The following is a 51486-nucleotide window of genomic DNA, read 5'->3' as shown; positions in this document are numbered from 1 at the left end:
CGCGGGGGCCCCCCCCCCCCCCCCCCCGCCCCCCCCCCCCCCCCCCCCCCCCCCCGGCGGCCCCCCCCCCGCGGCCGCCGCACGCGGGGGGGCCCGCAGGCGCCAACATCCGGGCCACCGAGCCCGAGTCGTCCCGCCGGACCGACGGAACTGCTGCGTCAACAGTCACCCAGGGCCCTCCCATGCTATCCGCGCGGGAGGGACCGGCCCCGGCGAGACGGCTCCTGACAGAAGGAGCCCTACCGTGCCACCTGCTACCCGTGCGCCCGGGACGGCGATCGACGCCGTCGCGCTGCGCAAGACCTACCCCGGGGGCCGCGGCCGCCCGCCCGTGCGCGCGCTCGACGGACTGTCGTTCGCCGTGCCGACCGGCACCGTCTTCGCCCTGCTCGGCCCCAACGGTGCCGGCAAGTCGACGACGACCAAGATCCTCGCGACGCTGAGCCGCGCCGACTCGGGCACCGCCCACGTCGCGGGCACCGACGTCGCGCGGCACCCGGAGCGCGTGCGGCGCGCGATCGGGTACGTCGCGCAGAAGCCCGTGACCGACCCCATGGACACGGGGCGCGAGAACCTGGTCCTCGCGGGCCGCCTCCAGGGCCTCGGCGCGCGCGACGCGCGAGCGCGCGCCGCCGAGCTGCTCGACCGGTTCTCCCTCACGGACGCGGCCGACCGCCTCGTGACGACGTACAGCGGCGGCATGGCCCGCAAGCTCGACGTCGCGATGGGCCTCGTCCACCGCCCCCAGGTGCTGTTCCTCGACGAGCCGACGACGGGCCTCGACCCCGAGGCGCGCGCGGAGATGTGGGCGGAGATCGAGCGCATGACGGCGGTCGAGTGCATGACGATCCTCCTCACCACGCACTACCTGGAGGAGGCGGACCGCCTCGCCGCGAACGTCGCGATCGTCGACGAGGGCCGCGTCGTGGTCGCCGGGACGCCCGACGCGCTCAAGGACGAGCTCCGCGGCGACGGGATCGTCGTCGAGCTCGCCCCGGGCGCGCCCGACGACGGCGCCTCCCTCGCCGGGCGCGTCGCCGACGCGGTCCGCGCGAGCGGCGTCCGGGACGTGCGGGTCGAGGGCCGGACCCTGCGCGCGCGGGCCGACGCCGGCGCGGTCGCGCTGCCCGCCGTCCTCGCCGGGCTCGACGCCGCGGGCCTGCCCGTCGCGTCGGCGACGCTCGCGCGGCCGAGCCTCGACGACGTCTACCTGCGGCACACGGGCCGGAGCCTCGCCGCGGCCCAGGCCGGCGGCCGGTCCGCCGCCGGGGACCACGCGGGTGCCGCGGCCGAGGAGGTGGCCGCATGACCGCCGTCGTGCACACCGGGCTGCTCACCGCCCGGGCGCTGCGCCAGGGCGCGCGCATCCCCGTGTTCATGGTCATGAACCTCGTGCAGCCGATGATCTGGCTGCTCCTGTTCGGCCAGCTCTTCCGGTCCGTCGTCGAGATCCCCGGGTTCTCGACCGGGGGCACGTACCTGGAGTTCATCACGCCGGGCGTCGTCATGATGACGGCGATGTTCGGCGCCGCGTGGGCGGGCTCGTCGTTCGTGCAGGACATGGACCGCGGCGTCATGGACCGGTTCCTCACCTCGCCGACGTCGCGCGGCGCGCTCGTGGCGTCGACCATGACCTACCAGGCCGTCGTCGCCGTCGGGCAGGCGCTCGTCGTGCTCGCCGTCGCGTGGCTGTGCGGGGCCCGGTTCGGCAGCACGCCCGGCGAGACGACGCTCGGCGTCCTCGCGCTGCTCCTCGCGGTCGTGCTGCTCACCGCGCTGTTCTCCGCGCTGAGCAACGCGACGGCCCTGCTCACCGGGCAGCAGGAGGCGCTCATCGGCATCTCGCAGCTCATCACGCTGCCGCTCATGTTCCTGTCGTCGGCCGTGATGGACACGCGGCTGTCCCCGGCGTGGGTCGCGGACGTCGCACGCTACAACCCGTTCGACTGGGCCGTCGTGGCCGGGCGCGAGGCGCTCGCCGCGTCGCCCGACTGGGGCGTGGTGTGGGGCCGGCTCGGCCTCCTCGCGCTCGCCGCCGTCGTCATGGGCTGGGTCGCGACCCAGGCGTTCCGGACGCGGCAGCGCTCGGCCTGACGCCCGTCCACGCGGGCACGACGGCGTTCCCCCCGCCCGGGGTCAGCGGTCCCGGGTGAGGGCGAACGCCGTCGTGCCGACGAGCGCGAGACCGACGCCCCACCACACGAGCCCGACGCCCGCGATCGCGAGGCCCGCCGCGACGAACAGGGCGATCTGCACGTCGAGGCGCCACGGCTGCGGGAGCCGCCGCGCGGCGGTGCGCGCCAGCCAGCGGGCCCACACGACGACGGCGAGGCCGGGCAGCGCGAGCGCGAGGACGACGGACAGCGCGACGCGCGCCGTGCCCGGGACGTCGGCCGCCGCGCCGAGGCGCCAGCCGGCCACGGCCAGCAGGACGAGGAGCGCGATCTCGCAGAGGAAGGCGAGGGCGTCGACCGGGCCGACGCGGTCCGGGGCGGGTCGGCGCGACGGTTCGCCCGGCGCGGGGTCGCTCACCGCGCCGCGCCGTCGTCGCCGGAGCGGTCGTCGATCTCGTCCTCGAGCCGGGAGACGTCGGAGAAGGCGATCTGGCGGTGGCGCACCGCACGGTTGTACAGCCACGTGACGAACGAGAGCAAGATGCCGAGCCCGACGAGCGCGCCCGCGATGAGGTACTGCTCCTGCTGCTCGGGGCTGCGGGCCCACGGCCCGGCGAGGTAGGCGCACGTGAGCGCGCCGAGCACCGCGAGCCAGGTGCGGGTGCGGAAGTGCTCGTGGTCGACCTCGTCGCGACGCAGCACGAGGAGGGCCACGTTGACGACGGTGAACACGACGAGCAGGAGCAGCGACGTCGTGCCACCGAGGAGCGCGACCGCGTTGGCCCCGCCTGGGGTCGCCGACTGCCGCACGACGTAGACGATGAGCGCGAACGCGATCGCCGTCGTCACGAGGATCGACACCCACGGCGTGCGGCGGAACGGGTGCACCTGGCCGAACGCGCGCGGCAGCACGCCCTGGTTCGCCATGCCGTAGAGCAGGCGGGACGCCATGAGCATGTTGATGAGCGCCGAGTTCGCGACGGCGAACATCCCGATGAACGGGAAGATCGTGTCGAACGGCAGGTTCGGCGCGCCCGCCGCGACGACCTGCGTGAGCGCCGACCCCTTGGCGTCGTCCGTGAGGTCGCCCACCGGGACGAGCGCGACGGCCGTGATCGCGACGAGCACGTAGATCGCGCCCGTGATCGAGAGCCCGGTGAGCATCATGCGGGGGAAGTCCCGCACGGGGTTCTTGCACTCCTCGGCCATGTTCACGGAGTCCTCGAACCCGACCATCGCGAAGAACGCGAGCGTCGTCGCGGCGGTGACGGCGAGGAACACGCTCTTGTCGTCGGCGCTCTCGAACACGACGACGCGCGAGAAGTCGGCGCGGCCCTGCGTCGTGGCCCACAGGCCCACGAAGATGACGAGCAGCAGGCCGGACAGCTCGACGAGCGACAGCACGACGTTCGCCTTGACGCTCTCCCCGACGCCGCGCAGGTTGACGAGCGCGACGAGGGCCATGAAGCCGAGGGCGATGAGCAGGCGGCCGTCCCCGCCCGTCGGCAGCTCGAGCCCGAACCCGTCGGAGACGAAGCCCGCGAACGCGTTCGACGCGGTCGAGGCCGACGTGATGCCCGAGCTCATGACCATGAACGCGACGACGAACGTCACCAGGTGGATGCCGAACGCCTTGTGCGTGTACAGGGCCGCGCCGGCCGCGCTCGGGTACTTCGTGACGAGCTCGAGGTAGGAGAACGCGGTGATCGTCGCGACGACGAACGCGAGCAGGAACGGCAGCCACGCCGCGCCGCCGACCTCGCCCGCGACCTGGCCGGTGAGCGCGTACACGCCCGTGCCGAGGATGTCCCCGACGATGAACAGCAGGAGCAGCCTGGGCCCCATGACGCGCTTGAGCTCCGGCTGCCGTTCCTCCGTGCGACCCGCGGTCTGGCTCATGAGAAGCTCCCTCGCGTCCCGGACGTCCCCTGCCCTCCATGGAACCCCCGCGCGACCGTCCTGTCAGCGCGAACGGGCGCGTGTCGCCGCCTCGGGCGGGCCGGGCCGGGGGTTCGCCGCGGGACGGTCCGCCGCGTCACGCACCGGGTCCGGCACGGCGGAGGCCGCGAGGGCCGCGGCACGCGCGGGCGTGGCCCGGCGCCGCAGGACGCCCGTCGTGGTCGCGACGCCGAGCAGCAGGACGCCGCCGCCCACGAGCTCGGCCGGGTTCGGCACCTCGTCGAGCACGATCCACGCGGAGAGCATCCCGACGACGGGCACGAGCATCGTGAACGGGACGACCGCCGACGCGGGGTGCCGCGCGAGGAGGGTGTTCCAGATCCCGTAGCCCACAAGGCTCGCGAGCCACGCCGTGTAGAGCGTGGACAGCACGGGAGCGGGCGTGAGGTGGGTGAGCGCGTGCCCGACGACGTCCGGCCCGTCGACCACGAGGGACAGCGCGAGGAGCGGGCCGGGGACGACGAGCGCGGACCACACGGTCATCGACAGGCCGTCCAGCCCGGGCCGCGGCGGGCGGGCGGGGCGGTCCGTGCGCGCGGCCGGCGCGGTGACCCTCGCGTCTCGGCTGCCCGCCCGGCGCGCGACGACGTTCCCCACGGCCCACGACGCGGCGGCGGCGAGCGTCACGAGGAACGCGAGCCCCGGCGTCGACGCGCTGCGCCCGGCGCCGACGACGACGAGCCCGGCCGCGCCGACGAGGACGCCGACGAGCTGGGAGCGCGTGGGGACCTCGCGCAGCGCCGCGGCGGCGAACAGCACGGTGAGCCCGACCTGCGCCTGGAGCACGAGCGACGCGAGGCCCGCGGGCATGCCCAGCGCGAGCGCGGTGTACAGCAGGCCGAACTGGCCGAGGCTCATGAACGCGCCGACGAGCACGACGTCGCGCGGGCGGGCCCGCGGCCGGGGCACGAGGAAGATCGCGGGGACGAGCACGACGACGAACCGCAGCGCGACGAACAGCGTGGGCGGCAGGTCGCCGAGGCCGAGGTCGATGACGACGAAGTTCACGCCCCACAGGACGGCGACGAGGACGGCGAGCAGGGACGAGCGCAGGGGCATGCCTCCGAGCGTGCGCTCTGCGCACCGTGCACGTCCATCGCACGGTCGTGCACGGTTCCCGGTAGCGCCGCTTCCCGTTAGCCTGGACGCATGATCGACCTCGCCGCCGTGGACGCGCTGCTCGCCGTCGAGCGGACCGGGACGGTGCACGCCGCCGCCCGCGACCTCGGGTACACGCCGTCCGCCGTCTCGCAGCAGGTCAAGCGCCTCGAGCGCGACCTCGGCGCGCGCCTGCTCGACCGCGAGGGCCGCGGCGTCGTCCTCACCGCCGCGGGGCGGCGCGTCGTCGAGGAGGGGCGCCTCCTGCGCGAGCAGGTCGAGTCCCTGCGGGCCCGCCTCCACGACGCCGGCGCCCGCCCCACCGGGACCGTGCGCCTCGGGTCGTTCTCGACGGCGGTGCGCGGCGTCGTCGCGCCGCTCGTCGCCGCCGTCCGGCAGGACGTGCCCGACCTGCGGCTCGTCGTCGAGGAGGCCGAGCCGTGGGACGCCGTGGCCGCCGTCGCGGCGGGCACGCTCGACCTCGCGCTCGTGCACCACTGGGAGGGCGTGCGGCTCGCGCTCCCGCCGAGCCTGCGCGCGGAGGAGCTGTTCCGCGACGAGGCCGACGTGCTCGTGCACCGGTCGAGCCCGCTCGCGGGCCGGTCGGCGCTCACGCCCGCGGACCTCGTCGACGAGACCTGGGTCTGCACCCCGGACGGCACGATCTGCTACGAGTGGTTCTGCCACATGTTCGCGCGCGAGCCGCGCGTCCCGCGCATCGACTTCCGGTGCCTCGAGTTCGCGTCGCAGGTCGAGGTCGTGGCCCAGGGCCTCGCCGTCGCGCTCGTCCCGCGGCTCGGGCGCGGGCCCCTGCCCGCCGACGTCGTGGCGGTGCCGGTGCGCGAGCCCGTCCCGACCCGCCCCGTGACGGTCGTGTGGCGCGCGACGATGACCGACGCGCCCGCGGTCCGCTACCTGTGCGAGCGCCTGCGCGCCGCCGGACGCTGACCGGCCCGGGCCCGCGACGACGCCGGAACTCCCGGCCGCGCCGGGGCGTTGGCACCGAGGGACGCACCCGCCACCCGACGAAGGGGCACGATGACCGAGCACGCGCCGACCCGCCGCGCCGTCGACCCGCGCACCGCGGCGATCGCCGGGCTGTCCACCCTCGCGTGGTACGCCGTCCCGGACGTCGTGGAGCCGCGCTGGGCGCGCGCGCTCGCCAAGACCGCCGTCGCCACGGCCGGCGTCGCGCTCACGCTCACGTCCACCGACGAGGGCGAGCAGGCACGCGAGGGCGTCCGCTCGCTGCGCGAGGCGGTCCGCGCGGCCGGTGGCGGCACGACCGGTGCGGACGTCGGGACCGGCGTGGACGGCGCGCCGGTCGGGGACCGTGCGGACGCCGCGACGTCCGCCGCCGCGGGGCGCCCCGAGGGGGATGACTCGTGGGCGGCGGACGCCGAGGAGGTCGCCCCGGTGCCGACCGGCGTCGCCGTCGCGGGCGTCGCGACCGGGCTCGCGCTCGCCACGGCCGCGGTCGTCGCGGGGGAGCGGTGGGCCTACCGGCGCGGCGAACGGCTCCGGGCGCGCGGCGCGCGACTGCCGCACACGCGCGTCGGGCTCGCGCTCGGCGCGCTCGCCGTGGCGCTCGCGGCCGCGGAGCCCCTGCTGTGGAACGCTGAGGAGCGCTGAGGCAGCGGTCCCGCGCGGTGCGCCGGGTCCGGCACCGTGCGGCCTCGCGGACCGGGAGGGGCCGACGATGATCGCGGTCGGGCTGGTGCTGGCAGGGGTCGCCGCGGCGATCCACGGGTACGTCTTCGTCATGGAGTCGCTGACCTGGACGAGCCCGCGCACGCGCGCGACGTTCGGCACGTCCCCCGACGAGGCGGCGGCGACCAAGGAGCTCGCGTTCAACCAGGGCTTCTACAACCTGTTCCTCGCGGTGCTCGTCGTGCTCGGCATCGTCCTGTACGCCGCGGACCGGCGGGACGTGGGCCTCACCCTCGTGGTCGCGGGGGCGGGGTCGATGGCCGCGGCCGGCGTCGTGCTGCTCGTGTCGTCGCCGTCGAAGGCGCGCGCGGCCCTCGTCCAGCTCGTGCCGCCCGCGCTCGGGGTGCTCGCCGTCGTCGTCGGGCTGACCGCCTGAGCGTGCGGGCGTCGACCGGCGCCCCACCGCGCGTGCCCTCGCTGCGAGACGCGCGGCCGGACCGAGCCGTCGCGCCGGTAGACTGGCCGTGCGCCGTCGTGCGCTCCCCGCTCAGCGCCCACCCGAGGGAACCGATGACCGCCCCCGCATCCCAGGCTTCTGCACGCCCCGCGCTCGATACGGTCGAGCACGCCGCCGCGACCCCCGACGAGGTCCAGCCGTACGCCGAGCTCGGCCTCAAGCCCGACGAGTACCAGCGCATCCGCGACATCCTGGGGCGCCGCCCCACGGCCGCGGAGCTCGCCATGTACTCCGTCATGTGGTCCGAGCACTGCTCCTACAAGTCGTCCAAGGTGCACCTGTCGAAGTTCGGCGCGGCCACCACCGACGAGATGAGGAAGCACCTGCTCGTCGGCATCGGCGAGAACGCCGGCGTCGTCGACATCGGCGACGGCTGGGCCGTGACGTTCAAGGTCGAGTCGCACAACCACCCGTCGTTCGTCGAGCCCTACCAGGGCGCCGCGACGGGCGTCGGCGGCATCGTGCGCGACATCATCTCCATGGGCGCGCGCCCCGTCGCCGTCATGGACCAGCTCCGCTTCGGCGCCGTCGACCACCCGGACACGGCGCGCGTCGTGCACGGCGTCGTGAGCGGCGTCGGCGGGTACGGCAACAGCCTCGGCCTGCCGAACATCGGCGGCGAGCTCGTCTTCGACTCCTCGTACCAGGGCAACCCGCTCGTCAACGCGCTGTGCCTCGGCGTGCTGCGCCACGAGGACATCCACCTCGCCAACGCCTCGGGCGTCGGCAACAAGGTCGTGCTGTTCGGCGCCCGCACGGGCGGCGACGGCATCGGCGGCGCCTCGATCCTCGCGTCGGAGACGTTCGAGGACGGCGTGCCCGCCAAGCGCCCGAGCGTCCAGGTGGGCGACCCCTTCATGGAGAAGGTCCTCATCGAGTGCTGCCTCGAGCTCTACGCGGCGCAGGTCGTGGAGGGCATCCAGGACCTCGGTGCCGCCGGCATCTCGTGCGCGACGTCGGAGCTCGCCTCGAACGGCGACGGCGGCATGCACGTGTGGCTCGACGACGTCCTGCTGCGCGACCCGACGCTCAACGCGGGCGAGATCCTCATGTCCGAGTCGCAGGAGCGCATGATGGCGGTCGTCGCGCCGGAGAAGCTCGACGAGTTCCTCGCCATCACCGCCAAGTGGGACGTCGAGACCGCCGTCATCGGCGAGGTCAACGACTCCGGGCGCCTGACGATCGACCACCACGGCGAGCGCATCGTCGACGTCGACCCGCGGACCGTCGCGCACGAGGGCCCGGTGTACCACCGCCCGTACGCGCGACCCGCGTGGCAGGACGGGCTCAACGCCCGCACGGTCGAGGCCGACGCGCTCGCCCGCCCCGAGACGGGCGACGAGCTGCGCGCGACGGCCCTGCGCCTCCTCGCGTCGCCGAACCTCGCGTCCAAGGAGTGGGTGACCAACCAGTACGACCGGTTCGTCCAGGGCAACACGGCGCTCGCGCAGCCCGACGACTCGGGCGTGGTCCGCGTCGACGAGTCCACGGGCCTCGGCGTCGCGCTCGCGACGGACGCGAACGGCCGCTACGGCAAGCTCGACCCGCGCACGGGCGCGCGCCTCGCGCTCGCCGAGGCCTACCGCAACGTCGCGACGACGGGCGCCCGCCCGCTCGCCGTGACCGACTGCCTCAACTTCGGCTCGCCCGAGGACCCGGACTCGATGTGGCAGCTCGTCGAGGCGATCGAGGGCCTCGCGGACGCGTGCCGCGAGCTCGGCGTGCCCGTGACGGGCGGGAACGTGTCGCTCTACAACGGCACGGGCGAGCCGGGGCAGATCGACTCGTCGATCCACCCGACCCCGGTCGTGGGCGTGCTCGGCGTGCTCGACGACGTCGCGCACGCGACCCCGTCCGGCTGGCGCGAGACGGGCGAGAGCATCTACCTGCTCGGCACCACGCGCGCCGAGCTCGACGGCTCGGCGTGGGCCGACGTCGAGCACGGTCACCTCGGCGGTCTCCCGCCCCAGGTCGACCTCGCGGCGGAGAAGGCGCTCGCCGGCGTGCTCGTCAACGCGAGCCGCGACGACCTCGTGTCCGCCGCGCACGACCTCTCGGAGGGCGGGCTCGCGCAGGCGCTCCTCGAGGCGTCGCTGCGCTTCGGGGTCGGGGCCACCGTGTCGCTCGACGCGCTGACCGAGCGCGACGGCGTCACGCCGTTCGAGGCGCTGTTCTCCGAGTCGACGGCCCGCGCGCTCGTCGCGGTGCCCCGCGGCGAGGAGTCCAAGCTCGTCGACGCGTGCGTCGCGCGCGGCGTCCCCGTCCTGAAGATCGGCGAGACGGGCACCGAGCCCGGCGCCGTCGCCGAGTCGGGCGAGGCGCTCGAGGTCGCGGGCCTGTTCACCGTCCCGCTCAGCGAGGCGGACGCGGCCTTCCGCGGCACGCTGCCGGCCATCTTCGGCTGACACCCGGGCCGGCTCGCGGCCGAACCACACCTGCACGGAGGGCGCCGGGGACGGCGCCCTCCGTCGTACCCCGCCCCTCCGTCTCCTCCGGAGCGCCCATGACCTTCGCCGACCGTGTCGATCCTGCCTACCGCGACGTCGTCGCCGCGCTCACCGGCGTCGTGCCGGCGCGCGGAGGCACGGGTGACGTCGACGAGCGCCGTGCCGCGCTCGCGCTGATCGGCGGGTCCGTCGCGCCGCCGCCCGGCGCGTACGACGTCGAGCACGAGGACCGCGTGGTTCCCGGGCCGGACGACGCCCCGGCGCTGCGCGTCCGCGTCTACCGGCCGGCGCGTGCGGCGGGCGACCTGCCGGTGATCCTCCACGTCCACGGCGGCGGGATGTGGCTCGGCGACCTCGAGTCCGAGCACGACCTGTGCCGCCGGCTGTCCGAGGCGGTGGGCGCCGTCGTCGTCTCGGTCAACTACCGCCTCGCGCCCGAGTCCCCGTACCCCGCGGCCGCCGACGACTGCTACGCGGCGCTGCGGTGGGTCGCGGGCTCGGCGCGCGAGCTCGGGTTCGACGCGGCGCGGCTCGCGGTCTTCGGCGGCAGCGCCGGCGGCGGGCTGGCGATCGCGACGGCGCTGCGGGCGCGCGACCTGGGCGGGCCCGCGATCCGCCTCCTCATGGCCGTCTACCCGATGGTCGACGACCGGCACGAGACGCCGTCGTCGCGCGAGCTCGCCGATCTCGGCGGGTTCGTCTGGGACCGCGCGTTCAACGTCGAGGCGTGGGAGTGGTACCTGGCCGGGCGTCCGGCGGACGCCTACGCGGCGCCCGCGCGGGCGACGGACCTCGCCGGCATGCCCCCGACGTTCGTCGACGTCGGCGAGCTCGACCTCTTCCGCGACGAGGACGTCGCGTTCGCCTCCGCGCTGCTGGCCGCCGGCGTGCCGACCGAGCTCCACGTGTACCCGGGCGCGTTCCACGGGAGCGAGGCGATGGTCCCCGACGCGGAGCTGAGCCGCCGCATCGTCGGCACGCGCCTCGCGGCGCTGCGCCGCGCGCTCGCCCCGCACGACGCCTGACGGCCGCCGGACCCCGGCCCCTCCCCGTCCGCGGCGCGGTGCGGGGAGCGGGCGGGTCCGGCGGGGTGGGTCAGCGGCGCGCGGGCTCCGGCTCGGTCGCGTCCGGGTCCGTGGCCGCGGCGTCCGGGGCGTCGGCCCCCGGGCCGTCGTGGTGGTGCGGGTGGCGGCGCTCGAGGGCCGCGCCCTCGACGTCGACGTCGGGCAGGATGCGGTCGAGCCAGCGGGGGAGCCACCACGCCTTGTCGCCCACGAGGTGCATGAGCGCCGGGACGAGCAGCATCCGCACGACGAACGCGTCGACCAGCACACCGAACGCGAGCGCGAACCCGATGGGCCGGATCATCGCGCTGTGCGAGAAGACGAACCCGCCGAAGACGGAGATCATGATGATCGCCGCGGCCGTCACCACGGCCCGGCCCGCGCGGACGCCCTGCACGATCGCGACGCGCGCGGGGGCGCCGTGCGCGTACGCCTCGCGCATCCCCGAGCCGAGGAAGAGCTGGTAGTCCATCGCGAGGCCGAACAGGATGCCGACGAGGATCGTGGGCAGGAAGTTGAGGATCGGGCCCGGCGTCTCGACGCCGAACACCCCCGCGAGCCAGCCCCACTGGTAGATCGCGACGACCCCGCCGAGCGCGGCGAAGTACGACAGGATGAACCCGAGCGTCGCGACGACCGGCACGAAGATCGACCGGAACACGAGCACGAGGATGACGAGCGACAGCCCGACGACGACCGCGAGGTAGATCGGCAGGGCCTGCGCGAGCTTCTCCGAGATGTCGATGTTGCCGCTGGCCGAGCCCGCGACGCCGAGCGTGACCTCGCCGTCGAGCGGCTCGAGGGCGCGCAGCGCGTGCACGAGCTCCTCGGTCGACTCGCTCGTCGGGCCCTCGGCCGGGATCACCTGGAACGCCGCGACCGTGCGGTCCTCGGACGTCCCGATCGGCGCGACGGCCACGACGTCGTCCTGCGCGAACAGCTCCTCGGCCACGCCCACCTGGTACTCGAGCGCCTCGGCCTCGGTCGGCTCGCCCGGCAGGTCGGCGACGACGAGCAGCGGCCCGTTCGTGCCCTCGCCGAACTCCTCGGCGACGGTCGAGTACGCGCGGTACTGCGTGGAGTCGTGCGCCTCGGACGAGCCGTCGGGCAGGTTGGTCCGCAGGTCGAGCGCGGGCAGGGCGATCACGCCGAGCGCGACGACGGCGAGCAGGGCCGTCCCCACCGCGCGGACGGTCGACATGGGGCGCACGGGCTCCGCGGCGGGCAGGCCGCCCGCTGCGCCCGGCTCCGACGACGCGGTCCCGGCCGACGCCCCCGTCGTCGCGGCGGGCCCGGCGAGCGCGGCGAGCGCGGCGCGCTCGCGGCGGCTGAGGATGCGCGGGCCGATCATGCCGAGCAGCGCGGGCGTGAGGGTCACGGCGATGAGCACCGCGATCGCGACGCACAGCGCGCCGACGGTCCCCATGAGCCCGAGGAACGGGATGCCCGTGACGTTGAGCGCGAGCAGCGCGATGAGCACGGTCGCGCCGGCGAACACGACCGCGTTGCCCGACGTGCCGTTCGCGAGCGCGATCGACTCCGCGAGGTCGTCGCCCTGCTTGAGCTGGCGCCGGTGCCGGTTGACGATGAACAGCGAGTAGTCGATCCCCACGGCGAGTCCGAGCATGAGCCCGAGCACGGGGGTCACGGACGACATCTCGACGACGCCGGACAGCGACATCGCGGCGAGCGCGCCGATGCCGACCCCGACGAGGGCCGTGAGGATCGGCAGCCCGGCGCCGACGAGCGTGCCGAGCATGACGACGAGCACGACGGCTGCGACGACGAGGCCCACGGCCTCGCCCACGCCGAACACCTGGGGCACGCCCTGCGCGATGTCGGAGGAGAAGTCGGCCCGCACGCCGTCGACCGGCTCGTCGAAGACCGCGACGAGGGCGTCCTTGGTCTCCTGCTCGATGCTGAGGTTCGGCTCGCTGAAGACCACGCTCGCGACCGCGGCGCTGCCGTCCTCGGAGACGAGGCGGATGTCGGCCGCCATGTCGAGCAGCGGCGCGGAGAGCTCGAGCTGCGCCGACTGCTCCTCGAGGGTCGCGCTCTGGTCCTCGAGCGCGGCCACCTGCTTCTCCAGCGCGGCGACCTGCGTGTCGAGCTCGGCGCGCCCGGCGTCGAGCTCGGCCTGCTGGGCGTCGAGCTGCGGCCCGACCTGCGCGAGCGCGCCCGCGTCCTCGGCTTGTGCGCGCGCGGCGTCGAGCTGCTCCTGCCCCGCGTCGAGCTGGGCGCGCGCCGCGTCGAGCTGCTCCTGCCCGGCGGCGAGCTGTGCTCGGCCGTCCTCGATCTGCTCGCGTCCCGCGGCGATCTGGGTGCGGCCGTCCTCGACCTGCCGCCGCTGGTCGGCGAGCTCGGTCTGCGTGGCGAACGGGTCGACGACGGACTCCACGCCGTCGACGTCCTCGGCCGCGGCGAACCGGTCGGCGACCTGCGCCTCCTGCTCGGGCGTGAACGGCGCGCCGTCCTCGGTCGTGAGGACGATCGTGCCCGTGCCGCCCGACGCCTCGGGCAGCGCGGTCTGCAGCCGCTCGGTGACGTCCGCGGTGGGCGTCCCGGGGATCGAGAAGCTGCTCGCGAGCGTCCCGCCGAACGCGACGAACGCCGCCCCGGCGAGCACGAGCACCGCGAGCCACGCGGCGAGGACGGTCCGCGCGCGGCGCGCGCACGCGCGCCCGAGGCGGTAGAGCAGTTCGGCCATGAGAGTCCTTCGGTGGGAGTCCGGTCCGGGGTGGTGACAGGTGCGGGGGTGGGCGTCAGGCGCGGGTCGCCCAGCCGGCGCGCGTGCGTTCGACGAGCCCGTCGAGCAGTGCGGCCCACACGCGGCGCGAGGCATCGTCGTCGGCGGCGCCGGTCGCGGCCCACCACCGACGCTGGATGACCATGAGGCCCGCCATGAGCGCGCCGACGAGCAGCTCGATCTCGAGCGGGTCGACGTGCGGGTGGCGGCGCGTGGTCTCGGCCACCAGGCGCTCGGCGAGGTGGGTGAACGCGCGCACGACCATCGTCGTGACGCGCGGCGTCGGCTCGTTCGCGCCGCCGCCGAGGGCGCGCGTCAGGGAGGCCATGGGGCCGACGAGGTCGGTGCCGCGCAGCGCGGCGGTGAGGTCGTCGAGCGGCGTCGCGCGGTCGGTGCCGGGGGCCGCGGCGCTCGCGCCGAGCGCGTCGACGACGGCGCCCAGCACGTCCTCGCACACCTCGACGACCACGTCGTCGAGCGACGCGAAGTGGTTGAACACGGTGCGCCGGGCGACGTCGGCGCGCGCCGCGAGCTCGTCGACGGTGAAGCGGGAGCCGCCCTTCTCCGCCATGAGCGCGGCCGCGGCGTCGACGATGGCGCGGTGGTGCCGGGCGCGCAGCGCGGCGCGGCGGTCGACGCCGGCGGGCGCGCCTGACGACGCGGTGGTCGCTTCGGACGACGCGTCGGTCGTGGCGGGGTCGGGGGCCAGGGGCACCCGATGACACTAGGTGCATCGATGCACTTGGTGCAACGTTACGGCCCGGAAGCTCAAAGTCGACCGATTAAGTCCAGTATGTGGGAAGGTCTCGACGGTGCGTTGACACCCCCGCAGGGCGCTCGTAAGTTCCCGCGCAACCGAGGTCGAGCACCTCGGCCACCAGACACGGTCATGAGCTCCGACGCCAAGCCCCGGCTCGTCGGACGGCAACCCTCCCGCGCGGCGGGGTGCCCCGGGTGAGGACCAGGTCTCGCGTCGCGGAGCGCGGCGCGGGGCAACGACGCGGAGCCCGGAGACGGGCACGAAGGAGACGGACGATGGACCGGCGAGAGTCGAGCACCGCGGTGAGCACCCCGCACGCGCCGACGTGCCCCTGTCCGCCCGTGACCGCGGGTCCCGCGCGCGCCACCTGTCGTCGCTGACGCCCACCCCCTGACGCCGCGCCCCCGCGCGCACGCCCCCGACCGGGTCCCTCCGGCCTCCCCGGTCCCGTCCCTGCCGCCGCGCGGCGGGACACCCCTGCCCACCCTCCGGCACCCGGCCGCGCCCCGAGCGCGCCCGGCGCCCGACCGAGAACGGATCCCGCGATGCCCGACACCGCCCCCGCCCGCACCGTCCACCTCGGCGTCGACCTCACCGACGCCGGCGCGCACCCCGCCGCGTGGCGGACCGTGGGCTCGCAGGCGCAGCGCCTCTTCGACGCCCAGCGCCTCGTCGAGCTCGTCGCCACCGCCCAGCGCGGCCTGCTCGACCTCGTCACCCTCGACGACGCGTTCACGCTCCGGCCCGGCCGCACCGGGACCGTGCGAGGCCGGCTCGACGCCGCGCTCGTCGCCTCGCGCCTCGCGCCGCGCAGCGCGGGCGTCGGCCTCGTCCCCACCGTGACGACGACGCACACCGAGCCGTTCCACGTGTCCAAGGCGATCGCGACGATCGACCACGTGAGCTCCGGCCGCGCAGGGTGGCAGGTCGGGTGGTCGACGACGCCCGCCGAGGCCGCCGCGTTCGGCCGCAAGGCCGCGCAGGACGAGCCCGACGCCGTCGCCGAGGCCGACGAGGCGGTCGAGGTCGTCACGCGGCTGTGGGACTCGTGGGAGGACGACGCCGAGATCCGCGACGTCGCGACCGGCCGGTTCGTGGACCGCGAGAAGCTGCACTACGTCGACCACGAGGGCATCCGGTTCGCGGTCAAGGGCCCGTCGATCACCCCGCGGCCGCCGCAGGGCCAGCCGCCCGTCGTCGTGCGGGCCGACTCGCCCGCGTCGTTCGACCTCGCGGCCCGCCGTGCCGACGTCGTGCGCGTCCGCGCGGCGACGCGCGACGAGGCGGTCGCGCTGCGCGCCCGGGTGCGCGACGCCGCCGCCGACGCCGGGCGCGACCCCGACGCGCTGCGCGTGCTCGTCGACGCGTACGTCGTCGTCGGCGACACGCGGGCGAGCGCGCAGGCGCGCCTCGACCTCCTCGAGGACCTCGAGGGCGTCTCGTGGGACACCGACTCGCTCACGCACGTCGGCACCGCGCGCGACCTCGCCGTCACGGTCGAGGAGTGGACGAGCGCGGGCGCGGCGGACGGCTTCCTCCTGCGGCCGTCGTCGCTGAGCACCGACCTCGACGCCGTCGTCGACGGCGTCGTGCCCCTCCTGCAGGGCGCCGGCCTCTTCCGCACCGCGTACCCCGGCACGACCCTGCGCGACACCCTCGGCCTCCCGCACCCCGCGAACCGCTACGCGGCGATCGCCTGAGCCCGGACGGACCCCCATGAGCACCCGACCCCGCAAGCAGATCCACCTCGGCGCCCACTTCCCGGGCGTCAACAACACGACCGTCTGGAGCGACCCGCGCTCGGGCAGCCAGATCGACTTCTCCTCGTTCGAGCACCTCGCGCGCCGCGCCGAGGCCGCGAAGCTCGACTTCTTCTTCCTCGCCGAGGGCCTGCGCCTGCGCGAGCACAAGGGCCGCATCCACGACCTCGACGTCGTGGGACGCCCCGACACGCTGCCCGTCCTCGCGGCGCTCGCGGCGGTGACCGACCGCCTCGGGCTCGCGGGCACGATCAACACGACGTTCAACGAGCCGTGGGAGCTCGCGAAGCAGTTCGCGACGCTCGACCTGCTCTCCGAGGGCCGCGCCGCGTGGAACCTCGTGACGAGCCCCGACGCCTTCACGGGCGCGAACTTCCGCCGCGGCGGCTACCTGCCGTACGCGGAGCGGTACGCGCGCGCCGCCGAGGTCGTCGAGGTCGCGCGCGCCCTGTGGGACTCGTGGGACGACGACGCGGTCCTCGCCGACCGGATCACCGGCGACTTCCTGCGTCCCGGCGCCGTGCGGCCCGTCACGCACCACGGGACGTACGCGGACGTCGTCGGCCTCTTCGAGACGCCGCGCGGTCCCCAGGGCCACCCGGTCCTGTTCCAGGCCGGCGACTCCGCCGACGGTCGCGACTTCGCCGCCGCGACCGCCGACGTCGTGTTCTCCGCGCACTCGACGTTCGACGCCGGGCGCGCGTTCTACGAGGACGTCAAGGGCCGGCTCGCCGCGCACGGGCGCTCGCGGGACTCGCTGAAGATCCTCCCCGCGACGGTCGTCGTGCTGGGCGACACCCCGGACGAGGCCGCCGAGCGCGCCCGGGAGATCCGGCTCCAGCAGGTCTCGGGCCCGACGGCGATCGCGTTCCTCGAGCAGGTGTGGGGCCGCGACCTCGAGGGGTACGACCCCGAGGGCCCGCTGCCCGACGTCGACCCCGACACCGAGAACCTGTCGATCACGCGCGGCCGGGTGCGGCACGCGAAGGATCCGGCGGCGGTCGCCGCGGCCTGGCGCGAGCAGGCCGAGGCGAACGGCTGGTCGATCCGCGAGCTCGTCATCCAGGTGACCTCGCGCGGCGGCTTCGTCGGCACGCCCGAACAGGTCGCGGACGACATCGACCGGCACGTCCAGGAGGACGCGTCGGACGGCTTCATCCTCGTGCCGCACCTCACCCCGGGCGGGCTCGACGACGTGTTCGACCGCGTGATCCCCCTCCTGCAGGAGCGCGGCTCGTTCCGCGCCGAGTACGAGGGCACGACCCTGCGCGAGCACCTCGGCCTCGCCCGGCCCGGCGCCGCGTCCGCCGCCGAGGACGAGCCCGCGGCCGAGCTCGTCGGCTGACGCATCGCCCCGCCCACCCACCGCACCGACCCCGGAGGACCCATGAGCACGAGCACGCTGACCGCCACGGGCGCCGTCACCGCAAACCCCGACGCCGCGGCCTGGGCCGCGTGGCACGCCGAGCGAGAGGAGGCGCTGCGCCCGCCGCACGGCTGGCTGAGCCTCGTCGCGTACCACTGGCTCCCGGCGGAGCCCGCCGCCCTGCCCGGGGTGCCCGGTCTCTGGTGGGCCGACGCCGACGGCGCGCACCACCGCGCGAGCGAGGGCCGCGCCGTGCGCACGGCGACCGGGGACGACGTGACGACCGTCGTCGTCACGGAGGGCGGCTCGTCCGTGGCGGGCACGTTCCTGCCGGACGGTCGTGACCCGGTCGCGCCCGCTCCGACGGACGCCCCGGCCGGCGTCCACGACGGCGCGTCGGGCGAGACGCGCGAGGTCGCCGTCGAGGTCGTGCGACGCACGGGCCGGTACGCGGTGCGCCTGCGCGATCCGCTCGCGCCCGCGCGGCTCGCGTTCGACGGCGTCCCGACGTTCGCGCACGACCCCGCCTGGGTGCTCGACGCGGACGTGCGCTGGTACGACGCGTCGCGGCCCGTCGTCGTCGGCGCCGCGCGGCCCGGCCTCGTGCACCACGCGCGCGCCGTCGGCGAGGTCGACCTCGTGGTGGAGCGCGACGGCGGCCGGCGCGCCGCGACGCTCGTCCTCACCGGCGCGCCGGGCGGCGGGGCGGCGCTGCTGTTCAGCGACGAGGCGGACGACGTCGCGCCGTGGCGCGTGCTGACGGTGGACGCGGACGTGGCGCCGGGCACCACGGGCCGCGTGCGGCTCGACCTCAACCGCGCGATCAACCTCCCGTACGCGTTCAGCGACCACGGCACGTGCCCCGCGCCGGTCGAGGGCAACCACGTGCCGTTCGCGGTCACCGCGGGCGAGAGGGCGCCACGATGACCGCGGTCGCCGCGCGCCCAGCCGCCCCGGGGGCGGCCCGGCGAGCGCGCGAGATCCGGTCCGTCGCCATGCACGACCCGCTCGTGCGGCCGCTGCTCGACGAGCTGTCCCAGGAGTACTGGACGCGGTACCAGCGCGTCCTGACGGCCGAGGAGCTCCGCGCCGAGATGGAGCACTACCCGGCGCACGAGTTCGCGGCGCCGCACGGCGATCTCGTGCTCGTGCTGGAGGACGGCGCGCCCGTCGCGGGCGGCGCGTTCCGGCGCCGGACCGAGCCCGAGGTCGGCGACCCCGCCCGCCTCGCGCGCGCGTCCGCGCGGCGCCCCGACGGCACGCCCGCCGTGCGCACCGCCGAGCTCAAGCGCATCTGGACGCACTCGGCGCACCGTCGCCGCGGGCTCGCGCGCGTCGTGATCGCCGAGCTCGAGCGCCGCGCCGCCGAGCGCGGGTACCGGCGCGTGTACCTCACGACGGGCCCGCGCCAGCCCGAGGCCGCGGGTCTGTACCTCGGGACGGGCTACACGCCCCTGTTCGACACCGGGACCGACCCCGAGGAGATCGGCCCGCTCGCGTTCGAGAAGTGGTTGGAGGTCGCGCCGTGAGCACCGTGTCGCTCCCGCAGGACGAGTCCCGACAGCTCGCGCCGCCGTCCGGCCGGCACCCCGCCGACCCGGACGGACGCCCGGGTGTCGAGGACGCGCTGCCGCTCGAGAGCCTGCGGATCGTCCCCGCCCGGCACCCGGGACGGTGGGCCGCGACGGCCGTCGTCGCGGTCCTGCTCGCGATGGTCGTCAGCTCGCTCGTGACGAACGAGCGCTGGGAGTGGGACGTCGTCGCGACCTACCTCACGTGGCCCTCCGTCCTCGAGGGGGCGTGGGCGACGATCCGGCTCACGCTCGTCGCGTCCGTCGTCGGGTTCGCGCTCGGCACGGTCCTCGCGCTCATGCGGCTCTCGCGCTCCCCGCTCCTGCAGTCGGTGTCGTGGACCTACACGTGGGTGTTCCGGTCCGTGCCGCTGCTGCTGCAGCTCCTGCTCTGGTACAACCTCGCGTACCTCTACCCTCACCTCAGCCTCGGCATCCCGTTCGGGCCCGAGCTCGTGTGGTTCGACACGCTGTCCGTGATCGACAAGTTCTGGGCCGCGATCCTCGGCCTCGGGCTGTCGCAGGCCGCGTACTCCGCGGAGATCGTGCGCGCCGGCATCCTCTCGGTCGACCAGGGCCAGCAGGAGGCCGCGGCGTCGCTCGGCATCCCGCGGCGGCGCCAGGTCAGCCGCATCATCCTGCCGCAGGCCATGCGCTCGATCGTCCCGACCGCCGTCAACGAGGTCATCGGCCTGCTCAAGGGCACGTCGATCGTCTACGTCCTCGCGTACGGCGAGCTCTTCTACATCGTCAGCGTCATCTACGGCCGCAACGGGCGGGTCGTGCCGCTGCTCATCGTCGCGTCGATCTGGTACCTCGTGCTGACCACGCTCATCACGGTCGTCCAGTACTACGTCGAGCGGCACTACGCGAAGGGCGCGGTGCGCACGCTCCCGCCGACACCCCTGCAGAAGGCGCGCTGGACCGTGCTCGTCTGGGTGTCGCGCCTCTCCGGACGCCCCGTGCCGCCGTCCGTCCCGCCCGCCTACGCGGCCCGCGCCCGGGTCGGCGTCCTCACGCGCACCGCGCGCACGGCGGGGGGTGCCGCATGAGCGCCCCCGTCACGGACACCACGAGCCCGGCCGCCGAGGCGGCCGGGCTCGTCGAGATCCACGGCGTCCACAAGAGCTTCGGCACGCTCGAGGTGCTGCGCGGCGTGTCGCTCACCGTCCGGCCCGGGTCCGTGACGGTCGTGCTCGGCCCGTCCGGCTCGGGCAAGTCGACGCTCCTGCGCGCGATCAACCACCTCGAGAAGGTCGACCAGGGCTTCATCTCCATCGACGGCGAGCTCGTCGGGTACCGCCGCAAGGGCAGCACCCTGCGCGAGCTCAAGGAGCGCGAGATCCTCGGGCAGCGCACCCAGATCGGCTTCGTCTTCCAGAGCTTCAACCTGTTCCCGCACCTCACCGCGCTCGAGAACGTCGTCGAGGCGCCCGTCTCCGCGCAGCGGCGACGCCGCGAGGACGTGGAGCCCGAGGCCCGCGAGCTGCTCGCCCGGGTCGGGCTCGCCGACAAGGCCGACGCGCGGCCGCGCCAGCTCTCCGGCGGGCAGCAGCAGCGCGTCGCCATCGCACGGGCGCTCGCGCTGCGACCCAAGGTGCTCCTGTTCGACGAGCCCACGTCCGCGCTCGACCCGGAGCTCGTCGGCGAGGTGCTGGAGGTCATCAAGGACGTCGCCAGCACCGGCACGACCCTCGTCGTCGTCACGCACGAGATCGGCTTCGCCCGCGAGGTCGCCGACACCGTCGTCTTCATGGACGAGGGGGTCGTCGTCGAGCAGGGCACGCCCGCCGAGGTGCTCGACCACCCGCGCCACGAGCGCACCCGGGCCTTCCTGCAGAAGGTCCTGTGACCCGCCCGCCCGGCGGGCACCCACCGTCGTCACCGCACCCGCGACCGGCCGCCGGCCGGACCCGCACCGCACTCCCGGCGTCACCCCGACGCACCACCCGAGAGGTAGGACACCCCGTGACCGCAACGACCACCCGCGCCCGCGCCTCGCGCGCGCTCGCCCTGCTCGCCGCCGTGCCCCTCCTGGCGCTCACGGCCTGCGCGGGCGTGAGCACCGAGGCACCGGCCGCCGCGGAGGGCACGGCCACCGAGGACGGCGCGGCCTCCGTGGCCGAGGCGCTGGACGTCAGCACGAGCCCCGAGCAGGACCGCATCCGCACGACCGAGTCCGCCGAGGCGATCGCGCTCCTGCCCGACTCCTGGAAGGACAAGGACGAGATCGTCGTCGCCGTCTCCGCCGGCTCCGCCCCCCCGCTCGGCTTCCTCGCCGACGACGACGAGACGCCCATCGGCAACGAGACCGACATCGCCCAGCTCGTCGCCGACGCGCTCGGCAAGGAGCTGCGCCTCGAGGTCAAGGCCTGGGCCGACTGGCCGCTCGCGCTGCAGTCCGGCGACGTCGACGCCGTGATCTCCAACGTCACCGTGACCGAGGAGCGCAAGGAGACCATCGACTTCTCCACGTACCGCAACGACGAGCTCGGCTGGCTCGTGGGCGCCGACTCCGACATCACCGAGATCACGAAGCGCGAGGACATCGCGGGCAAGGTCGTCGCCGTCGGGTCGGGCACGAACCAGGAGAAGATCGTGCTCGAGTGGGACCGCCTCAACCAGGAGGACGGTCTCGACCCGATCCAGGGCCCCGAGTACTACGAGCAGTTCGCCGACGCCCTGCTCGCTCTGCAGTCCGGGCGCATCGAGACGTACGTCGGCCCCAACGCGACGCTCGCCTTCCAGGCGGCGACCTCCCCGCAGGACTTCCGGGTCGCCGGCACGCTCAACGGCGGCTGGCCGGACACGGCGCAGATCGCCGTCGCCACCAAGAAGGGCGCGGAGGCCGCGCCGGCGATCACGGCCGCGATCAACCACGCCGTCGAGGACGGCACCTACCTCCAGGTGCTCGAGCGCTGGGGCCTGGAGTCCGAGGCGGTCGAGGAGTCGCAGACCAACCCGCCCGGCCTGCCGAAGACGGAGTGACCCCGGAATGACCACCAGCACCCGGTACGTCGACCACGTCGTGGTCGGGGGCGGCGTCATGGGCTCCGCCACGGCCTGGCAGCTCGCCCGGCGCGGGCGCGACGTCGTCCTGCTCGAGCGCTTCGCGCCCGGGCACGCCCACGGCGCCTCGCACGGCACGTCGCGCATCTACCGCACGACGTACGCCGAGCCCGAGTACCTCGACCTCGCCCAGGAGGCGCTCGCGCTGTGGCGCGAGGTCGAGGACGAGACGGGCACCGAGCTCCTCGCCGTCACCGGCGGGGTGAGCCACGGGCGTCGCGACGCCACGGCCGAGCGGCGGGCCGACGCGATCGCCGCCGCGTTCACCGCGCGCGGGATCGCGCACGAGTGGCTCGACCCCGCGGCCGCGGCGGAGCGGTGGCCCGGCCTGCGGTTCGAGGGCCGGGTGCTGCACGAGGTCGCGACGGCCGGACGGCTCCACGCCGACCGCGCCGTCGCGGCCCTCCAGGGCGCGGCCGCCGCGCGCGGCGCCGACGTGCGCCACGAGGTCGCCGTCCGGCACGTCGAGCGCGCGGCCGAGGGCGTGCGCGTCGTCACCGACGGCGGCGACGTGCTCGCGCGCGTCGTCGTCGTGACCGTCGGCGCATGGAGCGCGGGCCTCCTCGGCGGGGCGGACGGCGGCCTGCTCGGCGCGGACCTGCCGCTCGTCGTCACGCAGGAGCAGCCCGCGCACTTCGCGCTGCGCCCCGGTGCGACGCCCGACGGCTGGCCCGCGTTCACCCACGACGTCGGCCCCGGCACCGCGTGGCCGAGCGGCGTCTACGGCCTCGCCACACCGGGAGAGGGCGTCAAGGTCGGATTCCACGGCGTCGGCCCCGTCGTCGACCCGGACCGCCGCTCCTACCGGCCCGAGCCCGGCCAGCTCGCCACGCTGCGCGACTACGTGCGCACGTGGCTGCCCGGGCTCGACCCGGACGCGTACGTCCCCGTGAGCTGCACGTACACCACGACGCCCGACAGCGACTTCGTGCTCGACCGGCGCGGACCCGTCGTCGTCGGCGCGGGGTTCTCCGGCCACGGCTTCAAGTTCGCCCCCGCGGTCGGCCGCGTCCTCGCCGACCTCGCCACCGCACCCGACGACGTCTCGGCGGCCGAGCGGTTCGCGCTCGCCCGCCTCGCCGCACTCCCCGAGAGGACCGCCTCATGACGATCGCTCCCGCTCCCGTCGCCGCCCCGGCCGCGCCGCCGACCGCCCCCGTCGCGCTCGCTGCGCGCTACGGCGTCGAACCGGCCGCCGTCGACGAGGTCGCGCCCGGCGCGGCGACCGGGCCGGCCGGACGCCCGGGCGCGCACCCGGTGCTCGACACCCTGCTCGCGCACCGCACCGTGCGCCGCTACCTCACCGACCCGCTCGCCGAGCACGTCGTCCCGACCCTCGTGGCCGCTGCGCAGTCCGCCCCGACGTCCTCGAACCTCCAGCTCTGGAGCGTCGTCGCCGTCACGGACCCGGCCCGCAAGGCGCGCCTCGCGGCGCTCGCGGGCGACCAGGAGCACATCCGCACGGCGCCTCTCCTGCTCGTGTGGCTCGCCGACCTCTCCCGCGTGCGCGCCCTCGGGGCGCGCGAGGGCGTGCGGCTCGAGGCCACCGACTACCTCGAGACCACGCTCGCCGCGTTCCTCGACGCCGCGCTCGCCGCGCAGAACGCGGTCGTCGCGGCCGAGTCGCTGGGTCTCGGCACGGTGTACATCGGCGCGCTGCGCAACCACCCGGCGCAGGTCGCGGCGGAGCTCGGGCTGCCCGAGGGCGTCGTGGCCGCCGTCGGCCTCGTCGTCGGGCACCCGGACCCCGCGGGCGGCGAGCGCGTCAAGCCGCGCCTGGCGCAGGGCGCCGTCCTGCACGCCGAGCGGTACCGGTCCGCCGGCCAGGCCGAGCACGTCACGGCCTACGAGAAGCGCATCGAGCCCTTCTACCGCGCGGAGGGACTCGACGGCGGGTGGCGCGAGCGCGTCGTCGACCGCCTGCGCGTGCCGGGCGCGCTGCGCGGGCGCGCCCACCTGCGGGCTGCGCTCGCCGCGCTCGGGTTCCCGTCCAAGTAGTCCGACCCGCACCACCACCAGAGGAAGCCATGTCGTCCCACCAGCACCCGCAGCCGACCGCCGCGGGCGGGCCGCGCCCCGCCTCCGGCCGCGTCCCCCTGTCCGTCCTCGACCTCGCGATCGTCCCCGAGGGGTCCACGGGCCAGGACGCGGTGCGCCGCGCCGTCGGGCTCGCGCGCGACCTCGACCGGCTCGGGTACCACCGGGTCTGGTACGCCGAGCACCACCTGTCGCCCGGCGTCGGCTCGGCGTCGCCCGCCGTGCTCGCCGCCGCCGTCGCGGCCCGGACCGAGCGCATCCGCGTGGGCAGCGGAGCCGTGCTGCTCAGCACCACGAGCCCGCTCGTCGCCGCCGAGCAGTTCGGGACGATCGCCGCGCTGCACCCCGGCCGCGTCGACCTCGGCCTCGGGCGGGCGTTCACGCCGCCGAAGGGGTCCGGCACGGCCGGACCACGGCCCGCGGCCCGACCCGCGGCGGGCCCGCGCGTCGTCGACGGCCTGTACGTGCCCGGCGCACCGCCGACGGGCGGCAACGACTCCGTGCTGCGCGAGCGGATCCTCGCGCAGAAGCGGATCGTCGGGGCGTCGCGCACCCCGGCGAGCTTCCGCGACGAGCTCGACCTCGTGCTCGGGCTGCGCGCCGGGACCTACCGCGACGAGCACGGCACGGCGTACGTGAGCCCGCCCGTCGAGGGCGCCGACTGGGACCTGTGGGTGCTCGCGTCGAGCGCGGGCGAGAGCGCGCGCGTCGCGGGCGAGCTCGGCCTGCCGCTGGCCGCGAACTACCACGTGGCGCCGTCGGCGACGCTCGACACCGTCGCGGCCTACCGCGCGGCGTTCCGGCCCGGTGTGCTCGACGCGCCGTACGTCGTCGTGTCGGCCGACGTGCTCGTCGCGGACACGGTCGAGCGGGCCCGCGAGCTCGCGACGCCGTTCGCCGACTGGGTGCTGTCCATCCGTCGCGGCGCCGACGGCGCGATCGCCTACCCCGAGCCCGGCACGTCGCCCGCGTGGGACGAGCGGCCCGAGGCCGAGCGCGCGCTCGTCGCCGACCGCGTCGACACCCGCATCGTCGGGGACCCCGAGACCGTCGTGCAGCGGCTCGAGACGCTGCGCCGCGCGACCGGCGCCGACGAGCTCCTCGTCACGACCGCGACCCACGACACCGACGACGCCCGCCGCTCGTTCGAGCTGCTCGCCGAGCACTGGTTCGCGGGGCCGACGCCGGCCCCCGCGACCGGCACGGACGACGCCCCGGCCGACGTCGCCCCCGCGCTCGCCGCCACCCGCTGACCATCCCCTCGAAGGAGAGACCCATGACGACCCCGCCCCTGCAGACCGCGACCGACGCCGCCGCGACGGTCGCCGACGGCGCCCTGCTCGTCGACGTGCGCTCGGCCCAGGGCCGTGCCGCGCACGGCGAGATCCCCGGCGCCACGCTCGTCGACCGGGACGACCTCGACGCGCTCTTCGGCCCCGCCGACGCCCCGGCGATCTCGCTCGACACGCCCGTCGTCGTCGTGTGCGGGTCGCCGAACGGCTCCGGCCCCGTCGCCGAGGCGCTCGCGCGACGCGGGTACGCGCACGTGTCCCACGTCGACGGCGGCTTCCCCGCCTGGAAGGACGCCGGGCTCCCGGCCACCGACCCTGCCGAGGCTCCCGCGGAGCCGACCGACGCCCCCGCCTGAGCCGCACGACCCACCCGCCCACCCCCACCCACGGAGACCCTCATGCCCGTCGAGTTCCTCGGCATCGCCACGACCAACGACGCGTCGGAGACCACCACGCGCACGACCGCCCCGTTCGACCCCGCCTACCTCGAGCGCCTCGTGCGCGCGCACGAGGACACCGGCTGGACGCGCGTCCTGTTCGCGTACGGCTCGTCCGGCCCCGAGCCGGCGGCGCTCGCCGCGTACACCGCCGCGCGTCTGCAGTCGATCGAGCTGCTGCTCGCGCACCGGCCCAACGTGTCCTACCCGACGTACGCCGCCAAGACGTTCGCGACGCTCGACCAGCTCTCCGGCGGCCGCCTGTCCGTCCACTTCATCACCGGCGGGAACGACCGCGAGCAGGGCCGCGAGGGCGACACGCTGACCAAGGACGAGCGGTACGCGCGCACCCACGAGTACATCCAGGTCGTCAAGCAGGCGTGGGCGAGCGACGAGCCGTTCGACCACCACGGCCCGTTCTACGACTTCGACGACTTCGTGCTCGACGCCAAGCCGTTCGAGGGGCGGACGCCGACCATCTCGTTCGGCGGGTCGTCGGACGCCGCGTTCCGCGTGGGCGCCGCCGAGGCGGACATCTACGCCGTCTGGGGCGAGCCGCTGGACCGCACGGCGGAGCAGATCGAGCGCGTGCACGCCGAGGCCGCCGCCGCGGGCCGGGCGACGCCGCCGCGCATCCACGCCGCGTTCCGCCCGATCATCGCGCCGACCGAGGAGCTCGCGTGGGAGAAGGCGCACCGCGTCCTCGACCGCATCGAGGCGCGCAAGGCCGCCGCGGGCGGGCAGCTCAGCCGTCGGCACCCGATCGACAAGCCCGAGAACGCGGGCTCGCAGCGCCTTCTGGAGATCGCGGCCCAGGGCGAGCGGTACGACACCGCCCTGTGGACCGCCACCGCCAGGGCCACCGGCGGCGCCGGCAACTCCAACGCGCTCGTCGGCACGCCGGAGCAGGTCGCGGAGGCGCTGCTCGCGTACTACGACCTCGGCGTCCGCGTCATCTCCGCGCGCGGCTACGACCTTCTCGACGACGCGATCGACTTCGGCCGGCACGTCATCCCGATCGTCCGCGAGGAGGTCGCGAAGCGCGACGCCGCCGCCGAGGTCGCCGCGGCCTGATCGGCAGTTCCGGACCAGATCGGCAGTTCCTGCCGAGATCGGCACGTGCACCTGCCGATCTCGGCGAGAACTGCCGATCTCGGTTTTCCCCTCCCCCGAACACACGCTAGGAGCAGGACCGTGCGCTTCCAGGTACTCGACATCGTCTTCAACCCGCCCCACCCGGTGACCGGGGAGGCCGTCGCGCCGTCCGACCGGCTGAACCGGGTCGTCGAGACGGCGGTGCTCGCCGAGGAGCTCGGGTTCGACTGCGCCGCGGGCCCCGCGAGCTGTCCGGGGGAGCGCCAGCGCGTCGCCATCGCGCGGGCGCTCGCACTGCGCCCGTCGCTCGTCGTGCTCGACGAGCCCGTCTCGGCGCTCGACGTGTCCGTACAGGCACAGATCCTCGAGCTCCTCGTGCGGCTCCAGGCCGAGCACGGGCTCGCGTACTTGTTCATCTCGCACGACCTCGCGGTCGTGCGGCAGGTGTCCGACCACGTCGGCGTCATGCACCGCGGGCGCGTCGTCGAGCAGGGCACGGCGGAGCAGATCCTGCTCTACCCGCGCGAGGACTACACGCGCGAGCTCGTCGCGGCCATCCCTGGCGCCGCCGGGCGCGCCCGGCGGCGCCGCACCGCGGAGGGCGACGTCGGCCGGGGCGTGACGCACCGCAGACCCCGGCCGTGACGCGCGGAGGCCGCGGTCCGGAGCACGTGCTCCGGCCCGCGGCCTCCGGGCTCGCGCGGCCCGTGGCCGCGCGCCGTCACGCCTCGCGGTTCTCCGAGGACAGGAACCAGGCGTGCTTCTCCAGGTCCGCGATGATCTCGTGGAGGAGGTCCGCGCTCGTCGGGTCCTCGGCGTCGACGTCGTCGTGCACCGCGCGCACGACCTCGACCGTCTGCGCGATCCGCTCGACGACCGCGTCGACCGTGTCGCCGACCGACACGAGGCCGGCCGGGTACGGGGACAGCTCGGTCGTCGTCGCGACGGTCTCGGTGCGGCCGTCGGGCACGACCTGGAGCGCGCGCATGCGCTCGGCGACGGTGTCGCTGTGCTCGCGCGCCGCGTCCACGACGTCGTCGAGCTGGAGGTGCAGGTCGCGGAACCCGCGGCCGGTCACGTTCCAGTGGGCCTGCTTGCCCTGCACGTGGAGGTCGACGAGCGCGACGAGCACGCGCTGCAGGTGGGCGCGGAGCTGCTCCGACGCCTCGAAGCGCGCGGTGGTGCGGTGGATGGTGGGTGCGGACATGGTGCTCCTCGCTCTCTCGGGGGTCGCCCGGAACGTGCGGCGGTCACCCGGCTTCCGTCGGTGCCGTTTTCTTGAACCATTCCAGAGTAGGGACCATTCCCCGCGCTCGCCAGCAAGGACAGGCGTGCCTGACCTGCGGCGTCGTCACCTTCTCCCACCTGGTGAGAGGACGCCGTCTCCCCCTTGCCCCGGGGCGCTCGCGGTGGTCCGCTGGCGTCATGACCGACGACCGCACCCCCGCCGCACCCTCGAACCGCCTGCCGCAGCGCACGCTCGGCTCCGGCGACGCCGCGCTCACCGTGTCCGCGGTCGGGTTCGGCGGCATGTCCGTGACCGACGCGTACGGCCCCGCCGACGCCGCCGAGGCCGAGGCCGTGCTGCGCCGCGCGCTCGAGCTCGGCGTGACGCTCGTCGACACGGCCGACGTCTACGGCCACGGGCGCAACGAGGAGCTCGTCGGCCGGGTGCTCGGCGCCCACCGCGACGAGATCGTGCTCGCCTCGAAGTTCGGCCTCCCGCCCGCGGAGGGCCACCCGGACGGCCGGCTGGTCGACGGCCGCCCCGCGTACGTGCGCGCCGCGATCGACGCGAGCCTGCGCCGGCTCGGCACCGACCACCTCGACCTGTACTACCTGCACCGCATCGACCCGCAGGTGCCGGTCGAGGAGACGGTCGGCGCGCTCGCCGAGCTCGTCGCGGCGGGCAAGGTGCGGGCGATCGGGCTGTCCGAGCCGTCCGCGGCGACCGTGCGCCGCGCCCACGCCGTCCACCCGGTCACGGCCGTGCAGAGCGAGTACTCGCTGTGGACGCGCGACCCGGAGGACGAGGTCCTGCCCACGCTGCGCGAGCTCGGCATCGGCTTCGTGCCGTTCTCGCCGCTGGGCCGCGGCATCCTCACGGGCACGGTCGACTCGACGGACGGGTTCGCCGAGGACGACGTGCGCCGGTCCCACGCCCGGTACGCGGGCGAGGCGTTCGAGCACAACCGCGGGCTGGTCCGCTCGCTCAAGGAGATCGCCGCGGGGCGCGGCGTCACGACGGCGCAGCTCGCCCTCGCGTGGCTCCTCGCCCAGGGCGACGACGTCGTGCCGATCCCCGGGACGAAGCGCCTGGCGTACCTCGAGCAGAACGTCGCGGCGGCGTCGCTCCCGCTGACGCCCGACGAGGTCGCGGCCGTCGGCGCGGCGATCCCGCGCGGCGCGGTCCAGGGCGTGCGGCACCCGCAGCCCGACCTCCTCGCCGGGTGACGGAGCGCCACGACCGGCGGTATAACCCGTGGCTCGGGCCCCGCCGCGGACCTAGACTGGAACGGTCCTGTGGGTCTCCCCGCGCAGAGGTCGGCTCCGATGTCGTGGCTGCTCATGATCTGGTGCGCGACGGCGTGCACGGCCGCCGCCGCGTGGTGGGTGCTGCGCCGCGCCGGCCGCCCGCCGAGCCACGAGGCGTCCGGGCGTCCCGGCCGCCGCCGGCGTCGCACGCCGCCCCCGGACCCGCTCGCGACGCTCGCGCTCCAGCTCCGGCTCAGCGAGCTCGCGGCGGAGATGCGGCGCATCGAGGCCGACCCCGACGTCTACGCGCGCGCCCACCACTACCTCGCGGTCCAGGGCGCCTACGACGCGCTCCTGCGGGAGGCGTGCCGGCTCACGGGCCTCCCCGTGGACGACGCGCCGCTGCGCGCCGGGTTCCGCACCGGCGACGACGAGCGGTTCCGCGAGGAGCTCGAGCTCAGCGCGCGCGGCTGGAGCTGGTGACCGGTCGCCCGCCCACGCGAACGAGGGGCCTGACGGCGTCCGCCGTCGGGCCCCTCGTCGCGTGCGTCGGCGCTCAGAGCGCCGAGTGGTCCCCGATCCGGTGGTACGTGCGGTCGTGGTAGACGAGCGGGGACCGCGTGGCGGTCGCCTCGTGCCGCGCGTCGTCGCCGACGCTCGACGCGAGCGCGCGCAACGACACGAGGTAGGAGTCGCCGACCGGGGTGCGCTGGACCACGCGGCCGCGCACCCAGGAGAGCGCGCCGTCGATCACCGGCTCGCCGGTGGGCAGGCGCGACCAGCCGCCGTCCGCGAACCGGTCGACGCCGCTCGTCGCGAACCGCGCCGAGACGTCGTCCTGGTGGTCGGCCAGGAAGCTCACCGTGAGCGTGCGCGCCGCCGAGACCGCGGGCCACGACGACGACGTCGACGCGAGCGAGAAGGCGAGCAGCGGGGGTGCGGCGGAGACGGAGATGACGGACGTCGCGGTGAACCCGACGAGGCGGCCGTCGTGCTCGAGCGCGATCACCGCGACCCCGGCGGGGTGGCCGCGGAACACGGCCTTGTACTCGTCGAGGGACAGCTGCGGCTCGTCCTGCTCCGCGAGGAGCTCCTCCAGGTGGGTCAGCTCGGCGGTCATCGCGCGGCCCCCGCGAACGCGTCGGCCACGGCGCGGTCGGGCGTGGCGCCCGCACCCGGGTCGGGCGGCGTCACCGCGCGGCGCAGCGCGTCCCCCTCGCGCGCGAGCCACGCGTCGGCGACCGGCCCGAGGTCGGCGAGCCGGTCCTCGGTCACCGCGAACGAGCGCGTCGGCACGACGGCGCCGAGCTCCACGAGGACGGGCCGCAGGTGCACCTCGCCGACGAGCGCGTGCGCGGGGTTGCCGGAGACGACGAGCGGCACGACGACGACGCCGGCGAGCCCGTCGGGGCCGTACAGGTCGAGGAAGGCCTTGAGGAGCCCCGTGTAGGAGGCCTTGTACACCGGCGTCGCGACGACGGCGACGGTCGCGGACGCGAGCCGCTCGCGTGCGGCGTCCGCCGCGGCGTGCTCGGGGCCGAGGATCTCGCCGGCGAGCGACGCGAGGTCGATCGTCTCCACGTCGGGCGCGCCGACGAGCGCGGCGACGCGGCGGGCCAGCGTCTCGGCGGCCGTCAGCGTGCGTGAGCCGGGCCGGGGGTTGCCGGAGACGGCGAGGACCGTCGGGCCGGTGTTCTGGTGGGTCATGTGCACCTCGCAGTAGTCGTCGATCACGCTTGCCGCCGGGCCGTCCTCGCGGGTCACGAGGTCGGTCGCGTGCGGCCTGGTCATCTCCCGGAGCACCCCGCCGTGACTGGGGGTTGCCGGCCAGCGAGCCGGGGCTTGGCGCTGGCGCTCGTGACCTGGGGACGGGTATAGCAAGCGCGCCGAGAAACTGAACCAGACCGGTCAGGTTTCTCAGTGGGTGGACGGATGTGTCGGGCCGTGGGGGGTCATCGAGGGGGTGCCGCGACGCGTCGCCACCTCGCGGACATGAGACGGCGGTACGAGAACTTCTGGCACAGGCGTACCGTCGGAGGCTCCGTCCTAGTCCAGACGAGGAGTGCCCATGGACAGCCGACTGCAGTCCGTCTACGACGAGGTCCTGCGTCGCAACCCCGGCGAGGCCGAGTTCCACCAGGCCGTGCGCGAGGTCTTCGACTCGCTCGGCCCCGTGCTGCGCAAGCACCCGCGCTACGTCGAGGCCGCCGTCCTCGAGCGCGTCTGCGAGCCCGAGCGCCAGATCATCTTCCGGGTCCCGTGGGTGGACGACTCGGGCCGCGTGCAGATCAACCGCGGCTTCCGCGTCGAGTTCAACTCCGCGCTGGGCCCGTACAAGGGCGGCCTGCGGTTCCACCCGTCGGTCTACCTCGGCATCGTGAAGTTCCTCGGGTTCGAGCAGATCTTCAAGAACTCGCTCACCGGCATGCCCATCGGCGGCGGCAAGGGCGGCTCGGACTTCGACCCGCGCGGACGCTCCGACGGCGAGGTCATGCGGTTCTGCCAGTCGTTCATGACCGAGCTGTACCGGCACATCGGCGAGCACACCGACGTCCCCGCGGGCGACATCGGCGTCGGCGGCCGCGAGATCGGCTACCTGTTCGGCCAGTACAAGCGCATCACCAACCGGTACGAGTCCGGCGTCCTTACGGGCAAGGGCATCTCGTGGGGCGGGTCGCTCGTGCGCACCGAGGCCACGGGCTACGGCACGGTGCTGTTCGCGCAGAACATGCTCGCGACGCGCGGGCAGGACCTCGAGGGGCGCCGCGTCGTCGTCTCGGGCTCCGGGAACGTCGCGACCTACGCGACGGCCAAGGCGCAGGAGCTCGGCGCGCACGTCGTCGCGTTCTCCGACTCGTCCGGCTACGTCGTCGACGAGGCCGGTGTCGACCTCGACCTGCTGCGCCAGGTCAAGGAGGTCGAGCGCGGGCGCGTCGCCGACTACGCCGCGCGCCGCCCCGGTGCGCGCGTCGTCACCGACGGCTCGATCTGGGACGTGCCGTGCGACGTCGCGCTGCCGTGCGCGACGCAGAACGAGCTCGACGAGGGCGCCGCCAAGCAGCTCGTGGCGAACGGCGTCGTCGCGGTCGCGGAGGGCGCGAACATGCCCACCACGCCGGCGGCCGTCGCGCTGCTCCAGGACGCGGGCGTGCTGTTCGCGCCGGGCAAGGCGGCCAACGCGGGCGGCGTCGCGACGTCGGCGCTCGAGATGCAGCAGAACGCGTCGCGCGACGCGTGGTCGTTCGAGTACACCGAGGACCGCCTCGCCCAGATCATGGCGGGCATCCACGACCGGTGCGTCGAGACGGCCGACGAGTACGGGGCACCCGGCAACTACGCGCTCGGCGCCAACATCGCCGGCTTCACCAAGGTCGCCGACGCGATCCTCGCGCTCGGCGTGATCTGACCCGACCGCACGACCCGTCGGTGCGCGCGTCGCGCCGACGGGTCCGTCGCGTTCGGCCGCAGCGCCGTGCGCACGGCCGGGCCCCGCGGCCGGGCGGGTCGTCTACCCTGGCCGACGGCCGCCGTCGTGACCTGTCCCGACGTACCGGCCCCGGACCGGACGACGGGAGACCCCAGTGACGACCACCGACCCCGCGGGCAGCGCGCCGCACGCGCGCCGCGAGACCGCGCTCGAGCTCGCCGTGCAGGACGCGGAGGGCGTCCGCGTCGCGGCCTCCGTCGGCGCCCGGCGCGTCGAGCTGTGCGTCGCCCTCGGGGCGACCGGTGGCCTCACCCCGAGCACCGGGCTCGTCGAGGCCGCCGTCGCGGCGGCACGCGCGGCGGCCGGTCCGGGAGAGACGCCCGTGGAGGTGCACGTGCTCGTGCGGCACCGGCCCGGGGGCTTCGTCCTGTCTGCCGACGACCTCGACGTCCAGGTCCGCGACGTCCGCGCCGCGGTCGCGGCGGGCGCGCACGGCGTCGTCGTGGGCGCGCTCACGCCGGACGGCGTGGTCGACGCCGCGGCGGTCCGAGCGCTCGTCGACGCCGCTGACGGGCGGGAGGTGACGTTCCACCGCGCGGTGGACGTCGTGGCCGACCCCCTCGCCGCGCTGGACGTGCTCGCCGGGGCCGGGGTGGGGCGCGTCCTCACGTCGGGCGGCGCGCCGCGCAGTATCGACGGGGTCGAGCGGCTGCGCGCCATGGCGACGCACGCGCGCGAGGTGCTCGGCGGGCGCGTCCAGGTCATGGCGGGCGGGGGAGTGCGACCGCAGGACGTCGGCGCGCTCGTCGCCGCGGGGGTCGACGCGGTGCACCTGTCCGCCAAGCGGGTCGTCGCGGACGACGCCGGCCCCGGGGGCGGTGGCGACGCGGGCTACGAGGTGACCGACCGCGAGGTCGCGGCGGCGGCCCGGTCAGCGCTCGACGCCGCGCGCTGACGCCCGGCCTCCACCCTCCGGGCGCCGTCGCCGACGGCCCTCCCTGACGCTCCCGGCCGGTCCCGCTCGCGCGGGGCCGGCCGTCGTCGTGCCGGGCGGAGCCGTCGGATGTCTCAGTTAGGTAACTTTCCTGTTGTATTCGGGAGAGCGCGCTCGCGAATTAGTTAGTGTTCCTGCCACACGCCCCAGGGCGCCACGACGAACGACGCGAGGACGCGTCGTCCATGCGAAAGGACCGATGATGATTCGAAGCACGGCGCGCAAGCGCCTGCTCACGGCGGTTGCGCTCGTGACCGGCGTGACCCTCATGGCGGCGGGCTGCTCCGGCTCGGGCAACGGGGAGAGCGAGCAAGGCGCGAGCGAGGGCCGCACGCTCAACGTGTGGGCCGGGACGCAGACGCCCATCGTCGCGAACTTCAACCCGTACTCGCCGAACCCCCTGCACGCCGCCAACGGCGCGATCTACGAGCCGCTCTTCTACTACAACAAGGCCCAGGCGGGCCCGCCCGAGCCGCGCCTCGGCGAGTCGTTCGAGTGGTCCGAGGACGGCACGGAGCTCACCGTGAAGCTCCGCGAGGGCGTCACCTGGACCGACGGCGAGGCGTTCGACGCCGAGGACGTCGTCTTCTCCCAGACGAACGAGGCCGCGAAGCGCGACTTCGTCGTCTCGGTCGAGGCGCTCGACACGCACACCGTGAAGTGGGTCTTCGACTCGCCGCAGTTCACGTCGGAGGTCCAGCTCCTCGGGACGTCGCTCGTCGTGCCCGAGCACATCTGGTCCCAGGTCGACGACCTCGTGACGTTCGCGAACGAGGACCCGGTCGGCACCGGTCCGTACAAGGCCGACGCGGTCACCGAGGCGGCGTACACCGTCGTCGCGAACGAGGACTACTGGGCCGGCGCCCCGAAGGTCAAGAAGGTCCGCTACCTCGGCATCGACGCCAACCAGAGCGCCGAGGACCTCATGACCACGGGCAAGGTCGACTGGACCGCGATGTTCGTGGCCGACCCGGAGCGGATCACCGCCGACGGCCGCCTGTCGATGATCAACACGCCGCAGGACCCGACGACGATCTACACGTGCGTCTCGGTCGACCTCGGCTGCACCGGTCCGCAGACCGACGTCGCCGTGCGCCAGGCGATCAACCTCGCGATGAACCGCCAGGAGATCAACGACAAGGCGTTCGCCGGACTCGCCGCGACCGCGTCCCCGACGTTCGCGCTGCTCGGCCGCGACGACCGCTGGATCTCGCCCGACGTCGAGGAGAAGAGCCCGCAGACGCCCGACGCGGCCGCGGCCGCGCAGGTCCTCGAGGACGCCGGGTACACGAAGGGCGCCGACGGCATCTACGAGAAGGACGGCCAGAAGGTCGAGCTGACCCTCATCACGGTCGACGGCTGGAACGACTACAACGCCGTGGGCGACCTGCTCGTCGAGCAGGCCAAGGCGGCGGGCATCTCGATCGTCCACAACAAGGTCACGCAGCAGGAGATGTCCGACGCGCGCGTCGCGGGCACCTACCAGCTCATGGTCGGCGGCATCACCGGGCCCTCGCTCGACGACCCGTTCAGCATCTACCGCCAGTGGATGACGACGGACTACACGCGACCGGTCGGCGAGGTCATGGAGTCGGGCCTCTTCAACTACGTGCGCTACACCAACCCGACGGTCGACGCCGCGGTCGAGGCGGCCGCCTCGACGAACGACGAGGACGTGAAGAAGGAGCAGTACGCGATCATCCAGCAGGAGATCGTGCGCGACCTGCCCTACATCCCGGTCGTCGTGAACGCGTCGCAGACGTTCATGGACACCCAGGACTTCACGGGCTGGCCGACGCAGGACGACCTCTACGCGTTCCCGCCGTCGTGGAGCACCGTCTCGCTCGGAGTCGTGCTCTCGAAGCTCGAGCCCGCGAGCTGATGTCCGCGCGCCGAGGAGGAGGACCGAGGAACGAGGGACACGCATCATGAGGTACTACGTCCGGCGGATCACGTTCTACGTGATCACCCTCTGGGCAGCGGTCTCGCTGAACTTCCTCATCCCGAAGCTCATGCCGGGTGACCCCAAGCAGATCTTCATCGACAAGTTCCTGCGCAAGGGCGGCGAGCTGACGCCCCAGATGCAGAACAGCATCGACCTCCTCTTCGGCGCGGACGGGGACGCCGGCCTCTGGGACCAGTACGTGTCCTACTGGGGGCGTCTCTTCTCGGGAGACCTCGGGATCTCCATCACCTACTACCCCCAGCCCGTCACCGAGCTGATCGGCCAGGCGCTGCCCTGGACCGTGGGCCTCGTGGGGCTCGCGACGATCATCTCGTTCGCGCTCGGCGTCGGGCTGGGGGCGTGGGCGGGCTGGAAGCGCGGCACGTGGGTGGACAGCATCATCCCCGCGTCCACGCTGCTCCAGGCCGTCCCGTACTTCTGGCTCGCGCTCATCCTCGTGTCGGTGTTCTCGGTCTCGACGGGGTGGTTCCCGCGGATCGGCAGCTACGACATCTTCGGCTTCGACAACGGGCCGGAGTGGTCGTGGGCGTTCGTGGGCAGCGTGATCTACCACGGGTTCCTGCCCGCGCTGACGATCGTGCTGTCGTCCGTCGGCGGCTGGCTGCTCGGGATGCGCAACATGATGGTCTCCACGCTGTCCGAGGACTACGTGACGACGGCCGAGGCCAAGGGCCTGCGCCGGATGCGCGTGGCCCTCACCTACGCGACGCGCAACGCGGCCCTCCCGTCGTTCGCCGGGTTCGGCGTCGCGCTCGGGTTCGTGGTCGCGGGCTCGGTCGTCATGGAGCAGGTGTTCAGCTACCCGGGCCTGGGCAAGCTCCTGTTCAACGCGGTCCAGGCGAGCGACTTCGCGCTCATGCAGGGGACGTTCCTCGTGATCACGCTCGCCGTGCTCGCCGCGAACTTCCTCATGGACCTCATCTACGGATTCATCGACCCGAGGACGCGCAACCATGGCTGACGACACCCGCGAGGCCGAGCTCGTCACCCCCGCGGCGGACGCGGCACCGGCCGCCACCGTCGTCGTCGACGGCATCGCCCCGCCCGACACGACGCCCGGCGTCGTGCCCGACGTCCCGCCCGGCCAGGACCAGGGCGTCCCGCCCGTCCCGGCGCGACGCGGGCTGCGGGCCCTGCTCCCGCGGCGGTCCGGCAAGCTCACCGCCGGCATCGTGCTCGTCGTCGCGATCCTGCTGTTCACGTTCGTCGCGCCGTTCTTCACGCAGGACCCGCGCGCGACCGCGAACGAGCGGTTCCTGCCGCCGAGCGCCGAGCACCTGCTCGGCACGAACCACATCGGGAACGACATCTTCGCCCAGGTGGCCTACGGCGGGCAGGGGTCGCTCATGGTCGGCCTCGTCGCCGGCGCGATCGCGCTCGTTCTGTCGATCGTGTTCGGCATCGTCGCCGGGTACCGGGGCCGGTTCACCGACGAGGCGCTCTCGCTCGTCACGAACATCATGCTCGTCATCCCCGGACTGCCGCTGATCATCGTCATCTCGGCCTACCTGCAGACGCGCTCGCTCCTCGTCGTGGCCGTGATCCTCGGCCTGACGGCGTGGCCGGGGGCGGCGATCGTCCTGCGCATGCAGGCCAAGTCGCTGCGCTCGCGCGACTACGTCTCCGCCGCGCGCGTCGCGGGGGAGAGGACGCCGCGGATCATCCTCGTGGAGATCTTCCCCAACCTGCTCCCGCTGCTCACGGCGCAGTTCCTCGGGGCGGTGCTCCTCGCGATCCTCGCCGAGGCGGGCCTGTCCTTCCTCGGGCTCGGCCCCTCGGGGTCGATCACGTGGGGCACGATCCTCAACCAGGCGAGCGCCAACAACGCCCTGAGCCTCGGCCTGTGGTGGTGGTTCGTGCCGCCGGGCCTGCTCATCGCGCTGTTCGGGTGCGGCCTCGCGCTCGTGAACTTCAGCCTCGACGAGATCATCAACCCCCGGCTGCGTCTGGGCCCGGCCGCCGTCAAGAGCGTGCGCAAGGCGCGCAAGGCCGGCGTCGGGGCCGGCGACGACCCGAAGGAGACGGTGGCCGCATGACCGCCACGACCACGACTGCCGAGCCGCTGAGCAGCGACCGGCACGCGGCCTACCTCGTCGGCAAGGAGCCGGTCCTCACCGCGCGCCACGTCTCGATCGACTACGAGGTCGAACCGGTCGTCCACGCCGTCAAGGACGTGTCGCTCACGCTGCACCGCGGCGAGATCCTCGGCCTCGCGGGCGAGTCGGGCTGCGGCAAGACGACGCTCGCGTACGGGCTCAACCGGCTCCTCAAGCCCCCGGCGCTGCTCACGAGCGGGACCGTGACGTTCCACGACCAGGACGGACCCGACGTGGACGTCGTGGCCCTCACGGGCGACGCGTTGCGCGCGTTCCGGTGGGACAAGGTCTCGATGGTCTTCCAGGGGGCGATGAACTCGCTCAACCCCGTCATCAGCGTGCGCGACCAGCTCGGCGACGTGCTCAAGACGCACCGTCCCGGGATGTCGCGCGCGGAGCGGGCGAGCCGGTCGGCGGAGCTGCTCGAGCTCGTCGGCGTGGACCCGCTGCGTCTCGACAGCTACGCGCACGAGCTCTCGGGCGGCATGCGCCAGCGCGTCATGATCGCCATGGCGCTCGCGCTCGACCCGCAGGTCATGATCATGGACGAGCCGACGACGGCGCTCGACGTCGTCGTGCAGCGCGGGATCCTGCGCGAGATCATGCGCCTGCGCGAGCAGCTCGGGTTCGCGGTCGTGTTCATCACGCACGACCTCCCGCTGCTCCTGGAGATCAGCGACCGGATCGCGGTGATGCTGCGCGGCGAGATCGTCGAGATCGACACGGCGGAGGCGGTCTACGAGGCGGCCCAGCACCCGTACACGCGACGCCTGCTCGGCTCGTTCCCGAGCCTCACGGGCGACCGGGGGGCGTTCGTCCGCACGGGCGAGGGCACCGGAGAGAGCCAGGAAGGTCCCCACGCATGAGCACCCTCGAGGTCCGCAACCTGGTCAAGGACTTCACGATCCGCAAGGGTCTGCGCCGCACACGCCTGCGCGCGGTGAACGACGTGTCCTTCACGCTCGAGCCGGGGAGGACGATCGCGGTCGTCGGCGAGTCCGGCTCCGGGAAGTCGACGGTCGCGCGCATGATCGCGCAGCTCGAGACGCCGACGTCGGGCGAGATCCTGCTCGACGGCACGCCCTCGGCGACCCGCGGGCGGGGGCTCGACGCCTACCGCCACGACGTGCAGATGGTGTTCCAGGACCCGTTCGCGTCGCTCAACCCGTTCCACACGGTGGGTCACCACCTGGAGCGGCCGCTGCGCCTGCACCAGGTCGCGCGCGGGCGCGAGGCGCTCGACGCGCGCATCCACGAGCTGCTGGAGCGCGTGAACCTCACGCCCGCGCCGGTCTTCGCCGCGAAGCAGCCGCACGAGATGTCCGGCGGGCAGCGCCAGCGCGTCGCGATCGCGCGCGCCCTCGCCCCGGGGGCGCGGTTCCTCGTCGCCGACGAGCCCGTCTCGATGCTCGACGTCTCGATCCGCCTCGGTGTGCTCAACCTGCTCGCGCGCTTGCAGCGCGAGGAGAACCTCGGGGTCCTCTACATCACGCACGACCTCGCGACCGCGCGCCACTTCAGCGACGAGATCCTCGTGATGTTCCGCGGGAACGTCGTCGAGCGCGGGCCGTCGGACCAGGTGATCCTCGACCCGCAGCACGAGTACACCAAGCTCCTCCTGAGCGCCGCCCCGGAGCCCGCGAACCACGGCCGGCTCCGCGAGGAGGTGCGCCGCGAGCTCGCGGCCGCGGGGGCGGGCGAGCCCGCCGACCGCGACCGGTTCGGGACGCGCGGCCTCTGATCCCGGCGCACCCGTCCCCCGCGGCGGGTGCGGCCCGACGGACGCGCGCGCCGGTGGTGGCGTGCGCCCGGCGCGCGGGCCAGGTCTGTCGGACGCCCTGGCCCGCGCGCACCCTCCGCCGCCCGCGGTCCTCCCACGGGCCCGCGGTCCCGGGGGTCGGTAGGGTCGGGCTCGTGCCCACGCGTCAGCTGCGCCTCGTGCGACCTGCCGAGACCCCCGCCCCGAGCCCCGCCGTCGCGATCGCCGAGGCGCTGGACGCGCTGCGGCGCGAGATGGAGGTCCCCGAGGACTTCCGCGCCGACGTGCTCGCCGAGGCCGAGGCCGCCGTGCGCGCGGACCGCGCGGTCGTCGGGGACGGGCGTGTCGACCTGCGGGACGTCCCGTTCGTGACGATCGACCCGCCCGGGTCGATGGACCTCGACCAGGCGCTCCACCTCAAGCGGGCGGCGCACGACCCCGGCGCGCCCGAGGGCGCGGCGTACGTCGTGCACTACGCGATCGCCGACGTGGGCGCGTTCGTCGAGCCCGGCGGGGCGATCGACGCCGAGGTGCACGTGCGCGGCACGACGCTCTACGCACCGGACGCGCGCACCCCGCTGCACCCGCCCGTGCTCTCGGAGGGCGCGGCGAGCCTCCTGCCGGACGAGGACCGCCCGGCGGCGGCGTGGCGCGTCGTCCTCGACGCCCGCGGCGAGATCCTCGACGCGACGGTGCGCCGCGCGGTGGTGCGCTCCACGGCCCGGCTGACCTACGACGAGGCGCAGGCGCGGGTCGACGCCGGCGACCCCGCCGACGCGCTGCTCCTGCTCCGCGAGGTCGGCGAGCTGCGGCTCGCGCTCGAGCGCGACCGCGGCGGCGTGTCGCTCGAGGTCCCGGAGCAGGAGATCGTCGCGCACGACGACGGCACGTTCGGGCTCGAGTTCCGCTCCACGCTGCCCGCGGAGGCGTGGAACGCCCAGATCTCGCTCCTCACCGGGATCGCCGCGGCGCGCCTCATGCGCGCGGGCGGGGTCGGCGTCTTCCGCGCGCTGCCCGAGGCCGACCCGCGCGACCTCGCGCGCCTGCGCCGCACGGCCCGCGCCCTCGGCATCGACTGGCCGCGCGAGACGTCGTACGCGGAGCTCGTGCCGACGCTCGACTCGGGCGTCCCGCGGCACGCCGCGTTCCTCAACGAGGCGACGTCGCTCTTCCGCGGCGCGTCGTACGAGGCGTTCGGCGGGACGGGCCAGGAGCCGGGCGTGCCCGACGACGCGGCGCACGCCGCGATCGGCGCCGAGTACGCGCACGTCACCGCGCCGCTGCGCCGGCTCGTGGACCGCTACGGCACCGAGGTGTGCCTCGCGCTGTGCGCGGGCGAGCAGGTGCCGCGATGGGTGCTCGACGCGCTGCCGGGGCTGCCGCGCACGATGGCCCGGACGGGCCAGCGCGCGGGCTCGTACGAGCGCGCGATCGTCGACGTCGTGGAGGCGGCGCTCCTCGCGGGGCGTGAGGGTGAGGAGTTCGACGGCGTCGTCGTCGACGTCGAGGACGACCGCGAGCGTGCCCGGCGCGTCGAGCGCGAGGGCGGGGACGCGGGTGCCGTGCAGCGCGGCCAGGTGGTGCTGACCGACCCCGCGGTCCGGGCCCCGGTCGAGGGCGTGGACCTGCCGCTGGGCGACCCGGTCCGTGCGACGCTGAGCGAGGCGTCGGTGCCGGGGCGCCGGGTGCTCTTCACGGTCGGCGGCCGGTCGTAGCCTGTCCCCGTGAGCGCTCGACGACGTACCGACCCGGCCGCGGGCCGCCTCGCCCTCGCCGCGTGGCGCGAGGACCGGGCGGACCGCAAGGCCGTCACGACGGCGGTCCGGTTCACCCTGGAGGAGCTCGCGGACGTCGCGCCGGGGCACGCCGTCGAGGTGCGCGTCCCGCCGGCGGGCGCCGTCCAGGCGGTCGAGGGTCCGCGCCACACGCGCGGGACGCCCCCGAACGTCGTGGAGACGGACCCCCAGACGTGGCTGGCCCTGGTGACGGGGACGCTCGCGTGGGCCGACGCCGTCGCGGACGGCCGCGTCCAGGCGTCGGGCGAGCGCTCCGACCTGTCCTGGCTGCTCCCGCTGCAGGCCGCGCGGCTGCGCTGACGGACCCGCGCGCGACGGTGCCGCGCGTGCGTGTTACTGGTCCGTAACGTTCTCGCCGCCAGGTCTGGCGGACCGGGGTACGGAGGGCTAGCGTCCGTGGATGACCGGCCGCCGCTCGCGCGGACGCCCGCGGCACGACGACGTGCGGCGACGTTCTCGTGGCGGTGACACGGCAGCAACCGCCCGTTCACCGACGTGCGGTGCGATGTCCCGCGGAGGCAGGGCGTCGCGCCGTCCGGTGCGTGGACGAGCGCGGCTGCTGCCCGGCCGTCCGCACGAGATGAAGGAGTCAGCGTGACCGACCACCAGCACCTGCGGCGACGGAGGGTGGTGGCGAGCACGTTGACCGTGGCGCTCGCCGTGCCCTTCTCCGTCGCGGCCGCCACCGCCGCGAGCGCGGCTCCCGACGGGTCGGGCCTCGTCATCAACGAGGCCTACCTGAGCGGTGGCAGCGCGAACGCCCCCTACACCCACAAGTTCGTCGAGCTGTACAACCCCACGCAGTCGGCGATCGACCTCTCCGGCATGTCCCTGCAGTACCGCTCGGCGACGGGCACCGGAGCCTTCACGGGCGTCACCCCGCTCAGCGGCACGGTCGCCCCCGGCGGCTACTTCCTCGTGCAGGGCGGGTCCAACGGGTCGAACGGGGCGGCGCTGCCGACGCCCGACGCGACGGGCAGCCTCAACCCCTCGGGCACGACGGGCACGATCGCGCTCGTGAGCTCCACCACGGCGGTCACGCTCCCGGCGGGGGACGCCGCCGGCGCGGCGAACGTCGTCGACCTCGTCGGGTACGGGACCTCGAACACGTTCGAGACCGCGGTGGGCCCCGCGCCGTCCGGCAACACGGTGCCCGCCTCGATCAACCGGACCGGGTTCGCGGACACGGACGACAACAGCAAGGACTTCTCCCTCTCGAGCACCGTCACGCCCCAGAACAGCGGGCAGGGCGGGGGCCCCGGCCCGGAGCCGGGCGAGGTCGTGCCGATCGCGGAGATCCAGGGCACGGGCGCGACGAGCCCGTTCGTGGGCCAGACGGTGACGACGCGCGGCGTCGTGACCGCGACGTACCCCACCGGCGGCTACGACGGCTTCTACCTGCAGACCGAGGGCACGGGCGGCGACCTCGACGCCTCGCACACGGCGTCGGACGCGATCTTCGTCTACTCCCAGGCCGGCGCGGCCGCCGTGGAGATCGGCGACCACGTCGAGGTGACGGGCGCCGTCTCCGAGTACTTCACGCTGACGCAGATCACGCCCGCCGCGGGCGGGTGGACGGTCCTCGACGAGCCCGCCGAGGAGGTCAAGCCGGCGAACGTCGCGTTCCCCGCGACCGACGCGGCGCGCGAGGTGCTCGAGGGGATGCTCGTGGCACCCGCGGGCGAGTACGTGATCGCGGACAACTACGACACGAACTACTACGGGTCGTTCCTCCTCGCGGCCGGGACGGAACCGTTCCTCCAGCCGACGTCGGCCGGGCGGCCGGGCAGCGCCGAGGCCGCCGCGGCGGTCGCGGACCGCGCGGCCCGCGGCGTCATGCTCGACGACGGCGCGACGACGAACTTCAACAACGCCGCCAACAAGGGCATCCCGCTCCCGTACCTGACGGGCGGGGCCCCGGCGCGCGTCGGCGCGGGCGTGGACTTCACGACGCCCGTGATCCTCGACTACCGGTACGACGCGTGGACGTTCCAGCCGCTCACCCACCTCACCGCGGGTGACTCGGGCAACGCGGCCTCCGTGCAGCCGGCGACGTTCGAGAACACGCGCGAGGACGCGCCCGTCGAGGTCGGCGGCGACCTCTCCGTCGCGACGTTCAACGTGCTCAACTACTTCACGACGACGGGTGACCAGCTCACGGGCTGCACGTACTACACCGACCGTGCGGGCAACCCGATCACGGTCAACCGCGGCTGCGACGCGCGCGGCGCGTCGAACGCCGAGAACCTCGAGCGCCAGGAGACGAAGATCGTCGCGGCGATCGACGCGCTCGACGCCGACGTGGTGGCGCTCATGGAGATCGAGAACTCGACGCCGTTCGGCAAGGACCGCGACCAGGCGCTCTCCGACCTGGTCGACGCGCTCAACGAGGCGGCGGGCGCCGACGAGTGGGCCTTCGTGCCCTCGCCGTCCGCGCTGCCCGACGACGAGGACGTCATCCGTCTCGCGTACATCTACCAGGTGGACGCGGCGGAGCCGGTCGGCGAGTCGCAGATCCTGCTCGACGACCCGGCGTTCGTCAACGCGCGCGAGCCGCTCGCGCAGGTGTTCCAGCCGGTCGGCGGCATCACCGAGGGCGACGACGCGGGCACCGACGACGTGCTCGTCGTCGCGAACCACTTCAAGTCGAAGGGCTCCGGCACGGCCGTGCTGCCCGGCGACGAGGACTCGGGCGACGGCCAGGGCGCGTTCAACGCGTCGCGCGTCGCGCAGGCGACGGCCCTCGTGGGCTTCGCGGAGGACGTCGCCGCGGACGCGGGCACGGACAAGGTCCTGCTCGCGGGCGACTTCAACTCCTACTCGCAGGAGGACCCGCTGGAGGTCCTCAAGGACGCCGGGTACGTCGACCTGGGCGACACGACGGGTGAGCAGACCTACCTGTTCGACGGGTACGTCGGGTCGCTCGACCACGTGTTCGCCTCGCCGGCCGCGGCCGCGGCCGTGACGGGCACCGACGTGTGGAACATCAACTCGGTCGAGCCCATCGCGAACGAGTACAGCCGGTACAACTACAACGCGTCGATCCTCTACGACACGACGCCGTTCCGGTCGTCCGACCACGACCCGGTCCTCGTGGGCCTCGACCTCGCCGGCGGCACCGAGCCGGGCGAGACGCAGCTCGACCTGCTGGCGATCAACGACTTCCACGGTCGCATCGACGCCAACACCGTGAAGTTCGCGGGCACGATCGAGCAGCTGCGCGCGGTGAACCCGGACGGGACGGCCTTCGTCTCGGCGGGCGACAACATCGGCGCGTCGCTGTTCGCGTCGGCGCTCCAGCAGGACCAGCCGACGATCGACGTGCTCAACGCGCTCGACCTCGAGGCGTCGGCCGTCGGGAACCACGAGTTCGACCAGGGCTTCGCGGACCTCACGGGCCGGGTGACCGACGAGGCGAACTGGGCCTACCTCGGCGCGAACGTCTACGACAAGGGCACCACGAACCCGGCCCTGCCGGAGTACCAGGTGGTCGAGGTCGGCGGTCTCGACGTCGGCTTCGTCGGCGTCGTCACCGAGGAGACCCCGACGCTCGTCACGCCGTCGGGCATCGCGGACCTCGACTTCGGGGACCCGGTCGAGGCGCTCAACCGCGTCACCGACCAGCTCCTGGACGGCGACCCGGCGAACGGCGAGGCGGACCTCGTCGTGGGCCTCGTCCACGAGGGCGCGTCCGCGGGCACGCCCGACGGCGCGACGCTCGAGGAGGAGGTCGCCGCGGGCGGCGCCTTCGCGGACATCGTCACGGAGACCGACGCGCGCGTCGCGGCGATCTTCACGGGTCACACGCACAAGCAGTACGCGTGGGACGCGCCCGTCCCGGGCGTCCCGGGCAAGACCCGGCCGATCGTCCAGACCGGCAACTACGGCGAGTTCGTCGGCCACGTGTCGCTCACCGTGGACACCGCGACCCACGAGGTCACGGCGTACACCGCGGAGAACGTCGCGCGCACGACGACGGACGACGCGACGCTCGTCGCGACGTACCCGCGCGTCGCGGAGGTCAAGACGATCGTGGACGCCGCGCTCGCCGAGGCCGAGATCATCGGCGCGCAGCCCGTCGGCTCGGTCACGGCCGACATCACGACGGCGTACGCGGGCGGGTCGTACACGGGCCCGGGCGGGACGTACGTGGGCTCCGGCCCGCTGCCGAGCACCGGCCGTGACGACCGTGCGTCCGAGTCGACCCTCGGCAACCTCGTCGCCGACTCGCTCCTCGCCACGCTCGCCGACCCGGCGCGCGGCGGTGCGGACATCGGCGTCGTCAACCCGGGCGGGCTCCGCAACGAGCTCTTCTTCGACGGCGACGGCGTCATCACGTACGCCGAGGCCAACGCGGTCCTGCCGTTCGTCAACAACCTGTGGACCGTGACCCTCACGGGCGCGCAGGTCGTCGAGATGCTCGAGCAGCAGTGGCAGACGGACGAGGACGGCGAGCGCCCGACCCGCCCCTACCTCGCCCTGGGCCTCTCGGACAACGTGTCGTGGACGGCCTCGACGGCCGACCCGAACGCGACGCCGGGGGACAACGTCTCGTCGGTGACGATCAACGGCGAGCCGATCGACCTCGACGCCGAGTACCGCGTCGCGACGTTCTCGTTCCTCGCGACCGGCGGCGACAACTTCCGCGTGTTCACCGAGGGCACGGACCCGCGCGACTCCGGTCTGGTCGACCGCGACGCGTGGATCGCGTACCTGCAGACGAGCTCGCCGGTGTCGCCGTCGTTCGACCGCTCGCGCGTGGTCGTGGACGAGCTGCCCGGCACCGTCACCGCGGGGTCGGACGTGACCGTCGAGCTCTCGGCGCTCGACCTCACGTCCCTCGGCTCGCCGCGCAACACGTCCGTCGACGGCTACCTCGTGCCGGCGGACGGCGAGTTCGACCCGGCCGACCCGGGCACCCCGGCGGGCACCGCGACGGTGACCGCGGGTGCCGCGACGCTCACGGTGCCGGTCCCGGCCGACGCCGCGGCGGGCGAGTACGACCTCTGGGTGGTCGCGGAGCCGAGCGGCACGACCGCCCGGATCCCGGTCACGGTCGAGGCCGGCGCGGCCGAGGGCGCGGTGCTGACCGACGTGGTCGTGAGCCCGCGCTGCATGGCGGGCAAGGTCTATCTCGCGGTCAAGGCGGTCAACGGGGACGACGTCCCGGTCGACGTCGTGCTCAGCACGCCGTACGGGGAGCGCACCTTCACGGGCGTCGCCCCCGGTGCGGCGGCGTACCAGTCCTTCGCGTCGCGCGCGACGTCCGTCCCGGCGGGCTCGGTGACCGTCACCGGGTCGTTCGCGGACGGCACCGGGGTGCGCGAGTACCCGGTCGCGTTCGACGCGTTCTCGTGCGGGTGATCCCGCGCTGATCACGAGGAGGTGAGACCGCGGCCCGGGTTCCGTCCGACGGACCCGGGCCGCGGTGCGTCCGGGCTCCTCCCGTACCGGCCGCACCCAGGCGCCCGGGCAGAGGGTCCCCAGGTTCCCCAGGTAGGGTCGTGGTCGTGAGCCCCGAGCAGTCCTCCGCACCTGACGGCGCGGCACCCGACCCCTCCGCAGCCCCGGACGCGGGCGCGCCCGCCGCGCTGCCCGCGCAGCCCACCGCCGCCGACGCCGCCCGGGCAGAGCCGGACGAGACGCCGACCGACGGGGCGTCGGACGACGCGACCACGGCTGCCGGCAGCACGGCCGGCGAGGTCGAGATCGAGAGCGTCGTGGACCCGACGACGGTGCGCCGTGCGCCGCGCTACCGCGCGTTCTTCACGGTGGGCGTCGTGCTCGGCACCGTGCTCGGGCTGGGCCTCGGCGGCGCGTGGCTCCAGTCGCCGGCCGCGGCGCCGGTCTTCAAGCCCGGTGTCTACTTCACGGTCATCGTCGTCACGTGCGCCGCGCTCGGCGCGGGGGTCGCGGGCGTGTGGGCCGTCGTCGCGGACCGGCGCAGCCTGCGCGGGCGGCGCTGACCCGACCCACCTCCGGGCACCGGCGGCGGTGACGCGCCGTCAGCCCGTCGCGTCGCCGACGTGCCACCGCGCACGCACGCGGGCACGACGCCGCGCCGAGCGGCCCACGTCGTCGACGAGCACGGCGGCGGCCGCGACCGCGGCCACGAGGAGGACCACGCCGACCGGTCCGTAGGGCGCGCCCGGGGCCACGAGCGCGACGCCCTCGCCCCGCACGCCGGCGAGCACGGACGGGGCGACGAGCCCGGTCACGGCGAGGACCCCGATCGCGCCCGCCGCGCCCCCGGACCACGGGGACAGCAGCTCCCGCACGACGTCGTCGGCGGGCGGCGGCCCCGGGTCGGGGGAGCGCAGGCGCGCGAGCGCCTCCCGGCGCTGCCGGGCCCGCCGCCGGTTCGGCAGGACGAACCACAGCGCCCCGGCGAGCAGCGCCGCGCCCAGGAGCGCGCCGCCCGCGCCCACGAGCACGTCGATCGCCGTCTCGCCCACGGGCCCGTAGTGCGCGTCGGGTCCGCGCCGGCGCGGGTGCCGCATCGTCACGCCGACGAGGAACAGCACGAACCCCACGCCGCCCGCGACGCCGAGCGCGGTCGTCACGCGGTCGCGGCGTCGCACGGACGAGCCGCTCCGGACCTCGCGCCGGGCCTCCGCCGCCGGGGCGGTCCGGGGGAGCGCGGCACGACGGCGGCGCTCGGCGGCCTCGGCGGCGCGCACCTCGTTCGGCCCCCAGGTCGAGCGCACCGCGTCGCGCGCCGCGGTCCAGCGAGAGCGCAGCGCCCGGAGCGCGACGAGGCCGACGACCGCCGCTGCCCCCACCACGGCGGACACGACGACCGTGGGTGCGCGCTCGGCGTCGCCGGGGCCCATCGCGAGCGGCGCGACGACGGCGCCCGCGACGACCGCGACGGCGAGGACCGTCCAGGCCAGCCCGGCGACCGCGCCCGGAGGGTTCGACCCCGCCACGCGCCGCCGGAGCGGCAGCGGCGGGACGTCGGTGCGCGGGCGGTCCGCGGCGGTGAGCGCGCTCGCCACGGCGAGGGTCGTGGCCGCCCGCAGCGGCACGACGGCCAGCACGGCGACGAGCAGCGTCAGGACCCACCAGCCGACCGTCGTGCGCACGGCCTCGTCGGCCTCGTGCTCCCACGACGGCAGGACCTCCGCCCCGACGAGCGCGGCCCCGAGGAGGAGCAGGAACCCGGCGACGGCGCCCGCGAGGAGCGCTCCGCTCGCGGTCGCGAGCCCGTCGCACACCGCCAGGCGCGTGCCGGGCACGAGCTCGACGAAGCGGTAGGCGTCGCGCTCGCGCCGGTGCCGCGCCCGGCCGTCGCGGTCGCGGGGCGGGCGGTCGACGCGCGGGGGAGGCACGGGGGCAGGATAGGCGAGCGCGACGTCGCCCGAGGGTCAGGCCGGGGCGGCCGCCGCGACGGGCTCGGCCGCGGGGGCCGTCGGCGCGCCCTGGGCAGGCGCGAGCCGCACGGCCACGCCCGCCGCGAGCCCGAGCGTGCGCGCCTCCGCGCGGGTCACGACGACGGACACGACCTCGTCGCCCGCGCTCACCTCGGCGCGCACCTCGAAGCCGACGCGCGTCGTGCGCGTCACGACCCCGGTCACGGGGCCACCCCGACGCGGCGGGGCGTCGTCGGGCGCCGGGACGCCAGGCAGGACCTCGACGTGCACGTCGTGCGGGCGCACGAGGACGCCGCCGAGCCGCGTGACCGGGCCGAGGAAGCCCATGACGAAGTCGTTCGCGGGACGGTCGTAGAGGTCGTCGGGCGTGCCGACCTGCTCGATGCGGCCCTCGTTGACGACGACGATCTCGTCCGCGACCTCGAGCGCCTCCTCCTGGTCGTGCGTGACGAAGACGGTCGTCACGGGGATCTCGTCGTGCAGGCGGCGCAGCCAGTCGCGCAGCTCCTTGCGGACCTTGGCGTCGAGCGCGCCGAACGGCTCGTCGAGCAGCAGCACGCTCGGGCGGATCGCGAGGGCGCGCGCGAGCGCCATGCGCTGGCGCTGGCCGCCCGAGAGCTGGGACGGCAGCCGGTGGGCGAAGCTCTCGAGGTGCACGAGCCGCAGGAGCTCGTCCACGCGCTCGGCGATCTCGGCCTTCGGCGTGCGCCGGATCTCGAGGCCGAACGCGACGTTGCGCGCGACGCTCAGGTGCTTGAACGCCGCGTAGTGCTGGAACACGAAGCCCACGTTGCGGCGTCGTGCGGGCAGGTTCGTCGCGTCACGACCCTCGATCTCGATCGCGCCGGAGTCGGGCACCTCGAGCCCGGCGACGACGCGCAGGAGCGTCGACTTGCCGCCCCCGCTCGGGCCGAGCAGCGCCGTGAGGCGGCCGGTCGGGACGGACACGGAGACGTCGTCGAGCGCGACGAAGTCGCCGAAGGTCTTGCGGACGTTGCGGATCTCGATGCTCATGCGTCGGCCTCCGAGGGGGTGGCGGGGCGGGTGGCAGGACGGGCCGGGCGGCGGGCCGGGGCGGCGTCGGACCGCAGGAGGGTGACCGCGACGATGCACGCGACGGACACGGACGCGAGGAGGAACGCGACGGCGTACGCCGTGCCCTGCTCGAAGTCCTGGTAGCGCTGCTCGACGAGGAGCGTCGAGGTCTGGGTGCGGCCCTCGAAGTTGCCGGACACCACCTTGACGGCGCCGAACTCGCCGAGCGCCCGCGCGAGGGTGAGGACGACGCCGTACACGACGGCCCACTTGATCGCCGGCAGGGTGATGCGCCGGAAGGTCTGGAACCGGCTCGCGCCGAGGCTCGTCGCCGCGAGCTCCTCGTCGGTGCCGAGCTCGGTGAGGACGGGCACGATCTCGCGGATCACGAGCGGCAGGCACACGAACGCCGTCGCGAGCACGATGCCCGGCGGGGCGAAGATCACCCGGAACCCGGCCTCCTCGAGCGCGCCGCCGAACCAGCCGTTCTTCCCGTAGACGAGGACGAGCGCGAGCCCGACGACGATCGGGGAGACGGACAGCGGGAGGTCGAGCAGGGCGTTGAGGAGCGCCTTGCCCGGGAAGTCGTAGCGCACGACGAGCAACGAGATCCCGACGCCGAACACGGTGCTGAGGAGCACGACCTGCACCGCGACCGCCGCGGTGAGCTGGAGCGCGAACAGGACCGAGGGGTCGGCGAACGCACGCTGGAACGTCTCGAGGCCGTCCGCGAACGCGTTCTTCGCCACGAGCGAGACGGGCCAGCCGACGAGCAGCACGAGGTAGACGACCACGACGGCGCGCAGCGTGCGGCGCACCCAGGGAGAGCTATCCACGGCGGGCCACCTTTCGCTGGAGGAGCTGGATCGTCGCGATGACGAGCAGGGACACGAGCAGGAGCACCGACGCGACGGCCGCGGCCTGCTCGGGCTGGCCGTTCTCCAGGTAGCTGAGGATGCGGACCGAGCCGACCTCGGTGCGCATCGGGAGGTTGCCCGAGAGCAGCACGAGCGCGCCGTACTCGCTGATCGCGCGCGCGAACGAGAGGGCCGCACCCGCCGTGATCGCGGGCGCGAGCGCGGGCAGGACCACGCGGCGGAACGTCGTGAAGCGGGTCGCGCCGAGGGACGCCGCCGCCTCCTCGACGTCGCGGTCGAGCTCGGCCAGCACCGGCTGGACGCTGCGGACCACGAACGGCAGCGTGACGAAGCAGAACGCGAGGAAGACGGCGGCGCGCGTGTTCGCCACGTCGATCCCGAGCGGACCCGACGGCCCGTACAGCGCGAGCAGCACGAGGCCCGCGACGATCGTCGGCAGGGCGAACGGGATGTCGATGAGGACCTCGAGGAGACGCTTGCCGGGGAAGCGGTCGCGCACGAGCACCCACGCGACGAGCGTGCCCATGACGACGTTCACGGCCGTCACGGCGAGCGCCTGCGTCACGGTGAGGGTCAGGGCGGCTGCGGTCTGGGGCTGCGTGACCGCGGCGACGAACGCGGGCCACCCGCCGGCCGACGTCTCGACGAGCACCGCGAGGAGCGGGACGAGCGCGAGCGCGGAGAACCACAGGAGCGCCACGCCGA

The 51486-nt window shown here is 74.8% G+C and carries 44 protein-coding genes, 1 pseudogene and 2 riboswitches (1 of these 47 only partly in view); of the genes and pseudogenes, 33 read left to right on the top strand and 12 right to left on the bottom strand.

Features of this window, described 5'->3' with window-relative positions:
• The first annotated feature begins 244 nt into the window (after positions 1-244).
• Positions 245-1309 (top strand): ATP-binding cassette domain-containing protein, encoded by a 1065-nt coding sequence (locus GYH36_RS03175; RefSeq protein WP_312028482.1) that lies wholly within the window; start codon positions 245-247, stop codon positions 1307-1309.
• Positions 1306-2094, top strand: a complete 789-nt coding sequence (locus GYH36_RS03170) for an ABC transporter permease (protein ID WP_115941871.1) — start codon at positions 1306-1308, stop codon at positions 2092-2094. Before GYH36_RS03175 ends, GYH36_RS03170 begins: the two co-directional genes overlap by 4 nt.
• Before the next feature lie 42 nt (positions 2095-2136).
• Here GYH36_RS03170 and GYH36_RS03165 read toward each other — a convergent pair whose 3' ends face one another.
• The 3 genes from GYH36_RS03165 to GYH36_RS03155 all read right to left on the bottom strand — a co-directional run bounded on the left by GYH36_RS03165 (position 2137) and on the right by GYH36_RS03155 (position 5132).
• Entirely contained in the window at positions 2137-2532 is a 396-nt protein-coding gene (locus GYH36_RS03165; RefSeq protein WP_115941872.1) for a YrdB family protein, read from the bottom strand.
• Positions 2529-4013 carry an APC family permease gene (locus tag GYH36_RS03160; RefSeq protein ID WP_162289075.1) on the bottom strand — a complete coding sequence of 495 codons (1485 nt, stop codon included), beginning with the start codon at positions 4011-4013 and terminating at the stop codon, positions 2529-2531. Before GYH36_RS03160 ends, GYH36_RS03165 begins: the two co-directional genes overlap by 4 nt.
• Positions 4014-4076: 63 nt before the next feature.
• The gene (locus GYH36_RS03155; protein ID WP_162289074.1) at positions 4077-5132 is read right to left on the bottom strand and encodes an EamA family transporter; all 1056 of its coding nucleotides are present in this window, start codon (positions 5130-5132) and stop codon (positions 4077-4079) included.
• 90 nt (positions 5133-5222) lie between these two features.
• On the opposite strand from GYH36_RS03155, the gene GYH36_RS03150 reads away from it, so the two are divergent.
• The 5 genes from GYH36_RS03150 to GYH36_RS03130 all read left to right on the top strand — a co-directional run bounded on the left by GYH36_RS03150 (position 5223) and on the right by GYH36_RS03130 (position 10810).
• Positions 5223-6119: a LysR family transcriptional regulator gene (locus GYH36_RS03150; RefSeq protein ID WP_162289073.1), complete on the top strand. Its 897-nt coding sequence runs from the start codon at positions 5223-5225 to the stop codon at positions 6117-6119.
• A 90-nt stretch (positions 6120-6209) separates the two neighbouring features.
• On the top strand, positions 6210-6803 hold the full coding sequence (locus GYH36_RS03145) for a hypothetical protein (protein WP_115941876.1): 594 nt from the start codon (positions 6210-6212) through the stop codon (positions 6801-6803).
• A 67-nt stretch (positions 6804-6870) separates the two neighbouring features.
• Positions 6871-7257, top strand: coding sequence for a DUF1304 domain-containing protein (locus tag GYH36_RS03140; RefSeq protein WP_115941877.1), 387 nt, complete (start codon positions 6871-6873; stop codon positions 7255-7257).
• Between the two features lie 134 nt (positions 7258-7391).
• Complete coding sequence (gene purL / locus GYH36_RS03135; RefSeq protein WP_024839052.1) at positions 7392-9743, top strand: phosphoribosylformylglycinamidine synthase subunit PurL; 2352 nt, start codon at positions 7392-7394, stop codon at positions 9741-9743.
• 98 nt (positions 9744-9841) lie between these two features.
• On the top strand, positions 9842-10810 hold the full coding sequence (locus tag GYH36_RS03130) for an alpha/beta hydrolase (protein ID WP_162289072.1): 969 nt from the start codon (positions 9842-9844) through the stop codon (positions 10808-10810).
• Positions 10811-10880: 70 nt separating this feature from the next.
• Here the strand turns inward: GYH36_RS03130 and GYH36_RS03125 are convergent, their stop codons facing one another.
• Both GYH36_RS03125 and GYH36_RS03120 read right to left on the bottom strand, forming a co-directional pair.
• On the bottom strand, positions 10881-13556 hold the full coding sequence (locus GYH36_RS03125) for an MMPL family transporter (protein ID WP_162289071.1): 2676 nt from the start codon (positions 13554-13556) through the stop codon (positions 10881-10883).
• 55 nt (positions 13557-13611) lie between these two features.
• Complete coding sequence (locus GYH36_RS03120) at positions 13612-14310, bottom strand: TetR/AcrR family transcriptional regulator (protein WP_024839049.1); 699 nt, start codon at positions 14308-14310, stop codon at positions 13612-13614.
• 170 nt (positions 14311-14480) lie between these two features.
• A riboswitch (SAM riboswitch) is annotated at positions 14481-14600 on the top strand.
• Between the two features lie 300 nt (positions 14601-14900).
• Here GYH36_RS03120 and GYH36_RS03115 point away from each other — a divergent pair.
• The 13 genes and pseudogenes from GYH36_RS03115 to GYH36_RS03055 form a co-directional block, all read left to right on the top strand.
• Positions 14901-16055 carry an LLM class flavin-dependent oxidoreductase gene (locus tag GYH36_RS03115; protein WP_162289070.1) on the top strand — a complete coding sequence of 385 codons (1155 nt, stop codon included), beginning with the start codon at positions 14901-14903 and terminating at the stop codon, positions 16053-16055.
• A gap of 16 nt (positions 16056-16071) precedes the next feature.
• Positions 16072-17460, top strand: a complete 1389-nt coding sequence (locus tag GYH36_RS03110) for an NtaA/DmoA family FMN-dependent monooxygenase (RefSeq protein ID WP_024839047.1) — start codon at positions 16072-16074, stop codon at positions 17458-17460.
• A gap of 42 nt (positions 17461-17502) precedes the next feature.
• Entirely contained in the window at positions 17503-18408 is a 906-nt protein-coding gene (locus GYH36_RS03105) for a DUF1684 domain-containing protein (protein ID WP_024839046.1), read from the top strand.
• Positions 18405-19010, top strand: a complete 606-nt coding sequence (locus GYH36_RS03100; RefSeq protein ID WP_024839045.1) for a GNAT family N-acetyltransferase — start codon at positions 18405-18407, stop codon at positions 19008-19010. Before GYH36_RS03105 ends, GYH36_RS03100 begins: the two co-directional genes overlap by 4 nt.
• A gap of 5 nt (positions 19011-19015) precedes the next feature.
• Positions 19016-20104 carry an amino acid ABC transporter permease gene (locus tag GYH36_RS03095; protein WP_446661269.1) on the top strand — a complete coding sequence of 363 codons (1089 nt, stop codon included), beginning with the start codon at positions 19016-19018 and terminating at the stop codon, positions 20102-20104.
• Entirely contained in the window at positions 20101-20904 is an 804-nt protein-coding gene (locus tag GYH36_RS03090) for an amino acid ABC transporter ATP-binding protein (protein WP_162289068.1), read from the top strand. The genes GYH36_RS03095 and GYH36_RS03090 overlap by 4 nt, the downstream gene beginning before the upstream one ends.
• A 116-nt stretch (positions 20905-21020) precedes the next feature.
• The gene (locus tag GYH36_RS03085; protein ID WP_162289067.1) at positions 21021-22040 is read left to right on the top strand and encodes a transporter substrate-binding domain-containing protein; all 1020 of its coding nucleotides are present in this window, start codon (positions 21021-21023) and stop codon (positions 22038-22040) included.
• 7 nt (positions 22041-22047) lie between these two features.
• Positions 22048-23229, top strand: a complete 1182-nt coding sequence (locus tag GYH36_RS03080) for an FAD-dependent oxidoreductase (RefSeq protein ID WP_024839041.1) — start codon at positions 22048-22050, stop codon at positions 23227-23229.
• Positions 23226-24119 (top strand): nitroreductase family protein, encoded by an 894-nt coding sequence (locus tag GYH36_RS03075; RefSeq protein WP_155097947.1) that lies wholly within the window; start codon positions 23226-23228, stop codon positions 24117-24119. Before GYH36_RS03080 ends, GYH36_RS03075 begins: the two co-directional genes overlap by 4 nt.
• Positions 24120-24148: 29 nt before the next feature.
• Positions 24149-25411, top strand: coding sequence for an LLM class flavin-dependent oxidoreductase (locus tag GYH36_RS03070; RefSeq protein ID WP_162289066.1), 1263 nt, complete (start codon positions 24149-24151; stop codon positions 25409-25411).
• Between the two features lie 23 nt (positions 25412-25434).
• Complete coding sequence (locus tag GYH36_RS03065) at positions 25435-25806, top strand: rhodanese-like domain-containing protein (RefSeq protein WP_162289065.1); 372 nt, start codon at positions 25435-25437, stop codon at positions 25804-25806.
• Positions 25807-25848: 42 nt separating this feature from the next.
• Complete coding sequence (locus tag GYH36_RS03060) at positions 25849-26961, top strand: LLM class flavin-dependent oxidoreductase (RefSeq protein WP_162289064.1); 1113 nt, start codon at positions 25849-25851, stop codon at positions 26959-26961.
• A 251-nt stretch (positions 26962-27212) separates the two neighbouring features.
• A pseudogene (locus GYH36_RS03055) lies at positions 27213-27627 on the top strand (ATP-binding cassette domain-containing protein); the annotation flags it as partial.
• A gap of 76 nt (positions 27628-27703) precedes the next feature.
• Here GYH36_RS03055 and GYH36_RS03050 read toward each other — a convergent pair.
• Entirely contained in the window at positions 27704-28189 is a 486-nt protein-coding gene (locus GYH36_RS03050) for a Dps family protein (RefSeq protein ID WP_162289063.1), read from the bottom strand.
• A 218-nt stretch (positions 28190-28407) separates the two neighbouring features.
• Here GYH36_RS03050 and GYH36_RS03045 point away from each other — a divergent pair, with 218 nt between their 5' ends.
• Entirely contained in the window at positions 28408-29436 is a 1029-nt protein-coding gene (locus tag GYH36_RS03045; protein WP_203231514.1) for an aldo/keto reductase, read from the top strand.
• A gap of 99 nt (positions 29437-29535) precedes the next feature.
• Positions 29536-29940, top strand: a complete 405-nt coding sequence (locus GYH36_RS03040; RefSeq protein ID WP_196217161.1) for a hypothetical protein — start codon at positions 29536-29538, stop codon at positions 29938-29940.
• 73 nt (positions 29941-30013) lie between these two features.
• Here the strand turns inward: GYH36_RS03040 and GYH36_RS03035 are convergent, their stop codons facing one another.
• Positions 30014-30577, bottom strand: coding sequence for a flavin reductase family protein (locus tag GYH36_RS03035; RefSeq protein ID WP_024839032.1), 564 nt, complete (start codon positions 30575-30577; stop codon positions 30014-30016).
• On the bottom strand, positions 30574-31221 hold the full coding sequence (locus GYH36_RS03030; RefSeq protein ID WP_231492765.1) for an NADPH-dependent FMN reductase: 648 nt from the start codon (positions 31219-31221) through the stop codon (positions 30574-30576). Before GYH36_RS03030 ends, GYH36_RS03035 begins: the two co-directional genes overlap by 4 nt.
• A riboswitch (SAM riboswitch) is annotated at positions 31185-31320 on the bottom strand. It overlaps the preceding gene by 37 nt.
• A 205-nt stretch (positions 31321-31525) precedes the next feature.
• Between GYH36_RS03030 and gdhA the strand changes: the two genes are divergently transcribed.
• From gdhA to GYH36_RS02975, 11 genes are all read left to right on the top strand, one after another.
• A complete protein-coding gene (gene gdhA / locus GYH36_RS03025) occupies positions 31526-32863 on the top strand; it encodes an NADP-specific glutamate dehydrogenase (protein ID WP_024839030.1) in 1338 nt (445 codons plus the stop codon).
• A 175-nt stretch (positions 32864-33038) separates the two neighbouring features.
• Positions 33039-33839 carry a copper homeostasis protein CutC gene (locus GYH36_RS03020; RefSeq protein WP_162289062.1) on the top strand — a complete coding sequence of 267 codons (801 nt, stop codon included), beginning with the start codon at positions 33039-33041 and terminating at the stop codon, positions 33837-33839.
• A gap of 241 nt (positions 33840-34080) precedes the next feature.
• Positions 34081-35760 carry an ABC transporter substrate-binding protein gene (locus tag GYH36_RS03015; RefSeq protein ID WP_115943514.1) on the top strand — a complete coding sequence of 560 codons (1680 nt, stop codon included), beginning with the start codon at positions 34081-34083 and terminating at the stop codon, positions 35758-35760.
• Positions 35761-35806: 46 nt separating this feature from the next.
• Complete coding sequence (locus GYH36_RS03010) at positions 35807-36805, top strand: ABC transporter permease (protein WP_115941893.1); 999 nt, start codon at positions 35807-35809, stop codon at positions 36803-36805.
• Positions 36798-37880, top strand: coding sequence for an ABC transporter permease (locus GYH36_RS03005; RefSeq protein ID WP_162289061.1), 1083 nt, complete (start codon positions 36798-36800; stop codon positions 37878-37880). Before GYH36_RS03010 ends, GYH36_RS03005 begins: the two co-directional genes overlap by 8 nt.
• On the top strand, positions 37877-38806 hold the full coding sequence (locus GYH36_RS03000) for an ABC transporter ATP-binding protein (protein WP_024839025.1): 930 nt from the start codon (positions 37877-37879) through the stop codon (positions 38804-38806). Before GYH36_RS03005 ends, GYH36_RS03000 begins: the two co-directional genes overlap by 4 nt.
• The gene (locus GYH36_RS02995) at positions 38803-39681 is read left to right on the top strand and encodes an ABC transporter ATP-binding protein (protein WP_162289060.1); all 879 of its coding nucleotides are present in this window, start codon (positions 38803-38805) and stop codon (positions 39679-39681) included. Before GYH36_RS03000 ends, GYH36_RS02995 begins: the two co-directional genes overlap by 4 nt.
• A gap of 173 nt (positions 39682-39854) precedes the next feature.
• A complete protein-coding gene (locus GYH36_RS02990; protein ID WP_312028481.1) occupies positions 39855-41414 on the top strand; it encodes a ribonuclease catalytic domain-containing protein in 1560 nt (519 codons plus the stop codon).
• Positions 41415-41423: 9 nt separating this feature from the next.
• Positions 41424-41795, top strand: coding sequence for a sterol carrier family protein (locus GYH36_RS02985; protein WP_162289059.1), 372 nt, complete (start codon positions 41424-41426; stop codon positions 41793-41795).
• A 294-nt stretch (positions 41796-42089) separates the two neighbouring features.
• A complete protein-coding gene (locus tag GYH36_RS02980; protein WP_376739799.1) occupies positions 42090-46859 on the top strand; it encodes an ExeM/NucH family extracellular endonuclease in 4770 nt (1589 codons plus the stop codon).
• 146 nt (positions 46860-47005) lie between these two features.
• On the top strand, positions 47006-47461 hold the full coding sequence (locus GYH36_RS02975) for a hypothetical protein (protein WP_162289058.1): 456 nt from the start codon (positions 47006-47008) through the stop codon (positions 47459-47461).
• A 39-nt stretch (positions 47462-47500) separates the two neighbouring features.
• Here GYH36_RS02975 and GYH36_RS02970 read toward each other — a convergent pair whose 3' ends face one another.
• The 4 genes in view from GYH36_RS02970 to cysT are tightly spaced (at most 36 nt apart) and all read right to left on the bottom strand, a layout consistent with a single transcriptional unit that may run on beyond the window.
• Positions 47501-48826 (bottom strand): hypothetical protein, encoded by a 1326-nt coding sequence (locus tag GYH36_RS02970; RefSeq protein WP_162289057.1) that lies wholly within the window; start codon positions 48824-48826, stop codon positions 47501-47503.
• Between the two features lie 36 nt (positions 48827-48862).
• Positions 48863-49882, bottom strand: a complete 1020-nt coding sequence (locus tag GYH36_RS02965; protein WP_162289056.1) for a sulfate/molybdate ABC transporter ATP-binding protein — start codon at positions 49880-49882, stop codon at positions 48863-48865.
• Positions 49879-50739 (bottom strand): sulfate ABC transporter permease, encoded by an 861-nt coding sequence (locus GYH36_RS02960; RefSeq protein WP_162289055.1) that lies wholly within the window; start codon positions 50737-50739, stop codon positions 49879-49881. Before GYH36_RS02960 ends, GYH36_RS02965 begins: the two co-directional genes overlap by 4 nt.
• A protein-coding gene (gene cysT, locus GYH36_RS02955; RefSeq protein WP_312028480.1) for a sulfate ABC transporter permease subunit CysT crosses the window boundary here: on the bottom strand, positions 50732-51486 show its 3' portion. Its footprint extends 133 nt past the window's final position; 755 of the gene's 888 nt are visible here — the last part of the coding sequence; its start codon lies beyond the right edge, outside the window — the gene reads right to left on this strand; it ends in the stop codon at positions 50732-50734. The genes GYH36_RS02960 and cysT overlap by 8 nt, the downstream gene beginning before the upstream one ends.

The organism is Cellulosimicrobium composti, from assembly GCF_010287905.1.
Lineage (GTDB): Bacteria > Actinomycetota > Actinomycetes > Actinomycetales > Cellulomonadaceae > Cellulosimicrobium > Cellulosimicrobium composti.
The sequence above is the reverse complement of the archived record's forward strand: the minus strand, read 5'-3'. Positions and strand labels throughout refer to the sequence as shown.

Bases quoted from the DNA above. Each gene is read 5' to 3' on its own strand.
- GYH36_RS02965 (WP_162289056.1), bottom strand. From the start codon at position 49,882: ATGAGCATCGAGATCCGCAACGTCCGCAAGACCTTCGGCGACTTCGTC.
- GYH36_RS03060 (WP_162289064.1), top strand. From the start codon at position 25,849: ATGCCCGTCGAGTTCCTCGGCATCGCCACGACCAACGACGCGTCGGAG.
- GYH36_RS03000 (WP_024839025.1), top strand. From the start codon at position 37,877: ATGACCGCCACGACCACGACTGCCGAGCCGCTGAGCAGCGACCGGCAC.
- GYH36_RS03010 (WP_115941893.1), top strand. From the start codon at position 35,807: ATGAGGTACTACGTCCGGCGGATCACGTTCTACGTGATCACCCTCTGG.
- GYH36_RS03080 (WP_024839041.1), top strand. From the start codon at position 22,048: ATGACCACCAGCACCCGGTACGTCGACCACGTCGTGGTCGGGGGCGGC.
- GYH36_RS03110 (WP_024839047.1), top strand. From the start codon at position 16,072: ATGAGCACCCGACCCCGCAAGCAGATCCACCTCGGCGCCCACTTCCCG.
- GYH36_RS03155 (WP_162289074.1), bottom strand. From the start codon at position 5,132: ATGCCCCTGCGCTCGTCCCTGCTCGCCGTCCTCGTCGCCGTCCTGTGG.
- GYH36_RS03005 (WP_162289061.1), top strand. From the start codon at position 36,798: ATGGCTGACGACACCCGCGAGGCCGAGCTCGTCACCCCCGCGGCGGAC.
- GYH36_RS03075 (WP_155097947.1), top strand. From the start codon at position 23,226: ATGACGATCGCTCCCGCTCCCGTCGCCGCCCCGGCCGCGCCGCCGACC.
- GYH36_RS03070 (WP_162289066.1), top strand. From the start codon at position 24,149: ATGTCGTCCCACCAGCACCCGCAGCCGACCGCCGCGGGCGGGCCGCGC.
- GYH36_RS03130 (WP_162289072.1), top strand. From the start codon at position 9,842: ATGACCTTCGCCGACCGTGTCGATCCTGCCTACCGCGACGTCGTCGCC.
- GYH36_RS03145 (WP_115941876.1), top strand. From the start codon at position 6,210: ATGACCGAGCACGCGCCGACCCGCCGCGCCGTCGACCCGCGCACCGCG.
- GYH36_RS03015 (WP_115943514.1), top strand. From the start codon at position 34,081: ATGATTCGAAGCACGGCGCGCAAGCGCCTGCTCACGGCGGTTGCGCTC.
- GYH36_RS03050 (WP_162289063.1), bottom strand. From the start codon at position 28,189: ATGTCCGCACCCACCATCCACCGCACCACCGCGCGCTTCGAGGCGTCG.
- GYH36_RS03140 (WP_115941877.1), top strand. From the start codon at position 6,871: ATGATCGCGGTCGGGCTGGTGCTGGCAGGGGTCGCCGCGGCGATCCAC.
- GYH36_RS03150 (WP_162289073.1), top strand. From the start codon at position 5,223: ATGATCGACCTCGCCGCCGTGGACGCGCTGCTCGCCGTCGAGCGGACC.
- gdhA (WP_024839030.1), top strand. From the start codon at position 31,526: ATGGACAGCCGACTGCAGTCCGTCTACGACGAGGTCCTGCGTCGCAAC.
- GYH36_RS03170 (WP_115941871.1), top strand. From the start codon at position 1,306: ATGACCGCCGTCGTGCACACCGGGCTGCTCACCGCCCGGGCGCTGCGC.
- GYH36_RS03100 (WP_024839045.1), top strand. From the start codon at position 18,405: ATGACCGCGGTCGCCGCGCGCCCAGCCGCCCCGGGGGCGGCCCGGCGA.
- GYH36_RS03115 (WP_162289070.1), top strand. From the start codon at position 14,901: ATGCCCGACACCGCCCCCGCCCGCACCGTCCACCTCGGCGTCGACCTC.
- GYH36_RS03040 (WP_196217161.1), top strand. From the start codon at position 29,536: ATGTCGTGGCTGCTCATGATCTGGTGCGCGACGGCGTGCACGGCCGCC.
- GYH36_RS03090 (WP_162289068.1), top strand. From the start codon at position 20,101: ATGAGCGCCCCCGTCACGGACACCACGAGCCCGGCCGCCGAGGCGGCC.
- GYH36_RS02995 (WP_162289060.1), top strand. From the start codon at position 38,803: ATGAGCACCCTCGAGGTCCGCAACCTGGTCAAGGACTTCACGATCCGC.
- GYH36_RS03065 (WP_162289065.1), top strand. From the start codon at position 25,435: ATGACGACCCCGCCCCTGCAGACCGCGACCGACGCCGCCGCGACGGTC.
- GYH36_RS03045 (WP_203231514.1), top strand. From the start codon at position 28,408: ATGACCGACGACCGCACCCCCGCCGCACCCTCGAACCGCCTGCCGCAG.
- GYH36_RS03125 (WP_162289071.1), bottom strand. From the start codon at position 13,556: ATGGCCGAACTGCTCTACCGCCTCGGGCGCGCGTGCGCGCGCCGCGCG.
- purL (WP_024839052.1), top strand. From the start codon at position 7,392: ATGACCGCCCCCGCATCCCAGGCTTCTGCACGCCCCGCGCTCGATACG.
- GYH36_RS03160 (WP_162289075.1), bottom strand. From the start codon at position 4,013: ATGAGCCAGACCGCGGGTCGCACGGAGGAACGGCAGCCGGAGCTCAAG.
- GYH36_RS03105 (WP_024839046.1), top strand. From the start codon at position 17,503: ATGAGCACGAGCACGCTGACCGCCACGGGCGCCGTCACCGCAAACCCC.
- GYH36_RS03035 (WP_024839032.1), bottom strand. From the start codon at position 30,577: ATGACCGCCGAGCTGACCCACCTGGAGGAGCTCCTCGCGGAGCAGGAC.